Annotated in this window: 54 protein-coding genes (2 of these 54 cut by a window edge); 22 read left to right on the plus strand and 32 right to left on the minus strand. The window is 63.2% G+C overall.

Translation table 11 applies throughout. From position 1 onward, the window contains the following. Window positions 1–1369, minus strand: partial view of an AMP-binding protein gene (locus tag NCT32_RS28610; protein ID WP_250490802.1) — the 5' portion only. It extends 266 nt beyond the left edge of the window; 1369 of the gene's 1635 nt are visible here — the first part of the coding sequence; it begins with the start codon at window positions 1367–1369; the stop codon falls past the left edge of the window. Next, window positions 1366–2829 (minus strand): acylating sulfoacetaldehyde dehydrogenase, encoded by a 1464-nt coding sequence (gene sauS, locus NCT32_RS28615; RefSeq protein WP_250490803.1) that lies wholly within the window; start codon window positions 2827–2829, stop codon window positions 1366–1368. Before sauS ends, NCT32_RS28610 begins: the two co-directional genes overlap by 4 nt. A gap of 211 nt (window positions 2830–3040) precedes the next feature. Between sauS and NCT32_RS28620 the strand changes: the two genes are divergently transcribed. Continuing rightward, the gene (locus NCT32_RS28620; protein ID WP_061119489.1) at window positions 3041–3802 is read left to right on the plus strand and encodes an IclR family transcriptional regulator; all 762 of its coding nucleotides are present in this window, start codon (window positions 3041–3043) and stop codon (window positions 3800–3802) included. A 44-nt stretch (window positions 3803–3846) separates the two neighbouring features. On the opposite strand, the gene NCT32_RS28625 is transcribed toward NCT32_RS28620, so the two are convergent. The 3 genes from NCT32_RS28625 to NCT32_RS28635 form a co-directional block, all read right to left on the minus strand. Further along, window positions 3847–5286 (minus strand): amino acid permease, encoded by a 1440-nt coding sequence (locus NCT32_RS28625; RefSeq protein ID WP_061119490.1) that lies wholly within the window; start codon window positions 5284–5286, stop codon window positions 3847–3849. A gap of 94 nt (window positions 5287–5380) precedes the next feature. After that, a complete protein-coding gene (locus NCT32_RS28630; protein WP_250490804.1) occupies window positions 5381–5770 on the minus strand; it encodes a nuclear transport factor 2 family protein in 390 nt (129 codons plus the stop codon). Window positions 5771–5811: 41 nt separating this feature from the next. Next, window positions 5812–7245 carry an FAD-binding oxidoreductase gene (locus NCT32_RS28635; protein ID WP_086961274.1) on the minus strand — a complete coding sequence of 478 codons (1434 nt, stop codon included), beginning with the start codon at window positions 7243–7245 and terminating at the stop codon, window positions 5812–5814. A gap of 184 nt (window positions 7246–7429) precedes the next feature. Here NCT32_RS28635 and NCT32_RS37680 point away from each other — a divergent pair, with 184 nt between their 5' ends. Next, complete coding sequence (locus NCT32_RS37680; protein WP_409241549.1) at window positions 7430–7687, plus strand: GTP-binding protein; 258 nt, start codon at window positions 7430–7432, stop codon at window positions 7685–7687. On the opposite strand, the gene NCT32_RS28640 is transcribed toward NCT32_RS37680, so the two are convergent. After that, window positions 7634–9367 (minus strand): cobaltochelatase CobT-related protein, encoded by a 1734-nt coding sequence (locus tag NCT32_RS28640; RefSeq protein ID WP_250490805.1) that lies wholly within the window; start codon window positions 9365–9367, stop codon window positions 7634–7636. The two genes, NCT32_RS37680 and NCT32_RS28640, sit on opposite strands and share 54 nt — an antisense overlap. After that, entirely contained in the window at window positions 9364–10350 is a 987-nt protein-coding gene (locus tag NCT32_RS28645) for an AAA family ATPase (RefSeq protein ID WP_086961280.1), read from the minus strand. The genes NCT32_RS28640 and NCT32_RS28645 overlap by 4 nt, the downstream gene beginning before the upstream one ends. A gap of 152 nt (window positions 10351–10502) precedes the next feature. On the opposite strand from NCT32_RS28645, the gene NCT32_RS28650 reads away from it, so the two are divergent. From NCT32_RS28650 to NCT32_RS28685, 8 genes are all read left to right on the plus strand, one after another. Beyond that, on the plus strand, window positions 10503–11255 hold the full coding sequence (locus NCT32_RS28650) for an IclR family transcriptional regulator (RefSeq protein WP_061119494.1): 753 nt from the start codon (window positions 10503–10505) through the stop codon (window positions 11253–11255). A gap of 114 nt (window positions 11256–11369) precedes the next feature. Beyond that, window positions 11370–12218 carry an IclR family transcriptional regulator gene (locus tag NCT32_RS28655; protein WP_250490806.1) on the plus strand — a complete coding sequence of 283 codons (849 nt, stop codon included), beginning with the start codon at window positions 11370–11372 and terminating at the stop codon, window positions 12216–12218. Window positions 12219–12421: 203 nt separating this feature from the next. Then, on the plus strand, window positions 12422–14263 hold the full coding sequence (gene xsc / locus NCT32_RS28660) for a sulfoacetaldehyde acetyltransferase (RefSeq protein WP_250490807.1): 1842 nt from the start codon (window positions 12422–12424) through the stop codon (window positions 14261–14263). A gap of 63 nt (window positions 14264–14326) precedes the next feature. Then, the gene (gene pta, locus NCT32_RS28665) at window positions 14327–15340 is read left to right on the plus strand and encodes a phosphate acetyltransferase (RefSeq protein ID WP_250490808.1); all 1014 of its coding nucleotides are present in this window, start codon (window positions 14327–14329) and stop codon (window positions 15338–15340) included. A 9-nt stretch (window positions 15341–15349) separates the two neighbouring features. Next, complete coding sequence (locus tag NCT32_RS28670) at window positions 15350–16171, plus strand: IclR family transcriptional regulator (protein WP_250490809.1); 822 nt, start codon at window positions 15350–15352, stop codon at window positions 16169–16171. Window positions 16172–16379: 208 nt separating this feature from the next. Continuing rightward, window positions 16380–18053, plus strand: a complete 1674-nt coding sequence (locus NCT32_RS28675) for a GMC family oxidoreductase (protein ID WP_250490810.1) — start codon at window positions 16380–16382, stop codon at window positions 18051–18053. A gap of 34 nt (window positions 18054–18087) precedes the next feature. Beyond that, the gene (locus tag NCT32_RS28680) at window positions 18088–19401 is read left to right on the plus strand and encodes an MFS transporter (protein WP_250478067.1); all 1314 of its coding nucleotides are present in this window, start codon (window positions 18088–18090) and stop codon (window positions 19399–19401) included. 128 nt (window positions 19402–19529) lie between these two features. Beyond that, on the plus strand, window positions 19530–21047 hold the full coding sequence (locus NCT32_RS28685; RefSeq protein ID WP_250490811.1) for a PLP-dependent aminotransferase family protein: 1518 nt from the start codon (window positions 19530–19532) through the stop codon (window positions 21045–21047). A 10-nt stretch (window positions 21048–21057) separates the two neighbouring features. Here the strand turns inward: NCT32_RS28685 and NCT32_RS28690 are convergent, their stop codons facing one another. Both NCT32_RS28690 and NCT32_RS28695 read right to left on the minus strand, forming a co-directional pair. Continuing rightward, on the minus strand, window positions 21058–21591 hold the full coding sequence (locus NCT32_RS28690; RefSeq protein ID WP_061119501.1) for a cytochrome b: 534 nt from the start codon (window positions 21589–21591) through the stop codon (window positions 21058–21060). Continuing rightward, window positions 21588–22649 (minus strand): catalase family peroxidase, encoded by a 1062-nt coding sequence (locus NCT32_RS28695; protein WP_061119502.1) that lies wholly within the window; start codon window positions 22647–22649, stop codon window positions 21588–21590. The genes NCT32_RS28690 and NCT32_RS28695 overlap by 4 nt, the downstream gene beginning before the upstream one ends. Before the next feature lie 111 nt (window positions 22650–22760). Between NCT32_RS28695 and NCT32_RS28700 the strand changes: the two genes are divergently transcribed. Next, window positions 22761–22901 carry a hypothetical protein gene (locus NCT32_RS28700; RefSeq protein WP_409219314.1) on the plus strand — a complete coding sequence of 47 codons (141 nt, stop codon included), beginning with the start codon at window positions 22761–22763 and terminating at the stop codon, window positions 22899–22901. A gap of 227 nt (window positions 22902–23128) precedes the next feature. Here the strand turns inward: NCT32_RS28700 and NCT32_RS28705 are convergent, their stop codons facing one another. The 6 genes from NCT32_RS28705 to NCT32_RS28730 all read right to left on the minus strand — a co-directional run bounded on the left by NCT32_RS28705 (window position 23129) and on the right by NCT32_RS28730 (window position 28948). Next, a complete protein-coding gene (locus tag NCT32_RS28705; RefSeq protein ID WP_061119504.1) occupies window positions 23129–23458 on the minus strand; it encodes a ribbon-helix-helix domain-containing protein in 330 nt (109 codons plus the stop codon). A gap of 89 nt (window positions 23459–23547) precedes the next feature. Then, window positions 23548–25131 (minus strand): GMC family oxidoreductase, encoded by a 1584-nt coding sequence (locus NCT32_RS28710; RefSeq protein ID WP_250490812.1) that lies wholly within the window; start codon window positions 25129–25131, stop codon window positions 23548–23550. A 35-nt stretch (window positions 25132–25166) separates the two neighbouring features. Then, window positions 25167–25811 carry a twin-arginine translocation signal domain-containing protein gene (locus NCT32_RS28715; protein WP_250478068.1) on the minus strand — a complete coding sequence of 215 codons (645 nt, stop codon included), beginning with the start codon at window positions 25809–25811 and terminating at the stop codon, window positions 25167–25169. A gap of 61 nt (window positions 25812–25872) precedes the next feature. Continuing rightward, window positions 25873–26271 carry a VOC family protein gene (locus NCT32_RS28720; RefSeq protein WP_250490813.1) on the minus strand — a complete coding sequence of 133 codons (399 nt, stop codon included), beginning with the start codon at window positions 26269–26271 and terminating at the stop codon, window positions 25873–25875. Window positions 26272–26394: 123 nt separating this feature from the next. Further along, window positions 26395–27957: a glycerol-3-phosphate dehydrogenase/oxidase gene (locus NCT32_RS28725; protein ID WP_086961282.1), complete on the minus strand. Its 1563-nt coding sequence runs from the start codon at window positions 27955–27957 to the stop codon at window positions 26395–26397. A 130-nt stretch (window positions 27958–28087) separates the two neighbouring features. Next, window positions 28088–28948 carry a class I SAM-dependent methyltransferase gene (locus NCT32_RS28730; protein ID WP_061119509.1) on the minus strand — a complete coding sequence of 287 codons (861 nt, stop codon included), beginning with the start codon at window positions 28946–28948 and terminating at the stop codon, window positions 28088–28090. Here NCT32_RS28730 and NCT32_RS28735 point away from each other — a divergent pair. Further along, entirely contained in the window at window positions 28947–29987 is a 1041-nt protein-coding gene (locus NCT32_RS28735) for a DMT family transporter (RefSeq protein WP_250490815.1), read from the plus strand. The two genes, NCT32_RS28730 and NCT32_RS28735, sit on opposite strands and share 2 nt — an antisense overlap. 5 nt (window positions 29988–29992) lie before the next feature. Here NCT32_RS28735 and NCT32_RS28740 read toward each other — a convergent pair whose 3' ends face one another. Beyond that, window positions 29993–31738 (minus strand): IlvD/Edd family dehydratase, encoded by a 1746-nt coding sequence (locus NCT32_RS28740; protein ID WP_061119510.1) that lies wholly within the window; start codon window positions 31736–31738, stop codon window positions 29993–29995. Window positions 31739–32067: 329 nt separating this feature from the next. Here NCT32_RS28740 and NCT32_RS28745 point away from each other — a divergent pair, with 329 nt between their 5' ends. From NCT32_RS28745 to NCT32_RS28765, 5 genes are all read left to right on the plus strand, one after another. Further along, window positions 32068–33174 (plus strand): sugar ABC transporter substrate-binding protein, encoded by a 1107-nt coding sequence (locus NCT32_RS28745; RefSeq protein ID WP_061119511.1) that lies wholly within the window; start codon window positions 32068–32070, stop codon window positions 33172–33174. After that, window positions 33174–34184, plus strand: a complete 1011-nt coding sequence (locus tag NCT32_RS28750) for an ABC transporter permease (protein WP_061119512.1) — start codon at window positions 33174–33176, stop codon at window positions 34182–34184. Before NCT32_RS28745 ends, NCT32_RS28750 begins: the two co-directional genes overlap by 1 nt. Further along, a complete protein-coding gene (locus NCT32_RS28755; protein ID WP_061119513.1) occupies window positions 34184–34990 on the plus strand; it encodes an ATP-binding cassette domain-containing protein in 807 nt (268 codons plus the stop codon). The genes NCT32_RS28750 and NCT32_RS28755 overlap by 1 nt, the downstream gene beginning before the upstream one ends. Before the next feature lie 19 nt (window positions 34991–35009). Then, complete coding sequence (locus tag NCT32_RS28760; protein WP_061119514.1) at window positions 35010–35753, plus strand: FadR/GntR family transcriptional regulator; 744 nt, start codon at window positions 35010–35012, stop codon at window positions 35751–35753. Window positions 35754–36054: 301 nt separating this feature from the next. Further along, window positions 36055–37362, plus strand: a complete 1308-nt coding sequence (locus NCT32_RS28765; RefSeq protein ID WP_250478070.1) for a hypothetical protein — start codon at window positions 36055–36057, stop codon at window positions 37360–37362. Here the strand turns inward: NCT32_RS28765 and NCT32_RS28770 are convergent. The 10 genes from NCT32_RS28770 to NCT32_RS28815 form a co-directional block, all read right to left on the minus strand. Beyond that, window positions 37355–37690, minus strand: a complete 336-nt coding sequence (locus tag NCT32_RS28770) for a Rieske 2Fe-2S domain-containing protein (protein WP_061119515.1) — start codon at window positions 37688–37690, stop codon at window positions 37355–37357. The genes NCT32_RS28765 and NCT32_RS28770 overlap by 8 nt on opposite strands. Next, a complete protein-coding gene (locus NCT32_RS28775; protein WP_250490816.1) occupies window positions 37687–38505 on the minus strand; it encodes an intradiol ring-cleavage dioxygenase in 819 nt (272 codons plus the stop codon). The genes NCT32_RS28770 and NCT32_RS28775 overlap by 4 nt, the downstream gene beginning before the upstream one ends. Then, window positions 38502–39557: a maleylacetate reductase gene (locus tag NCT32_RS28780; protein WP_061119517.1), complete on the minus strand. Its 1056-nt coding sequence runs from the start codon at window positions 39555–39557 to the stop codon at window positions 38502–38504. The genes NCT32_RS28775 and NCT32_RS28780 overlap by 4 nt, the downstream gene beginning before the upstream one ends. A 14-nt stretch (window positions 39558–39571) precedes the next feature. Then, window positions 39572–41035, minus strand: coding sequence for an aldehyde dehydrogenase family protein (locus tag NCT32_RS28785; RefSeq protein ID WP_061119518.1), 1464 nt, complete (start codon window positions 41033–41035; stop codon window positions 39572–39574). A 96-nt stretch (window positions 41036–41131) separates the two neighbouring features. Further along, window positions 41132–42127, minus strand: coding sequence for a hypothetical protein (locus NCT32_RS28790; protein ID WP_061119519.1), 996 nt, complete (start codon window positions 42125–42127; stop codon window positions 41132–41134). A gap of 44 nt (window positions 42128–42171) precedes the next feature. Continuing rightward, complete coding sequence (locus NCT32_RS28795; RefSeq protein ID WP_061119579.1) at window positions 42172–42663, minus strand: hypothetical protein; 492 nt, start codon at window positions 42661–42663, stop codon at window positions 42172–42174. A 137-nt stretch (window positions 42664–42800) separates the two neighbouring features. After that, window positions 42801–43247 (minus strand): nuclear transport factor 2 family protein, encoded by a 447-nt coding sequence (locus NCT32_RS28800; protein ID WP_061119520.1) that lies wholly within the window; start codon window positions 43245–43247, stop codon window positions 42801–42803. Between the two features lie 23 nt (window positions 43248–43270). After that, window positions 43271–43648 (minus strand): cytochrome c family protein, encoded by a 378-nt coding sequence (locus NCT32_RS28805; RefSeq protein WP_061119521.1) that lies wholly within the window; start codon window positions 43646–43648, stop codon window positions 43271–43273. Then, complete coding sequence (locus tag NCT32_RS28810; protein WP_061119580.1) at window positions 43645–45369, minus strand: FAD-dependent oxidoreductase; 1725 nt, start codon at window positions 45367–45369, stop codon at window positions 43645–43647. The genes NCT32_RS28805 and NCT32_RS28810 overlap by 4 nt, the downstream gene beginning before the upstream one ends. Window positions 45370–45394: 25 nt before the next feature. Beyond that, a complete protein-coding gene (locus NCT32_RS28815; RefSeq protein ID WP_250478072.1) occupies window positions 45395–46327 on the minus strand; it encodes a transporter in 933 nt (310 codons plus the stop codon). Between the two features lie 258 nt (window positions 46328–46585). Here NCT32_RS28815 and NCT32_RS28820 point away from each other — a divergent pair, with 258 nt between their 5' ends. Together NCT32_RS28820 and NCT32_RS28825 are read left to right on the plus strand one after the other, a co-directional pair. Then, window positions 46586–47431, plus strand: a complete 846-nt coding sequence (locus NCT32_RS28820; protein ID WP_061119582.1) for an AraC family transcriptional regulator — start codon at window positions 46586–46588, stop codon at window positions 47429–47431. A 21-nt stretch (window positions 47432–47452) separates the two neighbouring features. After that, the gene (locus NCT32_RS28825) at window positions 47453–48418 is read left to right on the plus strand and encodes a LysR family transcriptional regulator (protein ID WP_061119522.1); all 966 of its coding nucleotides are present in this window, start codon (window positions 47453–47455) and stop codon (window positions 48416–48418) included. Window positions 48419–48424: 6 nt separating this feature from the next. Here NCT32_RS28825 and NCT32_RS28830 read toward each other — a convergent pair whose 3' ends face one another. The 4 genes from NCT32_RS28830 to NCT32_RS28845 all read right to left on the minus strand — a co-directional run bounded on the left by NCT32_RS28830 (window position 48425) and on the right by NCT32_RS28845 (window position 50999). Then, window positions 48425–49345 carry an AEC family transporter gene (locus NCT32_RS28830; RefSeq protein ID WP_250490817.1) on the minus strand — a complete coding sequence of 307 codons (921 nt, stop codon included), beginning with the start codon at window positions 49343–49345 and terminating at the stop codon, window positions 48425–48427. Window positions 49346–49533: 188 nt separating this feature from the next. Next, window positions 49534–49908 (minus strand): c-type cytochrome, encoded by a 375-nt coding sequence (locus NCT32_RS28835; protein WP_250478073.1) that lies wholly within the window; start codon window positions 49906–49908, stop codon window positions 49534–49536. A gap of 20 nt (window positions 49909–49928) precedes the next feature. Beyond that, window positions 49929–50333 carry a hypothetical protein gene (locus tag NCT32_RS28840; protein WP_061119525.1) on the minus strand — a complete coding sequence of 135 codons (405 nt, stop codon included), beginning with the start codon at window positions 50331–50333 and terminating at the stop codon, window positions 49929–49931. Between the two features lie 366 nt (window positions 50334–50699). Then, on the minus strand, window positions 50700–50999 hold the full coding sequence (locus tag NCT32_RS28845; RefSeq protein WP_250478074.1) for a hypothetical protein: 300 nt from the start codon (window positions 50997–50999) through the stop codon (window positions 50700–50702). A gap of 329 nt (window positions 51000–51328) precedes the next feature. On the opposite strand from NCT32_RS28845, the gene NCT32_RS28850 reads away from it, so the two are divergent. Together NCT32_RS28850 and NCT32_RS28855 are read left to right on the plus strand one after the other, a co-directional pair. After that, entirely contained in the window at window positions 51329–51796 is a 468-nt protein-coding gene (locus tag NCT32_RS28850) for a zinc-finger-containing protein (RefSeq protein WP_061119527.1), read from the plus strand. 28 nt (window positions 51797–51824) lie between these two features. Further along, on the plus strand, window positions 51825–52316 hold the full coding sequence (locus NCT32_RS28855) for a hypothetical protein (RefSeq protein WP_061119528.1): 492 nt from the start codon (window positions 51825–51827) through the stop codon (window positions 52314–52316). A gap of 1458 nt (window positions 52317–53774) precedes the next feature. Here NCT32_RS28855 and NCT32_RS28860 read toward each other — a convergent pair. Further along, entirely contained in the window at window positions 53775–54752 is a 978-nt protein-coding gene (locus NCT32_RS28860) for a ParB/RepB/Spo0J family partition protein (RefSeq protein ID WP_061119529.1), read from the minus strand. Then, entirely contained in the window at window positions 54749–55960 is a 1212-nt protein-coding gene (locus tag NCT32_RS28865) for an AAA family ATPase (RefSeq protein ID WP_061119530.1), read from the minus strand. Before NCT32_RS28865 ends, NCT32_RS28860 begins: the two co-directional genes overlap by 4 nt. 646 nt (window positions 55961–56606) lie before the next feature. On the opposite strand from NCT32_RS28865, the gene NCT32_RS28870 reads away from it, so the two are divergent. Beyond that, a protein-coding gene (locus NCT32_RS28870) for a replication initiation protein (RefSeq protein WP_061119531.1) crosses the window boundary here: on the plus strand, window positions 56607–56852 show its start. 1161 nt of this gene lie beyond the right edge of the window; only the first 246 of its 1407 coding nucleotides appear in the window; the start codon lies at window positions 56607–56609; its stop codon lies beyond the right edge, outside the window.

Below are 56852 nucleotides of genomic sequence, written 5' to 3' on the forward strand. Positions count from 1 at the left end.
CGTCTATCTCGCGCGGCGCGATATTCTCGCCGCCCTTGATGATCAGTTCCTTCGCGCGCCCGTTGATGTAGAAGAAGCCCGCTTCGTCGCGATAGCCGAGGTCGCCGGTGCGCAGCCACCCGTCTGCGGTGAACGCATTGCGTGTCTCTTCTGGGCGCTTGTAGTAGCCGCTCATCAGCTGCTCGCCGCGCAGCACGAGTTCGCCGGTTTCATGCGGCAGGCATTCGCGGCCGTCGGGATCGACGATCTTCGCTTCGCCGCCCGATGGCAAACCGATGCTGCCGAGTCTTCGCATCGTTGGCTCATACGGGTTGCTGAACACCGGCGCGGCGGTCTCCGTCATCCCCATCGTTTCGATGACACCGATGCCGAAGCGCGCCTCGAATGCGCGATGATGATCGGCCGGCAGCGCCGCCGATGCGCTGCGGCAGAACTTCAGCGCCGACAGATCGCAGTCATGCTCGCCCTCGGCATTCAACAGATAGGCGACGATGGTCGGCACCACATTGATCCACGTGCAGCCGGAATGCGAAGCCTCGCGCCAGAACGTGCGCGCGGAAAAGCGCGGCGTCATCACCGCCGAGCCGCCGTGCCAGAGCGGTGTCAGCAGCGCGACCACGAGACCGTTGATGTGATAGAGCGGCAGCGACACGAGCACGCGATCGTCGTCGCAGAGGTGATGCTCCGCGCTGATATGGCGCATGTTCGCAAGCAGGCTGCGATGACTCAGCAGCACGCCCTTGGGCGCGCCCGTCGTGCCCGACGTGTACATGAGCAGCGCGGTATCGCCGGAATTCATGGCGCCCGCGTCGCTCGCGACGATCCGCGTGCCGGGCGTTTCATCGCGCACGAGCGGCGTCGCGCGCGATGAAAGCGCCGGGATATCCGGCATTGCGCCCGACGCCGGCGTGGTGCGCACCACCGCGATCTCGCGATCCATGCCTTCGCGCCGCAACGCATCGATCGCTTCGACGATCGTGTCGTGCGTATCGTCCGCGACGAAGATCATGCGCGTATCCGAATGCTCGACGATATAGCTCAACTGCGAAGGCTGGCACAGCAGGTTCAACGGATTGGCGACGAGACCGCTGTACATCGTCGCGAGCAGCAGGCGCGCGGTCTGGATGCCGTTGCCCATGAATACCGACACCACGTCGCCCCGTTGCAAGCCGGCCGCCTTGAAGCGTGCTTCGAGCGCGATGCAATCGTCGCGCAATGCGCCGAACGTTAGCACGTCGTCGCGAGCGGTGGAGAGCAGAAACGGCTTGTCGGGTGCGCTTTGCGCGCGCGCGTCGATCAACGCACGCAACGTCGATGCATCGCGCGGCAACCGGGCAGGCGCAACGATTCGATCCGGCACGGCGCTCATCGTCCGACCCTCCGGAAGTAGTCGCCGAGAAGCGCGTCGACTTCGGGCACGCGTTCCGCTATCGGGTGCGCGACGCGCGTGACGTTCAGGTACTGCCGATAGCCGAGATTCGACGAGAAATTGTTTCCGCCCCATGTGCCGCAGCCCATCGAGAGCGAGAACGGCAGGCCGTTGTCGAAGTTGCCGCCGGTCGCGAGGCAATGCGCCTGATCGACGATCACGCGCGCCACCGGCAATTGCATGCCGAGCGTAACGGCGAGCGCGTCGTCCGCGCCATGCACGCCGACCGAATGGCCCGCGCCCATGTAGCCGTAGATGCCGCGCACGATATCGATGGCCGCGCCGATGTCGCGCGCGCGATAGACCGCGAGCACGGGCGAGAGCTTTTCGCCGGAGAACGGATGCTGAGAACCGTAGCCGGTCTCTTCGACCATCAGGAACTTCGGCGCGCGCGCGGCGATATCGTCGAGGCCCGCTTCGCGCGCGATCACCGTCGCCGAGCGTGCGGTGCAGCGCGCGGAGAGCTTGCCGTCGTGCCACATCGCCGCCTGCAATTGCGCCTTCTGCGCTGCGTCGAGCAGCACGCCGCCTTGCTTCGTCAACGCATCGAGCATGCGCGCGTAAATGGCGTCTTCGATCACGACGCTGTTTTCCGACGAACAACTCGTCGCGTTGTCGAACGTCTTGGAGACGGCGATCTTGCGCGCCGCGTCATCGGGATTCGCGTTCGCCGTGACGATCGATGCAACGTTGCCGGCGCCTACGCCGAATGCCGGCGTCCCGCTCGTATAGGCCATGCGCACGTTGGCCTGCGAGCCGGTCGCGACGACAAGATCGGCGAGCCGCATCAACGCAGCGGTCGCCGCCTTGCCGATCGGATGCGGCAACATCTGCACGAGATCGGGATCGAGACCGGCCTTCGCGAACTCGGCGTGAATGAAGCCGATCAGCAACGCGCACGACGAATAGCCCTTCGGCGAAGGCGCGACGATGACCGCGTTGCCGCACTTGAGCGCGTTGATGATCTTGTTCGCGGGCGTCGCGGCCGGATTCGTCGATGGCGTGATCGCCGCGACCACGCCCACCGCACGCGCAATCTCGAGGATGCCGCGTTCCTCGTCGCGCGCAACGACCCCTGTCGTCGCGACGCCGTGAAGATCGCGCAGCAGCCCGAGCGTCTTGCGATGGTTCTTGCGGAACTTGTCGTCGGCGTTGCCGAGGCCCGTATCGCGTACGGCCAGTTCCGCCAGCAGCCGGTTGCGCTGCGGCTCCATGATCGCCCACGCGGCAGCCGCGGCGGCGATGTCGAGGGTCTCCTGTCCCGCTTGCTCGAAGCGCTGTTGCGCGGCGCGCGCTCGCGTCACGAGCGCAGCGACCTCGCGTTCCACATCGGGTTCCTGTGTGTTCGGCGCGTTCTCGCCGGGACGCGCGAGCGTCGCGCCGCTTGCCATGTGATTCATGCGATAAACCTCGGCTGTTGGAAGATTGGCGATGCTTCTCAATCTAGTCAGCCGTGTTCATCGCGCGGTCCCGTTTTCTGGACTAACGCATGCAGCGATATCGCGAGCATCGGAAATTCAGCTTTTCGGGACTTTCACGAGTCCCGAAAACCGGTGTTTTCGACGCACAATAAAATGAAAACGCAAACCAGTAAGACGGAGACAAGGCAACGTGACGTCGAACCAATCGAATGCCGCCGCTGTGCGCGCGTTCCGCGTGCTCGAAACGCTCGCCGAAGCGAATCGCCCGCTTTCGATGACCGAGCTCGTCGATGCATTGGGCCTGCCCAAGCAGACCGTGCATCGCATTCTCGTGCAACTGATGGACGCATGGCTCGTGACACGCGGCGCGAGCGACAAGCTCTACGAATGCTCGGCGCGCGTGCGCACGCTCGCCATCAACGTGTTGATGCACGCGGGCCCCGCAGCGGCGCGTCATGCGCTGCTTGAACAGCTCGTCGCGCGCGTCGGTGAGACCTGCAATCTGACGATGCTCGCGGGTAACGACGTCGTCTATGTCGATCGCGTGGAAACAGGCTGGCCGTTGCGCATGCATTTGCAGCCGGGCTCGCATGTGCCGCTGCATTGCTCGGCAAGCGGCAAGCTGCTGCTGAGTTTCCTGCCGAAGGAGCGGCGCGAGCGCATGATCGAGCGCCTGCCGCTACGCTCGTATTCGGAGCGCACGATCACCGATCGCGACGCGCTGCGCCGCGAACTCGCGTTGACGCGCCGCCGCATGCTCGCCATCAATAACCAGGAGCATTTGCAGGGCCTCGTTGCGATTGCGGTGCCGGTGATGCTCGATCGCAATCGCGCGTGCGCGGCGATCGCCATTCAGGCGCCGGTGGGACGCGTCGCGCTCGATCAACTGCTCGCGTTCGAACCCGATCTGCGTCGCACCGCCGAAGAAACCGCCAGGACGTTCAGGGAGTAAATCAGCCGGTTTGCAATGCAGCAAACCGGCGCTCATCTCAGTGCTTATCGTTCGACCGTTTGCAGATGCCGGGTCGAATGCGCGTCGTCTTCGATCTCGGCTTCCTTGCGGCCGCGCTTGAACACGACATACGCGACGATCAGAATGCCGAGGCTCGCGACGCCCAGCCACAGCGGCTTGCGCTGGTCGGGAATGAAAGCCATTGCGACGAGGATCGCGGTCATCCCGAAGATCGCGAGCCATGTGAGATAGGGAAATCCCCACATGCGCACGCGCAGGTCGTTCGCTTCGAAGCTTGTCATGCGGGCGCGCAGACGCAATTGCGAGAACGCGATCAGCAGGTACACGAAGATCGCCACCGTGCCGTACGAATTGACGAGAAACGCGAACACCGTATCCGGCGAGACATACGACATCACCACGGACACGTAACCGAACACCGTGCCGAGCAGAATGGCGCGCACCGGCACACCGCGCTTGTTGACCTTCGCGAGGCCGAGCGGGGCATCGCCGTGACGCGTCAACGCGAACAGCATGCGCGATGCAGCGTAGAGACCCGAATTGAGCGCGGACAACACGGCGGTGAGCACGATCGCGTTCATCACGTTGGCTGCGGCGGGCATGCCCATCACTTCGAGCGCGCTCACGTAAGGCGTTGCCATCTGATGCGAATTCCAGGGCACCAGCGCGACGACGAGCGCCACCGATCCGACGTAGAACACGAGCACGCGCGTGATGACCGAGTTGGTCGCCTTCGCGACGGCCTTCGCGGGCTCCTTCGCTTCAGCCGCTGCAATCGTGACGATCTCGGCGCCGAAGTAGAAGCCTGTCGCCGCGACCGCGCCCGTCATCACCGGCCCGATGCCCTTGGGCATGAATCCGCCGTGGCCGAGGAAGGTCGTGGCGACATCGGTCGTGTGCATCGACGCCGGCCAGAAACCGCATACGTAGAGGCCGCCGAGGAACAGGAACACGATGATCGCGCCGACCTTGATCGACGAGAACCAGAACTCGAACTCGCCATAGCTGCCGACTGAAATGAGGTTGGTCAGCGTGAGCACGACGAGCAGCACGAGACTGATGATCCATGCAGGCACGTCGGGTACCCAGAACTGCACCAGCTTCGCGCCCGCGACCGCTTCCAGCGCGATCACGATGACCCAGAAGTACCAGTACATCCAGCCCGTCAGGAAGCCGGCGAGACGGCCGGGCCCGCGCTGCGTCTTGAAGGCGAGGCGCGCATATTCATAGAACGAGCCGACAGCGGGCATCGCGCAGGCCATTTCGCCCAGCATGCGCATGACGAGGACCACGAGGCCGCCTGTGATGAGAAACGAGAGAATCGCGGCGGGCCCGGCCTGCTGAATCACCACACCGCTGCCGACGAAAAGTCCGGCGCCTATGACGCCGCCCAGCGCGATCATCGTCATGTGGCGCTGCTTGAGGCCACACTTGAGATCGCCTTGCTCCGTGTTCGCTTGCATGTCGTCTCCTGCTTTGCTTGTGTCGATTCGAGGCTCGCTCGCCGGTTCGTTGCCGGCGAGTCGAGTCATTTCACTGGATCGTCTCTACATCGCTTCAAAGCGCCGGCCGGTCCTTGCGATACGCGTTCTTCACGGCGATCTTGCCGTCGCTGAACGTGAAGACGTCCACCATGCGGGCCTCGATGCGCGAGCCGTCCGCTTTCGTGCCGCGAAACGTCGATTCCGATACGCCGCGCTCGCCGCTCACGAAATGCTCGCCCTCTTTCCACGATGCATCGGGGAAGGTTTCCCACGCAAGCGCGAAGCCCTTGCGGACCTCGTCGCGGCCCTTGAACGTGCGGCCCAGCGCATCGGGTCCGGCCACGCCGTGAAAGACGCATTCTTCGGCCATGCAGTTCATCAATGCATCGATGTCGTGGCGATTCCACGCATCGTTGAAAGTTTCCAGCAGCCGGACATAATCCTGATTCGTTTGAGTGCTCATGTGTCGATGTTTTCAGTGCGTTGCGAAAGAGTCAGCAAGGTTCAGCGCTTCTCGTCCTGCGCCAGATACTTGTGATAGAGGAACCGTTGGCCGACGCGGCGGAAGGGCGCGAAGCCTTTCCATCGCACCATGCCCATCACGTTCGGATATTCGAGCGCGGAGTCGTAGATCGGCAGATCGTCGCGGCTGCGTTGCCACTTGCCCGCGACGCGCTCGGCCATGCGCCGCCCCGCGTGCGCGGAAAACGACACGCCGTTGCCGCCGTATCCGACCGCGTAGAAGACGCTTTCATGCGGATCGGGCTGCGCGACGCGCGGCATCATGTCGTGACTCACATCGACCCAGCCCCACCACGAATAGTCGATGCGAATGCCCTTCAGCGATGGGAACTTGCGATGCAAGCCTTCGATGAGCACATCCATGTGCCGCGGGTTCGCCGCATCCGCGCCCGTGATCGCGCTGCGGCTGCCGATCTGCACGCGATTGTCCGGCAGCAGCCGATAGTAAAAGCGCAGCGTGCGCGTATCGGTGATGACCTGATGCGTGCGGAAGTTGGTCGATTCGAGTTCTTCCTGCGTGAGCGGCCGCGTGACGAGCGAGTTCGAGAGAATCGGCATGATCTTCGCGGACAGCGCGCGATGCATGTCGTTGCGCGTATAGCCGCCGGTCGCAAAGGCAACCGCCTTCGCGCGAATCACGCCGCGCGGCGTGCGCACGTGATGCACGCCGCGAACCGTCTCGACGCCGAGCACGGGCGTGCTCGTATGCACCTTCACGCCGAGCGAGCGCGCCATGCGCATATAACCGAATGCGAGCTTGAGCGGATGCACGCCGATGCCATCGGGTTCGAGCAGCGCGCCGCAGTTTTCGCGATCGTCGACATACGATTGCGCGACTTCCTTCGCGCTCAGCATGCGCGCGTCGTAGCCGAAGACATCGCGCATCACCTTGCATTCGTTCGCGAGAAAGTCCATCTTGCGCGCCCGATGGGCGATGTACAGATGCCCGCCCGGCTGCGGATCGCATGCGAATTCGCCGATCAGGGTCTTGAAGGTGTCGAAGCCTTCGCGGATTTCCGCGTCGAGCCTGAGCGCCGTCTGCTTGCCCCATCGCTCGATCCATTGAGAGCGATAGAGACGGCCGCTCGCGTTCTGCCCTTGCCCGCCGTTGCGGCTCGTGCAGCCCCACGCGGTGCGGTTCGCATCGACGACGGTCGCGCGGATGCCGTGCTCCCGCGCGAGAAAGAGCGCAGTCGAGAGGCCTGTGAATCCCGCGCCGACGATCAGCACATCGACGTCGGCGTCGCCGGACAAAGGTCCGTCGTCATCGGGCGGCTCGCCGGCGGTGGCGACCCAGTAGGTCGGCGCATAGTCCATCGCCTGACGGCCGATGGGCGAGACGAGCGGGTCGTAAAGCGGATCGTATGGGGCGCACGCGCCACGAAGGGCCGGCGCAACGTAATCGAGAGTAGCCACCGATAACTCCTTGGAAAGTACCCTCATACTGCACCTAACTTCGCGCACCGTTTAGAGCCACGCCGGAATCATCGTTAGTGCCAGGCCGCTCTTCATGGGAGGCGCCACGGCGCGCCGCTGGCCCTGGCGATGAGCCCTTTCTGGCACTACGGCCGACCCTTTTGTCTGGTCATACGGGGCCGAAATCCTCTTTCGCTCGCGCAATGCCGCATGCGCGTCGTTCAGCGACCGGCTCTTGCGCGCCAAAGGTTTCGTGCGGCTTGTCGATGGCACCTGTGCGCAGATTCATGTCGTCGCCAAGCGCTGGCATGTCACGCGATGCCGGCACGTCGAAGCGTCGCGAATCGTTTTTATCGGCCTCTTCGAATCAGACGACACAGACCGCGCGCTAAGTGCTGTGTCTGCGCCGCGCGCCGAGCCATGCAGCAAGCTTCGCGAATAAGGTCATATCCGGCGCGCTGGACAGATCCACCGCAAAGTGATGCCGGTAATACGGACTCAGATCGAGCCCCACGCCGAGCCCGAGCACCTCGACCATGCGCGCCGCCTCGTGCTTCGCGACGACTTCGCGCAAATGCTGATCGAGATAGTTCGGATCGTTGGCCTGTGCGGTTGCGCTGTCCATCGGGCTGCCATCGGAGATCACGACGACGATGCGCCGCGCTTGCGCACGCGCAGCGAGTCGCGAACACGCCCAGTCCACCGCTTCGCCATCGACGCCTTCGCGAAACAGATCGGCCTTGAACAGCGCCGCAATGTCGCCGCGCGCTGCACGCCAGCTCGCATCGCCTTCCTTGAAGATCATGTTGCACGCTTCATTGAGCCGGCCCGGATACTTCGGCCGGCCCTTCGCGAGCCAGTCGAGCTTCGCGCGGCCGCCGTTCCATGCGCCGGTCGTGAAGCCGAGCACTTCGGTCGCGACGCCCGCCATGCCGAGTGCGCGCACGAGCACATCGATCATCACCGCGACAGGCTCGATGCTCGCCTTCATCGACCCCGAGCAATCGATGAGAAAGCTCACCGCGCAATCCGCATGCGGACGTTCCCGCTCGCGCCTGAAGACGCGTCGCTCATCCGGCGACGCCACCACTTGCGCGAGGCGACGTCCGTCGATGCGCCCTTCTTCCTCGCCGAAGGACCAGCCGTCGCGATGCGGCACGGTAATGGCCGCTTGCAGCATGCGCGCGAGACGCGGCACGTTGATATGCCGCGCCGCGATCAGATCGTCGAGACGCTCGCGATATTCACGCAACAGCGCGGGGCGTATCAGCGCAGCCGGGCGAATGGTCTTGTCGTGGCGCGTGGTGAACACGCGATAGTTCTCACCCGACGCCTCACGCGCGGTGCTCTCGCCGCTCGCGGCGAGCGCGAGCCGTTCGACGCTGCCTTCTTCATCGTCGATATCGAACCACGCGCCGAGCATCGTGCGCGCGGCCTCTTCCTTCTCGTCATCGGATGAAGCGTTATTTTCGACGAACGCGTGCCGCACGTCGCGCACCATTTCGCCTATCTTTAGCGCGATGTCGAGCGCATGAACCGCATACGCGCGTTGATCCGCGCAATGCCGCCGCATGCCCGCAAGCGCATGCCCGAGCGATGGCGCGAGCGCCGCGCGCGTGGCCTCGATGAGTCCTTCGGTCGCTTCGAGCACGGCGCGCCCGGACAGGCGCGATTCGGCCATTTGAGCGACGGTGTACATCAAGAGGCCGATATCGCTGTCGAGCAAGCCCGCCTCGTAGCACGCGAGCGACCACGCGTCGAAACGATGCCGCACGTTGCGCCTCACGCCTTCCATGCCGACAGGCACGCGCGTTTCACAACGCAACTGCTCCAGCATGTCGAACACCATGCGCTCGACGGGTTCATCGGGCGTCATGTGCCGATGCAGCGCGGCGTCCGAATATGCGATGCGCAACGCGGACGCGTCGGCGGCGCCGCGTGTCGAATCGACGTCTTCTTCGTCCCTGCGCTCGCCGCGCAAATGCGGCGCATAGAAGGGCACCGGCCGCAAGTGGCGATACAGCCTGCCGCCGCGATAGTGCAACGCTTCATCGCCCGTCAAGGCCCGCACGGTCGCCGCGCATAACGCATCGCGTCGCGCGAGTTCACGCGGCCCGTTCACGTTGCCGACTCGTCGTGCCACTGAGATGGCGTGTCCAGTTCCTCGCCGAACGCGCGCTGAAAATATTCCGCAACGATCGGCCGTTCCGCTTCGTCGCATTTGTTCAGGAAAGTGAGACGCAGCGCGAGCTTCGCGTCGTGGAAAACTTCGCAGTTTTCGGCCCAGTTGATGACGGTACGCGGCGACATCAGCGTCGACAGATCGCCCGCAGCGAAGCCGCGCCGCGTGAGTCCGGCCATGCTCACCATCGAATCGACGAGCGCCCGGCCCGCGTCGTCATCGAGACGCGGCACGCGCGCGAGCACGATGCGCGCCTCTTCTTCACGCGACAGATAGTTCAGGGTCGCGACCACGTTCCAGCGGTCGATCTGCGCATGATTCAGCATTTGCGTGCCGTGATACATGCCGTTCAGATTGCCGAGGCCGATCGTATTCGTCGTCGCGAACAGGCGAAAGAAACGATGCGGCTGAATCACCCGGTTCTGGTCGAGCAGCGTGAAGCTGCCGTCGCGCTCCAGAATGCGCTGGATCACGAACATCACATCGGGGCGGCCGGCGTCGTATTCGTCGAACACGAGCGCGACCGGCCGTTGCAGCGCCCATGGCACGATGCCTTCCTGAAACTCGGTGACCTGCACATCGTCCCGTACGACGATTGCGTCCTTTCCGACGAGATCCAGCCGGCTCACGTGGCCATCCAGATTCACGCGCATGCACGGCCAGTTGAGCCGCGCCGCCACCTGCTCGATATGAGTCGATTTTCCGGTGCCGTGCAAACCCTGCACCATCACGCGGCGGTTACATGCGAAGCCCGCGAGAATGGCCAGCGTGACCTCGGGATTGAAGCGATACGCCTCGTCGATTTCCGGAACATGCGGGTCGCGCGTGCTGAACGCCGGCACGTGCAGGTCCGTATCGATGCCGAAAAGCGTGCGCACGGACACGCTCCGGTCCGGCTCGTCCAACCATGTGTCGCGCATCATGAGGCTTCGTCTCCCGTGGCAGAGGCTCCAGCATAGCAACTATGTTTTTCCGGAACAATTCATTTCGTTTATTTTTATCCAAACGGCCAGAGCGGCGTGGCTCCGCACCTCATTTAAAATAATGTCGAACGAATTCACTGGAAATCATGCCGATGGACAAGCCCGATACACCCACGCTGCGTGCCTTCGCGTTGCTGGAATACCTGGTGCAGGCAGGCAGCCCGGTGTCGCTGACGGACATGGCCGACGACATGGGCATGCCGAAGCCCTCGCTGCACCGCATGCTCGCGTCGCTCGAAGCGGGCGGACTGGTGATCCGCGAACCCGGCGACAAGAACGCGTATGTCGTCGGCCCGCGCCTCGCGCAACTGGGCCTCAATGTGATGACGCACGCGGGCGCCCGGCGGTTACGGCACGCGATCCTCACGCGGCTCGTATCCGATCTCGGCGAAACGTGCAATCTCACGATGCTGCATGAAAACGAGGTCTTGTATCTCGACCGCGTGGAAGCGCCGTGGCCGCTGCGGCTCGATCTGAAGCCCGGTTCGCACGTGCCCGTCTGGTGCAGCGCGAGCGGCAAGTTGCTGCTCGCGTTGCAGCCGCGCGAGGAACGCAATGCGCTCGTGCGCGCGATGAAACTCGAGCGCTACACCGCTAACACCATCACCGACACGGAAATGCTCGAAGCGGAACTCGACCGCATTGCGAAGAAGGGAATTGCGATCGACAACGAGGAGTTCGTTCAGGGCATCGTGTGCGCGGCGGCGCCGATCGCCGATGCCAACGGCTCATGCATCGCGGCGATCGCCGTTCACGCGCCGGTATCGCGCACGCCGCTCTCGCGCGCGCTGGAAATGGTCCCGCGCCTCAAGGAAGCCGCAGCGGAGCTAGGCAAGACGTTTTGAGGCGCATTCGCGAACAATAAAAACGCAACCGCCCATTCCGAAAATTGTGGCGCATAGGCGCGAAGGGCGCGTAAAGTAGCCGTAATTCGAAACCAAACGTTCCGTTTCCGGCTCATGCGCGACGTCACACATCTCGATCCCGCCGGGCATGCCGGCGATGAAGCGCGGACGCTCCGTCCGCTCGCGGTACTCGAACAACTGGCCGCGGCCGGCCATGCCTACACGCTGTCGCAACTCGCGGCGCGCGTGCGCATTCCCAAAGCAACACTGCTGCGGCTGATCGACTCGCTCGAGGCGCAAGGCTATGTGACGCACATGCCCGATTCGCGCGGCACCGACCGCGGCATCGCACTCGGACCGCGCGCCGCCCAGCTCGCACTGGCCATGCTTGCCAATAACTCGTTCACGCGCGGCTGCCGCTCGATCCTGCGCGCGCTCGTCGACGTCATCGGCGAAAGCTGCAATCTCACTGCGCTCGATGGCGATACGGTCCTTTATATAGAACGCGTCGAGACGGCCGAGCCGCTGCGCCTTCATATGCAGGCCGGCATGCGAGTGCCGTTGCATTGCACCGCAAGCGGCAAGTTGTTCCTTTCGCAGATGCCGCTCGCCGAGCGTCGTCAAATCCTCGGCCGGCTCACGCTCACGAAGAGGACGCATCGCACGCTCACCGATCGCACCTTGCTCGAAACAGAACTCGACCGGCTCGCCGCGCGTGGCATCGGCATCGATAACGAGGAGTTCGTGCTGGGGATGGTCGCCGTCGCGGTTCCCATCACCGAAACCGCGACCGGGCGGGTGCTGGCGTGTCTCGCCGCGCATGCACCGACCGCCCGCGCCAATCTCAACGACTTGCTCCAGGCGGTGCCGCAATTGCGCGAAACCGCCGTGAAGCTCGCCACGCTCATGGATGCCTCCGATGGCCTGTCGCTCATGGCGCGCCATCATCCAGTGGCGCGCTAATTCCCTCTTCCCGCCGAGACGCCCGTCACGCGAGCCCCGGCGGCGGTCGCACCGTCAGCCCACTCTAAAATTCCGAACTTTTTAGAGACAAAACATTCCATTTATTTGAAAAAAGGATTGACGGCGAAATCAGCCCGTCCTACGATGTCTCCAAGATACATATTCCGGAACGATACGTTCCGTTTATCTCAACGGAGACACTCATGAGCGAGCACGACCAAGCCCGTCCTTCCCAGACCACTCTCGCCGCCAGCGCGGCGCCCACCGGTCCGCAGGCGATGACCCCATCCGAAGCCTTCGTCGAGACGCTCGCCGCCAATGGCGTGACCGAGATGTTCGGCATCATGGGTTCGGCCTTCATGGACGCGATGGACATTTTTGCGCCCGCCGGCATCCGCCTGATTCCGGTCGTGCATGAACAAGGTGCGGGCCACATGGCGGACGGCTATTCGCGCGTGTCGGGCCGTCACGGTGTCGTGATCGGCCAGAACGGCCCGGGCATCAGCAATTGCGTGACGGCGATCGCGGCGGCGTACTGGGCCCACAGCCCGGTCGTGATCGTCACGCCGGAAGCGGGCACGATGGGCATCGGCCTCGGCGGTTTCCAGGAGGCAAAGCAGTTGCCGATGTTCCAGGAATTCACGAAATACCAGGGCCACGTCACCCACCCGGCGCGCATGGCCGAATTCACCGCGCGCTGCTTCGACCGCGCGATGTCGGAAATGGGCCCGACGCAACTCAACATTCCGCGCGACTACTTCTACGGCCAGGTCAAGGTCGAGATCCCGAAGCCTCAGCGTCTCGATCGCGGCCCCGGCGGCGACCAGAGCCTGAATGAAGCCGCCGATCTGCTCGCCGAAGCGAAATTCCCCGTGATCATCTCGGGCGGCGGCGTGGTCATGTCCGATGCCATCGAGGAATGCAAGGCGCTCGCCGAGCGTCTCGGCGCGCCTGTGGTCAACAGCTATCTGCATAACGACTCGTTTCCGGCGAATCATCCGCTGTGGTGCGGCCCGCTCGGTTATCAGGGCTCGAAGGCCGCGATGAAGCTCCTGAGCCAGGCCGACGTCGTGATCGCGCTCGGCTCGCGTCTCGGGCCTTTCGGCACGCTGCCGCAGCACGGCCTCGACTACTGGCCGAAGGAAGCGAAGGTCATCCAGATCGACGCCGACCACAAGATGCTCGGCCTCGTGAAGAAGATTTCCGTCGGCATTTGCGGCGATGCGAAGGCGACGGCCATCGCGCTCACGCAACGTCTCGCGGATCGCAAGCTCGACTGCGACGCCACCAAGGACGCCCGCGCGAAGACCATCGCTTCCGAAAAGGCCGCATGGGAAAAAGAACTCGACGAATGGACGCACGAGCGCGATCCGTACAGCCTCGACATGATCGAGGAGCAGAAGAACGAGAAGCCGTTCAGCGGCGGCCAGTATCTGCATCCGCGGCAGGTGTTGCGCGAACTCGAGAAGGCGATGCCCGAAGACGTGATGGTGTCCACCGACATCGGCAACATCAACTCGGTCGCCAACAGCTATCTGCGCTTCAACAAGCCGCGCAGCTTCTTTGCGGCGATGAGCTGGGGCAATTGCGGCTATGCGTTCCCGACGATCATCGGCGCGAAGGTCGCGGCGCCGCATCGTCCGGCCGTCTCGTATGCGGGCGATGGTGCCTGGGGCATGAGCCTGATGGAAACCATGACCTGCGTGCGGCACAACATTCCCGTGACGGCGGTCGTGTTCCATAACCGTCAGTGGGGCGCCGAGAAGAAGAATCAGGTGGACTTCTACAATCGCCGCTTCGTTGCGGGCGAGCTCGACAACCAGAGCTTCGCCGAGATCGCGAAGGCGATGGGCGCGCAAGGCATCGTCGTCGACAAGCTGGAGGACGTCGGCCCGGCGCTGAAGAAGGCCATCGATCTGCAGATGAATCACGGCAAGACGACGATCATCGAGATCATGTGCACGCGTGAACTCGGCGATCCGTTCCGCCGCGACGCGCTCTCGAAGCCGGTGCGCATGCTCGACAAATACAAGGACTACGTCTGAGTCCAGCGCCGCGCCGCTCCGCGCCCGGAGCGGCGTCTTCCAACCCATGACAGTGAGCCCGCCATGAAAGCCATGCATCGCATCATCGATCAGGCTCGCGACCTGCCGATGCGCATCGTCCTCTCCGAAGCCGAAGACACGCGCGTGCTTCAGGCGGCGCAACGCGCGCACAAGGAAGGCATTGCGCGCATCGCGCTCGTGGGCGCGCGAGCGCGTGCGTACCAGGTCGCGGACAGCGCGGGGATCGATCTCGAAGGCATCGACGTGATCGATCCGTCTCACTCATCACATACCGAACGCTTTGCGGAAGAGCTTTTCGCGCTGCGCGAGAAAAAAGGCATGACGCCCGATCAGGCGCGCGACGCCGTGCTCGATCCGCTGTGCTTCGCGAACCTGATGGTGCGAACGGGCGAGGCGGACGGATCGGTCGCCGGCGCGGTCAACACGACCGCGGATGTCGTGCGCAACGCAATACAGATCATCGGCGTGCGACCGTCGTTCAAGCTTGTTTCAAGTTTCTTTCTCATGATGCTGTGCGAGCCTTTTCATACGATGAAAGGCGGCCTCATCTTTTCGGATTGCGCGCTCGTCGTCGAGCCCGATGCGGAGCAACTCGCCGAAATCGCAATGGCCGCCGCCGACAGCGCGCGCAGCCTGCTCATGGAAGATGCGCGCGTCGCGATGCTGTCCTTCTCGACGAGCGGCAGCGCGCACCATGCAGCCGTCGATAAAGTGATCGATGCGACGCGGCGCGTGAAAGAAGCCCGCCCCGGCCTCGCCATCGACGGCGACGTGCAGCTCGATGCCGCGATCGTTGCGGAGATCGCAATGCGCAAGGTGCATCACTCACAGATTGAGGGGCACGCCAATACGCTGATCTTCCCGAGTCTTGAAGCGGGCAACATCGGCTACAAGCTCGCGGAGCGCATCGGCGGCGCGAGGGCTATCGGGCCGCTGCTGCAAGGGCTCGCAAAGCCGGCCAACGATCTGTCGCGCGGCTGCAGCACCGACGATATCTATCACGTGATCGCCGTGACCTGCGTGCAGGCGCAGGCAGCGCGGCATCAGACGACGTGAGTGCGCAACATGGATACGCGAGCCGATACCGATGCGTTCATTCAGCCCGAATCGACGGACAGCGCGCCGCCCGACGACCACGCGCGCACCGAGACGCCTACGCTGCGCGCCTTCAGCGTGCTCGAGCATCTCGTCGCGGCGAAGGGCGCGTGCTCGCTCTCGGAACTCGCGAACATCATCGGGCAGCCGAAGGCCTCGCTGCATCGCATGTTGCAGTCGCTCGAAGCGGGCGGCTTCGTCGCGCGTGAGCCGGGCCAGAAGAATGCGTATGTAATCGGCCCGCGCCTCGAACGGCTCGGCGTCGACGTGATGATGCACAGTGGCGCAAGGCGTCAGCGCCACGCGATTCTGGAGCGTCTCGTCGCCGATCTCGGCGAGACCTGCAACCTGAGCACGCTGCACGACACGCAGGTCCTCTATCTCGACCGCTGCGAATCGCCGTGGGCGCTGCGGCTCGAACTCAAGCCCGGATCGCACGTGCCGGCGCATTGCAGCGCGAGCGGCAAGCTGCTGCTGTCGACGATGCCGCGCGCCGAACGCGCCGCCCTCATCCGCGCAATGCGGCTCGAACGCTTCACGCCCAATACGCTCGACGATCCGAACCTGCTCGAAGCGGAACTGGATCGCATCGCGCACAAGGGCATAGCGGTCGACAACGAGGAGTTCGTGCTCGGGATCGCGTGTGTCGCGGTGCCGGTATTCGATTCGCGCGGCAAATGCATCGCGGCCATCGCCGTGCATGGGCCGGTGTCGCGCATGGCGTTGTCGCGCGCGCTGACCTTCGTGCCGCGTTTGCAGGAAGCCGCCGCCGAACTCACGGCGACCTTCTGACGCGTCGCAACATTGATCATTCGGATGACGAAATAATATCAGGGACAACCCGAATTCCGCCTTGTTTCTGAATCGGATTTCGTATTTTCCGTTTCACTTTCGCGAGCTTCCGCGCTTTTCTCTTGGCTTCCTTGCCCGCTTCTTCCACATTGAACGAAACGCAAACGAAACGATTCGTTCCAAAAGAAGACTTCAGGAGACAGGTGTCATGCAGCAGGAAGTCGATTACGTCATCGTCGGTGCGGGTTCAGCGGGATGCGTGCTGGCCAACCGTCTGAGCGCCGATCCGTCCAACGTCGTGCTGCTGCTCGAAGCGGGCGGCCCCGACACGAGCCCGTGGATTCATATCCCCGTCGGCTACTTCAAGACGATGCACGATCCAGAGCTCGACTGGTGCTATCGCACGGAAGCGGACGATGCCGTCGCCGGACGCAGCATCGACTGGCCGCGCGGCAAGGTCCTCGGCGGCTGCAGCTCGCTCAACGGGCTGCTTTATGTGCGCGGGCAGCGCGAAGACTACGACCGCTGGGCCGAACTGGGCAACACGGGATGGAGCTTCAGGGACGTGCTGCCCTACTTCAGGAAGTCGGAAGATCAGGAGCATGGCGCGAGCGAGTATCACGGCGCAGGCGGTCCGTTGAAGGTATCGGACCTGCGTTTGCGCCGCCCGATTGCGGATCACTTCATCGCGGCGGCGCAGGAGATCGGCATCCCGTTCAACGCGGACTACAACGGCGCGACACAGGAAGGCGTCGGCTATTTTCAGCAGACGGCCTATAAGGGTCTTCGCTGGAGCACGGCGAAAGGCTTTCTCAAGCCGGTGCGCGATCGCCGCAATCTCATCGTGCAGACGCGTGCGCAGACCCGCAAGGTGCTGTTCAACGGCAAGGAAGCGACGGGCATCGAGTACATGCATGAAGGCGTCGTGAAGACGGTTCGGGCGCGCGTCGAAGTGATTCTCGCGGCCGGTGCGATCGGCTCGCCGCAGATCCTGCAGAACTCGGGTGTCGGTCCCGTGAGCGTGCTCGACAATGCGGGCGTGCAGGTGAGGCACGCGTTGCCCGGCGTCGGCCGGAATCTGCAGGATCATTTGCAGGTGCGTCTCGTGTTCAAGACGCGTGAGCGCACGCTCAACGACGAGGTCAACAATCCGCTGAAAAAGGCGCTCATCGGCCTGCAATACGCGCTATCGCGCACCGGGCCGCTCACGCTTGCGGCGAGCCAGGTCGCGATCTTCACACGCTCCTCGCCTGAGCTCGCGCGTCCCGACATCCAGTTTCACATGCAACCGCTTTCCGCCGACAAGCCCGGTCAGGGCGCGCATCCGTTCTCGGCGTTCACGTCGTCGGTGTGTCAGTTGCGGCCGTACAGCCGCGGCAGTGTCGAAATCCGCTCGAACGATCCGCTGCGCTACCCGGCGATTCACGCCAACTATCTCTCCGACGAACGCGATCATCCCGTCGTGATCGGCGGTATCAAGGTGGCGCGCCGCATCGCCGCCGCGCCGTCGCTCGCGAAGCATATCGTGTCGGAGTTCATTCCCGGTCCGCAGTATCGGTCCGATGCCGAACTGCTCGAAGTCGCGCGCAAGTTCAGTCAGTCGATCTATCACCCGGCAGGCACTTGCAAGATGGGCAGCGACGCGCTCGCGGTCGTCGACGAACGCCTCAAGCTGCGCGGCATCGGACGCCTGCGCGTGGTCGATGCGTCGATCATGCCGGAACTCGTATCGGGCAACACGAACGCGCCCGTCATCATGATCGCGGAGAAAGCCGCCGACATGATTCTCGAGGACCGGCGCTATCAACAGGTCACGCACGTGGAAGACGCACCTGAAGTCGTTGTGAAGAAGCCCACGGCCCACGCAGGCCAGAGAGACTGAGCACAAGTCTCGCACACACATCACGGAGACAACCATGAACGCAACGCCCCGAACCGATGGCAAGCAGATGCGCAAAGTCGTCGTCGCCAGTCTGATTGGCGCGACGATCGAGTGGTACGACTTTTTTCTATACGGCGTGGTCGCCGGCATCGTCTTCAACAAGCTGTATTTCCCGAGCGGCGACCCGCTCATCTCGACGATGCTCGCCTACGGCACCTTCGCCGTCGGCTTTCTGAGCCGGCCATTGGGCGGCGTGATCTTCGGCCATTTCGGTGATCGCGTCGGCAGAAAGAGCATGCTCGTGATGACCCTGACGATCATGGGCGTCGCGACAGTGTTGATCGGCATGGTGCCGACGTATGCGCAGATCGGCATCTGGGCGCCCTCGCTGCTGCTGCTGCTGCGCGTGCTGCAAGGCATCGGTCTGGGCGGCGAATGGGGCGGCGCAGTGCTGATGGCGTTCGAATACGCGCCCGCGAACAAGCGCGGCTTTTACGCGAGCATTCCGCAGATCGGTCTTGCGCTCGGACTGTGTCTTTCGTCGGGTGTCGTCGCGGGCCTCTCGCTCACGCTGACCGATGCGCAGTTCCTCGCTTGGGGCTGGCGCGTGGCGTTCTTCCTGTCGTTCGCGCTCGTGCTCATCGGCATGTACATCCGCCTTAACGTGATGGAAACGCCGGAATTCGCACGCATCCAGAAGACGGGCAGCGAAGCGCGCATGCCGATCGTCGACGTGATCTCGAAGTATCCCGGCAACACGATCGCCGGCATGGGCGCGCGCTTCATCGACGGCGTGTTCTTCAACGTGTTCGGCGTGTTCTCGATTTCGTATCTCACTGGAACGCTGCATCTGCAACGGACCGATGCGCTCCTCGGCGTCATGGTCGCCGCGTTCGTGATGATCTTCACGATTCCGTTCTTCGGGCGGCTGTCGGATCGCATCGGACGCGCGCGCATCTACTTCTGGGGATCGCTCGCGACGGGACTGTCCGCGTTCTTCGGCTTCTGGCTGATGAAGAACAGCGGCGGCAATACGATGCTCGCGTGGCTCGCTGTCGTGATTCCGCTGGGCGTGGTGTATGCGTCTATATATGGCCCGGAAGCCGCGCTCTTTTCCGAGCTCTTCGATGCGAAGGTGCGCTACTCGGGCATATCGTTCGTGTATCAGTTCTCGGGCATCTTCGCGAGCGGCATCAGCCCGATCGTCGCGACATGGCTCTTGCAGCGCAACGGCGGCGATCCCTGGATGATCGCGGGATATTGCCTCGCCGCGGGGGTCATCAGCGCGCTGTCGGCGGCGTGGGTCGGGCGGCGCCAGCGGCGGCAGACGGCGTTTTCCATGGGTTGATCGTCGTCGCGTGGACATCGACAGCCGCTGTGCCGAAGGTCGGCGCGGCGGCTTTTTGTTGCACTGGCACGCGGTGCAAGGCGCACGTAATATCTATCAATCACCCGAACATTTCGCAGGAGACATGCATGCCGACCCGCCCAACCGCCACGCTCTGGGCGCAGCTCTTCCAGCGCTCGCGGGTCTCGGGGATGAGCTTGCAGAACCAGATCCGCCAGATGATCGTCAACGCGATCCTGAGCGGTCATATCGCGCCCGATTCCGCCTTGCCTTCGAGCCGCGAGCTCGCCGATCAGCTCAACGTGTCGCGCAATACTGTGGTGCTCGCATATCAGCAACTGGTCGAAGAAGGCTATCTCGTGTCGCGCGAACGCAGCGGCCATTTCGTGAATCCCGCAACAGAGGAACTGCAACGCGGCTTCACCGCGACGGGCGTCGCCGACACGACGAGCATCGAGACGCAGCAAGGTCATCCCGACTGGAGCGCGCGCATCAGACATGCGCCTTCGCATCAGCGCAATATCGTCAAGCCGTCGAACTGGCAGAGTTACGAATATCCCTTCATTTACGGGCAATTCGATACCGAGCTGTTCCCGACGAGCGACTGGCGCGAGAGCTGCATGCACGGACTTTCGGTGATGGAAATCCGCAACTGGGCGCCCGATCTGATCGAACGCGACGACGAGACGCTCGTCGAACAGATACGAACGCGCGTGCTGCCGCGTCGCGGTGTGTTCGCGATGCCCGACGAGATCGTCGTCACGAACGGCTGCCAGCAGGCGCTCTATCTGATGGGCGATCTCCTGTGCGGCACGCAGGTGAAGGTCGGCATGGAGAACCCCGGCTATCCCGATGCGCGCAATATCTTTCAGCATCACAACGCACAGATCGTTCCGCTGGAGGTCGATGAAAGCGGCGCGGTCATCGACGATGAAAGCGTGATCGCCCAATGCGATTACGTGTACGTCACGCCGAGTCATCAATGCCCGACGACCGTGACGATGCCGATCGAGCGGCGGCGCAGATTGCTCGATCTGTCGGTGAAGCATGACTTCATCGTCATCGAGGACGACTACGAGAGCGAGAACACGTTTTCCGGGACGCCCCATCCGGCGTTGAAGAGCCTCGATACGGCGGAGCGTGTCGTGTATATCGGCTCGCTTTCGAAGACGCTCGCGCCGGGCTTGCGGCTCGGGTATATCGTCGCGCCGCGCACATTGATACGCGAATTGCGCGCGCTGCGTCGATTGATGATCCGGCATCCGGCCGCGTACATTCAGCGCGCCTTTGCGACCTTTCTCGCACTCGGTCATCACGACACGCTCTTGCGCAAGCTCGGGCGCGTCTACAAGGAGCGCGCCGAAGTGCTGATGGACGCGCTCGCCACGCATCTGCCGGAGTTGCGTGCGTCGAAGGTGACGGGCGGCGCATCGTGCTGGGTCGAAGGTCCGCCGTGGCTCGACGCGACACGCCTCGCAAGAGATGCGCAAGCGCTCGGCGTGCTGATCGAACCGGGCAGCGTGTTCTTCGCCGATCCCGCCGATGGTCAGCGATGCTTCCGCATGGGCTTTTCAGCGATCCGCGCCGAGCTGATCGAACCGGGTGTGCGCGTGCTGGCTCAGGTCGTGCAGCAGCGGCGTCCTTGAGCGTGCACGCCTATTTCCACGGCGCCATTGCATGGAACACGCCGTCGCGCCGCACGAGCGCATGAAACAGCGCAGCCGCGAGATGCACGACGATCAACGCGAAGAAACACAACGCGAGAAAGCGATGCGCGTTCCAGAGCAGCGTATGCAACGAATTGCTATGAGGCAGGAGCGACGGTAAGTGAAGGCCGCCTATCACGACGGGATAATCCGCCGCGGACAGCATCCCATAGCCGAGCAGCGGCAACGCGATCATCAACGCATAGAACGCATAGTGCGATAGATGCGCTGCGAGCTTCATCGGCTCGGGCATGTTCGCGGGCAGCGGCGGCGCACCGCGCGCGAGCCTTACCGCGAGACGAATCAACGCGAGCACGAGAATCGCGATGCCGAGCGGCTTGTGGATGGACACGAGCGTCAGATAGTCCGGCCTCACCGTCGACACCATGCCGACGCCGATGAACAGCATCGCGAGAATGCATATCGCCATGATCCAGTGCAGGGCGCGTTGCAGCGGCGAGAACCGCTCGTTGATCGCGTTCATGGCTTGGCTCCTTGCGCGGGCGTGTGCGGGTAGTACTTGTCCTCGGCGGTGCGTCGATTGAACGAGACGGAGTAAGCGGCCGAGCGCGCGGCGGGGAATGGATCGTCGGACACGCGCATGCCGGATGGCAGCACGGTCGGGTCGAAGTTGAGATCGCGGCACGGACCGTCGGGCTCGGGTTCGATCGCCTTGACGACGAGCGTGCCCACTTCCACCGTGTGCCGGTCTTCCGGCCAGGCCTTGCTCGGGTCGGCGGTCGGATCGCCGGGATTCGCGACGGTGACGACCATCGCCCAGCGTTGCGGTGCGCTCTGCACGCGCTGCTTGATTTCGGCATCGAGGAAATTCGCGCCCTTCTGCTTCAGCTCGTCCGGCGTGAGGTTCTCGGGCTTCGCCGCGGGAATGAAGGACCAGCGCACCGCCTGATTCTGCCCGTCCGCGTTCGTGAAGATGAAGCTGTTCAGGCTGTTGTAGCGCTCGTCCGCATACGAGGCCGTCCACGGCGCGCTGCCCGCCCATGCGCCGAACGCGCCGATTTCCGGATGCGCGGCGGCGAACTTCTGCATCGACTCGGGATCGTTCTTGTTCGCGAGCGCGCGTTGCAGGTCGTAGAAGGCCTGCGGGGTCGCGACGGGGAAGATCGGGGCATCGATCATCGCGGAGCGCCACTCGCTTGCATCGGGCATCACGATGCGCAGGCTCAGGCCGCGCACGCGGGCCATCGCGTCGGATGCCTGCGGGTCTGGCGTCGCGAGATTGAACCGGCCCGTGACGGGATACGTGCCCGGCATGAACATTTTGGCTTTGGAGAGCGCGGCGCCCGAACCGTTGGATTCGAAGTCACCGGTGAAGCAGATGCCCTTCGCATGATTGCGCCGGAACCCGGGCACCGCGCCGCCAGGCGGCGCCAGGCTGCCGACGATCTTCGCCGGCGTGAGGCGATGCGGCGTGAGCCAACCGCCCGTGTAGGCGAAGGCCGCGACCAGCACGACGGCGATGGCCGCGATGAGCAACAGCGCGGGAAGGGGCGAACGCGGGGCAGCGGGTCTATCAGTCATCGTAGTCTCTCGATCAACGATTCTGTTGCACGGTAATCTAGCAGCGTGAGGGGAATCGTGCCAGCAACGCGCAAAAATCGCAGATACCCTTGTTTATCCGGCGTTGTTCGCATGACGCAGAACATCTACCGCGATGCCGAGTTCTTCTCGGGCTACGGGCGCTCGAATCGTTCAAATCATGGGCTCGATACGGGATGCGGATACGGCTGGCTCTGCCGATGGGCCGGCGACCGCGGCGCATGTGTCGGGTGAGGACGGGTCGGAGAAGATGCTTGGGCTCAGGCGTCGAATGCGCACTGGCGGCATGCGCAATGCCCACGCGCCGCGAAAGCGCGTCTACGCAAGCGACTGCATGACGAAGCGGGGCAAGCGCATTGAAAATGCGATGATGCGGCACACACTACGGCCGATAAAGAACGCTCTCGCAGAGAATCCGCAAGCAACCCTGCGTCGCGCCGCCATCGAACATTGCGCCGAGACTACCCGGCCTTAAGAACCCGCAACGCAACCGCCCCCGCCGCCTCGCTTTCCGCATTCTGTTTCGCCTCGCGCATCGACAGATAGCGCAGACAGCACACGCGCAGAAACGACGCGAAGTTGGTCGGTACCTCGCCGCGCAGCGCGATCAGTTCGTCGTAGAGTTTGACGGCGAACTGGCTCGTCGTCAGATTCTCGCGCCCGGCGATTTCCTGCAGCACGTCCCAGAAGAGATTTTCGAGCCGCACCGTGGTGATCACGCCATGAATGCGCAGCGAACGCGTGCGCGACTCATAGAGGATCGGGTCGGCGTTGATATACACCCCACACATGACGAAAGCCTCCGTAAAACAGGCCGCCGCGCTCGCGCACGACGGCCAACTGAAAAAGCTACTCCGCTACGTGTCGAGCGGCAATCGCGTCAAACCCTGCGCGCCTTCATCTGCCCGGCGATGTAGTCCGCCTGGCGAATCGCCAGCGTGACGATCGTGAGCGTCGGGTTTTCCGCCGCGCCCGTCGTGAACTGGCTGCCATCGGAGATGAACAGGTTCGCCACTTCGTGCGTCTGGCCGTGCGGATTGCAGACACCGTCGTCGGCTTTCGCGCTCATGCGCGCGGTGCCGAGATTGTGCGTCGACGGATACGGCGGCACGATGTACGTCGCCTTCGCGCCCGCCGCTTCGTACACCGCGCTGCCCTGCTTGTACGCGTGCTCGCGCATCGCTTCGTCGTTCGGATGATCGTCGAAGTGAACGTTCGGCACCGGCAGACCGTACTGATCCTTCACGTTGGTATTGAGCGTGACGCGGTTCGATTCGCGCGGCATGTCCTCGCCGACGATCCACATGCCCGCCGTGTACTGGTACTGGTCCAGCGCCGCCGTGAAGTTCGGGCCCCACGCGCCCGGATCGAGAAACGCCGCGTAGAACGGCAGCCCGAGCGAAACCGTCTCCATGTGATAGCCGCCCGCGAAGCCGCGCTTCGGATCGAACACCGCTTCGTCCTCGATGATCCCCGCCATCGTCGTGCCCTTGTACATCTCGACCTTGTCCTCGAACACGCCGTAGACCGAGCCGGTGGTATGCCGCATGTAGTTGCGGCCCACCTGCCCGGAGCCGTTCGCGAGGCCATCGGGGAATTTGCTCGACTGCGAATTGAGCAGCAGGCGCGGCGTCTCGATCGCATTGCCCGCCACGGCGACGACGCGCGCCCGCTGCCGCTGCAGCTTGCCGTTCGCATCGTAGTAGACGACGCCCGTCACCTTGTCGCGCGCATCGTGCTCGATCTTCACGACGTGCGCCTGCGTGCGCAACTCCATGTGACCCGTGGCCTGAGCGCGCGGCAGTTCGGTATAGAGCGTCGACCACTTCGCGCCCATGCGGCAGCCCTGAAAGCAGAAGCCGCGCTGGAAACAATGCGTGCGATTGTCGCGCACCGTGCTGTTGATCGCCATATGGCCGGTGTTGCACTCCTTGTAGCCGACCTTCGTCGCACCCGCCGACATCACCTTGAAGTTGTTGTTTCCCGGCAGACCCGGCAGGCCGTTCGTGCGTGTCACGCCCATTTTCTTTTCGGCGCGGTCGTAGTAAGGGTCGAGCTCCTCACGCGTGATCGGCCAGTCGAGCAGCGTGGCGCCCTGCACGTCGCCGTAAGTGGTCTTGGCCTTGAATTCATGCGGCTGGATACGCAGACTCGCGCCCGCCCAGTGCGTGGTCGTGCCGCCGACCGTCTTGCAGACCCACGCCGGCAGATTCGGAAAGTCCTGCGCAAGGCGCCACGATCCGGACGTCGTGCGCATGTCGAGCCACGAGAGCATCTTGAAGGCGTCCCACTCGGACGTTGAGAAATCGCCTTGCGTATGCGACTTGCCCGCTTCGAGCACCACCACGTCGATGCCCTTCTGCGCGAGTTCGTTGGCGAGCGTGCCGCCGCCCGCACCCGATCCGATGACGACGACCACATTGCCGTCGCTGTGCTTGAACTGCACCTTGTTACCCTGATCCATGTCGGTCTCCGCTCGTTGCTTGATGGGCGCGCTCTTCAACTGTCCGTCGGGATGGGCCCGCTCGCGCCGGCAGGTGGATCGGGCAGCCACGACAGGCTGTTGAAGCCCTGATGCAGATAGCCGCCATCGCCTTTCGACGCGCCGTAGCCGAAGTGCTCGTACGCCATCGGATTGCTGTACAGGGAAACCACGGCGGTGCTGCGCACCGTGTTGAAGAACGGCGTGCCCGCGAGCGCGGCGACGTCCTGCGCCTTGTCGTTCGCGCCGCGCTTCGTCCAGTCGGAGCGGGCTTTCGCATCCAGTTGAGCGACGCCGTCGGCGAGTTGTTGACGCACTGCGGGATCGGCTTTCGCCTTGGCATCGAGATCCTTGACGACGAGCGCATAGACGGCGTCATCGAGCGTTGCGTGCGGATAGATCTGCCGCGTCACCTGCAAGAGCACCTCGCCTTGATGCGTGTCGAGCCCCTGCATTTCGAGCGCCCAGACGCGGCTCGGCGCAAGACTCGCGAAGATCGACGTCGCGGCGATCGTGCCGACCAGCACACCCGTGCCGCGCAGGAATTCGCGTCGTGTCAGCGCGATCGTCGGGGGGGCGGCGGCGATTCCATCATGTTCGTGATGATGTCCACCGTCGTGCGCGCGCCGCTGCGCGACGATCGGGATGATCGTGTCTCGCATGTCTCTCTCCTTGTGGGGTGCTGCAACAACTTATGTATGTGCTCCCGCGGTGCCGCCGTGACTACTCGTAATGTCCGTGACGTTCGAGCACTTCGATCTTGTAGCCGTCCGGATCCTGAATGAAGAAATAACGCGCGATCAGCGAGCCGTCGTCGTTCCTGAACTCGCGCACGTCGTTGGGCGTAAGACCCAGGCCAATCAGGCGCTCGCGCTCGGCCTTCACGTCCGGCACGCTCACCGCGACATGGCCGTAGCCGTCGCCATGCGTATAAGGCTCGGCGCGCCCCTTGTTCCAGGTGAGTTCGAGTTCGGCGTGCGTTTCATCGTTGCGCAGATAGGCGAGCGTGAAGTCCGGAAAATCCAGCCGATGCGCGACGCCGAGATTGAAAGCCTTCTGATAGAAATCGAGCGAGCGTTCCAGATCCCGCACGCGAATCATCGTGTGAATGAGTTTCGACATGAGCGCTTCCTCCTTGTGAGACAAGTTTAGGAAGCGGCGCGCGCAGAGGGTAATGGCGGGTTAAATCGGGCATTAGGCGTTTCCCCGAGGCGGACGGGCGCGCCTCGTTCAGGAAACGAGCCGCTACGACAGCATCCAGGTTCGCGCGAAGGCGTCGAAACGCGTGACCTCTTCGGATCGCCACTGCGCGCTTCGCCCAAGCTCTTCCGCGATGATGCGGGCGACGTCCGGCGCGGCGTCGCGGGCAGCGGCGGCATCGAGAAACAGCGCGCGATTGCGGCGCGCCAGCACATCCTCGACACATCGGGCGAGTTCCGCCCGAACCGCGAAACGCGTCTGCGCCTCGGTCAGCCCGCTCGCCTTCACCAGCACGTTCTGCGCGCCGGGCAGACGGTCGATCACGGCGGCATCGGAGCCGTACTGGCCGCGCTGCTCCGCTGTCGCGCCATGCAGCGGCAGCGACGCCGTCCGGCAGGGCGCAGCCGGCAACAGGCCCTTCGCGGCCGCGAGATCGATGACCTGCTGCGCCATCAGCCGATACGTCGTCCACTTGCCGCCCGTCACGGTGATCATGCCCGTCGCGTTCATCTCGATCGTATGTTCGCGCGAGAGCGCCGCCGTCGACGCCTGGGCGCCGGCCTTCACGAGCGGACGAAGCCCCGCCCAGACGCTTAGAACGTCGTCGCGCGTGGGCTTGACGGACAGGTAATCCGACGCCGTCGCGAGAATGAAGTCTATGTCCTCGTCGCTTGCGCGGGGATCGAGCGGCAAGTCCTGACGCGGCGTATCGGTCGTGCCGACGATCGTGTGGCCGTGCCACGGCACCAGAAAAAGCACGCGGCCGTCTTTCGTCTTCGGCACGAGGATCGCGTCGTTGCTGTGCAGGAAGCGGCCCGGCAACGTCAGATGAACGCCCTGGCTCGGCGCCACGATCGGGCGCGCGCCCGGTTCGGCCATCGCGCGGATCGAATCGACCCAGACGCCCGTCGCGTTGACGAGGCAGCGCGCGCCGACGGTGAGGCTATCTCCCGTTTCGACGTCCGTCACCGATAGCCGATGATGCCCCGCCGCGCGATCGAAGCCGACGCCGCGCACGGCGGCATTGTTCAGCGCGAGCCCGCCGAGATCGAACAGCGTGCGCATCAGCGCGATGGCGAGCCGCGCGTCGTCGAACTGGCCGTCATGGTATAGCGTGCCGCCGCGCAGCGCGTGACCGTCGAGGCTGTCGGCGAGCATCGGCGATCTCGCGCGCGTTTGCGCGAGGCTGAGGCTGCGGCTCGCGCCGAGGTTGGACGCGCCCGCGAGCCAGTCGTACATTTTCAGTCCCGCGCCGTAGATCAGCTTGTCTCCGAAGCGATACGCCGGAACGACGAAGCCGAGGGCATGCACGAGATGCGGCGCGTTGCGCGCGAGCAGGCCGCGCTCGCGCAACGCCTCGCGAACGAGCGGAATGTTGCCTTGCGCGAGATAACGCACGCCGCCGTGAACGAGCTTCGTGGCCTTGCTCGACGTGCCTTTGGCAAAATCGCGCGCTTCGAGCAGCAAGGTCCGATAACCGCGCGACGCCGCGTCGACGGCCGTGCCGAGGCCGCTCGCGCCGCCGCCGATCACGACGACATCGAAGAGCGGTGTGTTGTCCAGTTCGCGCAAGAGGGATGCGCGGTCGGAAGGCGTGGTGATTGTCACTTGTCGTTGTGTTTGCAAACCTGGAGGTTCGTCGAATCGCGATTGACCATGTGATGACCGTTCCCTGTTCCCTTCGGAAACGCCGCACAATCGCCCGCGCGCTGCAAGGTCGATCCTGGGCATGGCAAATCTATGTATTGGCGATCAGCAGTTCTTCGGCATTGTTCGGCGGACGCAGGCCATCGGTCCGGTTCGAGAAGTATCGCCGGGTCAGATCCGCGGCGGATACGTGCCGCGCGTCCCTGAAGCCCGCATCGCGCGCCATCGCATGAATGTCCGCCGGCATGAAGAAGCTGATGAACGGCGTGCCGCTCGCACGCGCGCCCTTCTCAGCCATTTCCAGGCCCGGACGCACGTCGGGGTCCGCGAGTTCGAGCGGCAGCAGGAAGGTCATCGCGAAGGTCGAGCCCGATGCAAAGCCCGCGACTTCGCGCAATGTGGCCGCGTTCGCTTCCTTCGTGAGATACATGCTGACGCCCGTCGACACGACGATAGCGGGCCTGCTTTGGTCGAAACCATTCTTCACGAGCTTCTCGCGCCACGATTCTCCCTCTTCGAAATCCACCGGCACGAAATGCAGCCGCTCGGACACGCCATAACCGAGTTCGATCAGACGCCGGCGCTTCCACGCCTGCGGCCCCGGCGGATCGACTTCGAAAATGTGCAGCCGCGCCGCGATCTCCGGCCTGCGCTGCGCGAAGCTGTCGAGACCCGCACCGAGGATGACATACTGCGTCACGCCGCGATCGACCTCTTGCACGACGAGATCTTCGATGAAGCGCGCACGCGCAACGATCGACGCACGGAAAGGCCGCGTGAACTGCGGGTTCATGTCGCCGCGTTCGCGCCAGTTCGCAGCGGGCGCGAGCAATGCAAGGCCGATCTTGTCTTCCAGCACATGCGGCGGAGCATCGGCTTCGGCGTGCAACGCGCGCCACATCGCGACGCGTGCGGCGGTGCTGTCGGGCGCCGCGTTGGTGTTGTCGTTCATGCTTCAGCGTTCGATGAAGATGGAAGCAGAGAATGTCTCACACTTCGCCGCCGTCGTCTCCACACTACAATCGGTACTTCCGCTGCACACGAGAAACGAGCACAAGGACGTGAACATGGCGCAAGCGCCGCGCATCGACCGCAACGAAGACAGCCGCACGCAAACCGAGCGCCGCTGGCTCACGATCGGCGGACCCATTCTCTTTCTGCTGCTCTGGTCCGCCGGATTTCCGATCGCGAAGACCGGCCTGCACTATGCGTCGCCGCTGACGTTTTTATCGATACGCTTTGCGTTGAGCGTCGGCGTGCTGCTCGCCGTGTGCGCGGTGCGGCGTCCGCAATGGCCGCGCAATGCCCGCGCGTGGCTGCATCTCGGCGTCGTCGGCTTTCTCGTGCAGGTCATGTACTTCGGGCTCAGTTATCTGTCGATGACGGCGGGCATCGCGACCTCGGTGCTCGCGTTGATCGTGTCCTTGCAGCCGATTCTCGTCGGCGTGCTCGCGCCGAAGTTCGTCGGCGAGCGGATCGGCGTTCGGCGCTGGATCGGCTTGCTGCTCGGGCTCGCGGGCGCGGCGGGCGTGATCGCCGCGCGCGGGCCGCTGCATGCCGGTTCGCTCGGACCGGTGCTGCTCGCGATCGGCGCGCTCATCGGCATCACGGGCGCGATGCTCTACGAGAAGCGGCTCGGCACGGCGCAGGATCCGATCACGTCGAACCTCATTCAATACAGCGTCGGCTTCGTCTTTTGCGCGCCGATGGCGCTCGCCTTCGAGCACACGCAAGTGCAATGGACACCCACGTTAATCGCCACGCTCGCCTATCTCGTGATCGGCAATTCGCTGATCGCGATCACGCTGCTGCTCGCGATGACACGCGCGGGCAAGGTCTCGCAAGTCGCGTCGCTGTTCTTCTTCATTCCGCCCGCGGCCGCGGTGCTGTCCTACTTCTTCCTCGGCGAAGTGTTGCCGGCGGCCGCATGGTGGGCGATGGGCGTCGCGGTGCTCGGCGTTGCGATCGCAACGTGGAGCCCGCGCAGGTGACGCCTTCAGTGCGAATGCTTCGGCACCTCCGCGCCGCGGCAGCCGACGAGGAAATCGAAGTCGCAACCTTCATCGGCTTGCAGCACATGCTCCACATATAGCTTGCGATAGCCCGTGCGATCCTCGGGAATCTCGCTCTTCGCCGCTTGCCATGCTTCGAGGCGCGAGCGGATTTCGTCGTCGTCGATATCGATGCGCAGTACGCCCTTCTCGCAATCGAGCTCGATCCAGTCGCCGTCGCGCACGATCGCAAGCGGCCCGCCCGCGCGCGCCTCGGGCGCGACGTGGAGCACCACCGTGCCGTACGCCGTGCCGCTCATGCGCGCATCCGATACGCGCACCATGTCCGTCACGCCTTGCGCGAGCAGCTTCGGCGGCAAGCCCATGTTGCCGACCTCGGCCATGCCCGGATAGCCCTTCGGCCCGCAGTTCTTCATCACGAGCACGGAGTCCGCCGTGACGTCGAGATCGGGATCGGCAATGCGCTGCTTGTAGTCGTCGAAGTTCTCGAAGACGACCGCGCGGCCGCGATGCGTGAGAAGCGCGGGCGTCGCCGCCGATGGCTTCAGCACCGCGCCGTTCGGCGCGAGATTGCCGCGCAGTATGCACAATCCGCCATCGGCGACGAGCGGCTTCGCAATCGGACGGATCACTTCGTCGTTATAGATCGGCGCTTCTTGCACGTTCTCCCACAGCGTGTGGCCGTTGGCCGTGAGCGCATCCGGATGCGGGATCAGGTTCGCTTCGCCGAGACGCCTCAACACCGCGGGCAAACCGCCCGCATAGTAAAACTCTTCCATCAGGAAGCGCCCCGAGGGCTGCAAGTCGACGAGCGTCGGCGTGCCGCGTCCGATGCGGGTCCAGTCGTCGAGTTCGAGCTTCACGCCGATGCGTCCCGCGATCGCCTTCAGATGGATCGCCGCATTGGTCGAGCCGCCGATCGCCGCGTTCGCGCGGATCGCATTCTCGAACGCCTCGCGCGTGAGCAGCTTCGAGAGGCGCAAGTCTTCCAGCGCCATCTCGACAATACGCATGCCCGACAGATGCGCGAGCACATAGCGCCGCGAATCGACGGCCGGAATCGCCGCATTGTGCGGCAGCGTGACGCCGAGCGCTTCGGCCATGCAGGCCATCGTCGATGCGGTGCCCATCGTGTTGCAGGTGCCCGTCGAGCGCGACATGCCCGCTTCCGCCGACATGAACTCGTGTATCGAGATCTTTCCCGCCTTCACCTGCTCGCTCAGTTGCCAGACGACGGTTCCCGAGCCGATGTCGCGGCCGTGGTGCTTGCCGTTCAACATCGGGCCGCCGGAGACGACGATCGCGGGCACGTCGCAGCTCGCCGCGCCCATCAGCAGGGCGGGCGTCGTCTTGTCGCAACCGACGAGCAGCACGACCGCATCGACGGGATTGCCGCGTATGGCTTCCTCGACGTCCATGCTCGCGAGATTGCGCGTGAACATCGCGGTGGGCCGCAGGTTCGATTCGCCGTTCGAGAACACCGGAAACTCAACGGGAAATCCTCCCGCTTCATACACCCCGCGTTTCACGTGTTCGGCGAGCTTGCGAAAGTGCGAATTGCACGGCGTTAGTTCGGACCACGTATTACATATGCCGATGATCGGCTTGCCCGCGAACTCGTGATCCGGAATGCCCTGGTTTTTCATCCAGCTCCGGTACATGAAACCGTTCTTGTCGGCGGTGCCGAACCATGCGGCCGAACGGAGCTTGGTTTTTGGGGGGGCGCTCATGGTTTTGCTCACTCTGCGAGAAAGTCCTATAAATAGCATGACTATATGCAGGACACGCACCGGGAAAACGCTAATCGAAACGTCAAAACACTCTGCATATAGTTTGTCTATTGAAGTCGGCGCGCGGGCTTCGCAGATCCCAATTACTAGTTCAAACACGCCGCGCTTTCGAATCGCCCTCTCGCACACTGCTCGCATCGTCATCCGCAACGCTGCCGTCTTTCATTGATGAAAGCGGCGTGCGGACGGCATGCCGTGAAACCCAGTATCTGAACGTGATCGACGATGAGTCGACCCATCGACCAACGAAGAAGAGACCGGAGGAAAACATGGCGCAAGATCGGGATGACGACGCAAAAGACAGCCGCCTCATCAGTGCGGGCAGGCGCGGCATCATGCAGGGCGCGGGACTCGGCGCGGCGCTGTCGCTCCTGGGCGGCGTGACCGGCGGCGGCGGGCTGATCTCGACCGCGCAGGCGGCCGAAGCGGCGTTCCCGCAGCACAAGAAATGGAAGATCGTGTTCGTCAATCACGTGACGACGAATCCCTTCTTCGTGCCCACGCAGTACGGCATTCAGGATGCGTGCGCCATGTTCGGCATGGACTATCAGTGGACCGGCTCGGCCACGTCCGATGCGGGCGAAATGGTGCGCGCGGTGAACTCCGCGATCGCCGCGAAAGCCGATGCGATCGCCGTGCCTATCGTCGATCCGAACGCATTCGACAAGCCCATCCAGGCCGCGCTCGATGCGGGCATTCCGGTGTTCGCTTACAACGCCGACGCGCCGCGCGGCAAGACCAATCCGCGGCTCGCGTATATCGGCCAGGATCTGTATCTGTCGGGCTATCAGATGGGCGAGCGCATCGCGAGCCTGATCGACAGCGGCCTGGTCGCGCTCTTCATTGCGACGCCGGGACAGTTGAACATCCAGCCTCGTCTCGACGGCGCAAGCGATGCGATCAAGAAGTCCGGCAAGAAGATCGACATTCAGACCGTCGCGACTGGAGCAACCGTCAACGAAGAACTTTCGAAGATCAAGTCGTTCTATCTCGGCCACCAGGATTTGAAAGGCATGTTCGCCGTCGATGCAGGCAGCACGCAAGGCGTCGCGCAGGTGATGAAGGAGTCGAATCTGCCGTCGAAGGGCGTGCACGGCGGCGGCTTCGATCTGCTGCCGCAGACCATTCAGCTCATTCACGAAGGCTTCCTCGATTTCACCATCGACCAGCAGCCTTACGTGCAGGGCTTCTACACGGTGATGGAAGCGTTCGTGTTCCTCGCATCGGGCGGGCTCGTCGGGCCGGCGAACATCAACACGGGTCTCAAGTTCGTGACGAAGGATACGGTCGAGCCTTATCTCAACACCTCGACGCGTTACGAAGGCAAGACCACCAAGCCGCAAATCGTGCCCATGAAAGGCGCGATCAAGTCCTGATGAACACGGTCAACGAACCTCGTAAAGCAACCACGCCCGCGCAGACCGGCAGTCCGCGCGGCGCGTGGGCGTCTCATTGGGCGCCCGAATTGCGCATCCTGTTGGTCGCCTTGCTGCTCGCGGCGTATTTCCAGTTCGTCAATCACGACTTCCTGCTGAGCAACGCGAGCCTCGTCAATCTTTCGCAGTACGTTGCGCCGGTCGCGATCATCGCGTTCGGCGAAATCATGCTGATGATCGGCGGCGACATCGACTTGTCAGCGGGCATGGTGTTCGCGTTCGCGCCGTTCATGATGGTGTTCGCCAACGATGCGGGCGCGCCGATGTGGCTCGCGGTCATTGCCGGGCTTATCGCGGCGGCGATCATCGGCTTTATCAACGGCGCGGTGACGGTCTATCTACGCCTGCCTTCCTTCGTGACGACGCTCGGCACGCTCTTTCTCATCAACGGCATCACGCTGACCGTGTCGCGCGGCACGCCCGCCGCGACGCCCGGCTCGCCCGAGTTCGCCGCCGTGATGGGCGCGTGGGGCTACAGCGAGATCATCTGGACCGTGGCGATCGCGTTCGTCATGCATGTGCTGTTGCGGCATACGCGCTGGGGTCTGCACACGCAGGCGGCGGGTGCGAACGCGCTCGGCGCGAGCGAGGCGGGCATCCGCGTGAACCGGCTGCGGCTCGGCAATTTCGTGATCGCCGCAGTGCTCGCGGGCTTCACGGGCATCCTCGAGAGCTTCCGCATCACGTCGATCGATCCGCAAGCGGGCGGCAACCAGATCATGTTCCTCGCGGTCGCCGCCGCCGTGATCGGCGGCACGCCGTTGACGGGCGGCTCGGGCACGATCGTAGGCGGCCTGCTCGGCGCGGCGGTGCTCGGCATTCTGAGCGACGGCTTCACGCTCATCGGCATCAACGCGTTCACGTTCAACATCATTCTCGGGGCCGCGATTCTCGCCGCGATGATCTTCAACATCCACGTCGGGCGCATCCGCCGCAGGGGAGCACGGTGATGGCAGAACCGCTAACGGCTCCCGCCGCATCCGCCGATCTCGCGCTGCGTGGCGACAACCTAGTCAAGCGCTTCGGGGCGGTCACCGCGCTCGACGGCGTCTCGCTCACGCTCGGCCAAGGCGAAATTCTCGGCATTCTCGGCGACAACGGCGCGGGCAAGTCCACGCTCGTCAAGATTCTCACGGGCTTTCATCAGCAGACGAGCGGCACGTTGCATGTGCACGGCGAAGAGACGCTGCTCAAGTCCGTCGATCATGCGCGCGCGCTCGGCATCGAATGCGTGTATCAGGATCTCGCGCTTGCGAATTCGCTGTCGATCTACCACAACATGTTCCTCAATCGGGAGATCGTGCGGCGCGGGCCCGCCCGCCTGTTGCGTCTCGTCGATCACAAGCAGATGCGCGAGCGTGCGGCGCAGTGTCTCGAGGATATCGGCGTGCATGTGCCTTCCGTCGATCTGCCCGTCGAGCGGCTGTCGGGCGGTCAGCGTCAGGCCATCGCCGTTGCGCGGGCGGTGCATTCGAACGCGAGAATCCTGCTCCTCGACGAACCCCTCGCGGCGATGGGCGCGCGCGAGGCCGCGCTTATCATCGATCTCGTGATGCGCCTGAAGGAGAAAGGCGGGCTCTCGATCATCATGATCATGCACAACTATGCGCAGACGCTCGACATCGCGGATCGCATCATGTTGATGCAGCGCGGACGCGTGACCTATGAGCAGCGCAGCGCGAATACGTCGGTCGCGGAGCTGATGGATATCGTGAGGCGGGAATATCGGGCGATGCGCGCGACGACTGCAACCTAGAGGGCGCGCACGCCGCATCATGGATTACCGCAACCCGAAGCAACGCAAGAGCATGCACGGGCGCATCGTGCAGGAGCTCGGTATGCAGATCGTGAGCGGCCGCATCAGGCCCGGCGAGCGTCTGCCGGCCGAGCCCACGCTGTGCGAGAACTACGGCGTGAGCCGCCCGGTGCTGCGCGAGGCGACGCGCGTGCTCGTTGCGAAGGGGCTCGTCGTGTCGAAGCCGCGCGTGGGCAGCGTCGTGCGCGCGCGCGACGAGTGGCACATGCTCGACCCCGATGTGCTCGTGTGGACCATCAGTCATCTTCCCGAAGGCGAGTTCTTCCGCTCGCTGATGACGGTGCGCCAGATCATCGAACCCGCCGCCGCCGCGCTCGCGGCCATCTCCGCCACCGATGAGGACATCGCGCGCATCGCCGCCGCGTATGAGCGCATGGAAGGCGCGCAAAGCGCCGCCGACCTGCTCGATCCGGATCTGGCGTTTCATCACGCGATCATGACGGCGACGCATAACGACATGCTCGCGTATATCGGCAACATGCTGTCGCTCGCGCTCAGCGAATCGATCAAGCTGACGAGCCGTCATCCGAACACGCATGCGCTGTCGCTGCCGCGGCACAAGGCGATCTTCACCGCGATCGCGAACCGCGATGCGCTCGCTGCACGTCAGGCGAGCGTCGTGCAGCTCGACAATGCGCGCGCCGACGCCACCTCGATTCTGGGCGGCGCTGCGCTCGAACCGGATCGGCCGCTGTCGGGGTAACAATTCCCGATCTTGCGCGGTCGTAACGTTTGCTCGACGCGAAAAATGTTCAAGTACCGTCCATCCCCGCCGTAAACCCTATTGAGACCGGCATCGACGCGGTCTCCTCTTCGCCCCCTGCCTCCGGCAGCGCCCATCTCCGGGCGGTTCATCGGGGCCAATAGACGAGCATTCCACCATCCTTGCGCGCGACGCGGGATGAAGGTCCGTCACCGGTCCGTCCGCGTTCGTCCGGACGACTCGCGGAACGTGCGCCTACTTCGTGGACATGGATATTGACCATTTAGTAGTGCGTATCGACATGACGATTTCAATTCAATCCAATATTCCGGCTTTCCGTTTCATTCGATGCAAAGCCGTTGCGCTCGCCGCCGCGGCAAGCGTGCTGCTTGCCGCATGCGGCGGCGGCGGCGGTGGCGGCGGCGACACCGCTGCGTCCTCGAACGCCTCGCGTAGTGGCGGCGCGTCATCCGTGTCGGTTCCGGCGACGGATATTCCGGCCTCGGACACGGGGACATCGAAGATCACGACAAGTCCTTCTTCAGCGAGCAGCGCCGTGGGTGCGCCCGCGACGAATCCCGCCGTCGCCGAAAACACGGTGCCGGCGAGCGGCGCGTCGTCGCCCGTCGTCAGCGCGCCCGATCCGGCCTCGGGCGCCGGCAACGCGACGACGCCGCCGCCTTTGTCCGCGCGGCCCTTCTACGGCGTGAACGGCCACAACAACGAGGGCGGCGCCTACGATCTCTCCAGCCCCGCGCTGCAGCTTTCGCAATTGCAGGATCTCGGCGCGAAGCTGTATCGCAACGAGGTGTATAGCCAGGGCACCGCGAACAAGCTCGCGGGCATCGCCCAATTGATGGCGGCCGGCGGCGTCACCGTGTATCCGGTGATGCTCATGGGCATCGATACGTTCAATAGCGAAACCGAAGGCTACAACGCGGGCTTCGCGCTCGGTCAGCAAACGGCGACCTCGCGCCGTTACCCGTACTACGAGGTCACGAACGAGATGGAAGCCGAGATTCTCGTCGGCAATGTCGATGGCGTTTATCCGCAGCAATTCGATCTCGTGAAGTTCAGAATCCTGCGTGGCGTGATCCGCGGCATGATCGCGGGCATCAAGTCGGTGGATACGTCGGGCAAGATCATCATGGGCGGCGGCACCTGGCTGCACTACGGCTTCCAGCAGATGCTCGCGGCCGGCATGGAGCCGGACGGCAGCGTCGGGCATCCGGTCGTCGACTGGGACATCACCGCGTGGCACTGGTACTCCGAACAGGGCGATATCACCAACGCGTGCGGCGGCACCGGCTGTCATAACGTGCTCGCCGCGCTCAACGCGCTCGGCAAGCCGATCTGGATCAACGAGTTCGGCGTGCGCCCGAACTACGGCACCGATCAGCAGATCGCGGCGTATCTCGTCGGCAATCGCATGATGGCGCAGTTCGTCGCGCTCGCATCGACGTACGATATCGAATCGATCCAGAGCTACGAGCTCTACGACGATCCAGTGGGCGGAGAAGGTGCGTTCGGTTTGCTGAAGAACGACGGCGTGACGCAAAAGCCCGCCTACGCCGCATACAAGAGCTTCGTCGCGACGAATCCTATGTGATGTCCGCGCCTTCGATCATCACCCGGCCATTTTCGATGCGGATCGGAATCCGCCTGAGGCTCGCGCCGAGGCACGGCCCATCGACGCACATGCCGTCCTCGAAGCGAAACATCGCGCTGTGATGGGCGCACATCAGCAGTCCGCCTTCGTAAGTCCAGAACGCATCCGGCTCGTAGTTGAGCGGTATAGAGAAATGCGGGCAGACGTTGCGATACGCCCACGCTTCGCCGCCGCGGCGCAGCACGAGAATCGAAGGCGCGGCTTCGAGGCCGCCGCCATCGGGCACGTCGTGGAGCGCGCAGATGCCGTTCGATGTGGAATGGCTCACGCGCGCTCCCGCGGGATCAGCACGAAATCGCGCGCCGCGTCGTAGCCGCCGTCCTTGCTCACATACTCGATGACGAGCGAAGGCTTCACGCCGAACACCGCATCGGAGTTCACGTAAGGATCATCGGACGAATATAGTGCGGTCGTCAGGGGCTCGTAGCCGGGCGCGTCGATGCGAAAGTGGATATGCGCGGGACGCATCGGATGACGGCCCGTCGCGAGCAGCATCTGGCCGACCGGGCCATCGGTGGGAATCGGATAGCTCGTCGGCTTGATCGAATGAAATGCGTATGCGCCGTCCGCATCCGTGCGAAAACGCCCGCGCAGGTTGCCTTCGGGCTGATCCGGATCCTGTCCTTCATACATGCCGTTCGGCGCGGTTTGCCAGACTTCGATCAGCGCATCGGCGACGGGCTTTCCGCTCACATCGCTCACCACGCCGTGAAAGTACACCGGCTCGCCATCGCTTTGCGCGATGTTCGCGCCGAGGGCCGCCTCCTTCACGCCGTCGCGATAGAACGGGCCGAGCAGACTGCTTTCGGTCGCGCCGTCATCATGATGCTGGTTGATGTCGTCGAGCACGATAGAAAGCCCCAGCGTGTCCGACAGCAGAATGAACTCCTGCCGGATGCCGTCGCACTTCTTGCCCGTGGCCGTGAGGAACTCGATGCCGCGGCGCCATTCGTCGTGCGTGAGGTTCACGTCGCGCGCGAACGCGTGCAGATGGCGCACGAGCGCCGTGACGATTTCCTTCGTGCGGGCATCGGCGCAATGGCCGAAGGCTTCGGTGACGTTTTGCGTGAGTGACTCGTTCATGGTCGTCGTCCTTCGTAGGCCGCTTCCAGCAACGCACGCAGCGGCGCGCGTTCGACCGGCCGCGGGTTCCAGTACGGGCTCTTCAATGCGACATCGACCGCGATATCGATATCGCTTTCCTTCATGCCGATGTCCTTCAGCGCCGTCGGCGCGCCATTCGCACGCGCAAGCTCGAATGCGCCCCTTGCGGCATCGTCCGTGCCGAGCGCGCGCGCGATGCGCTTCATCGCGTCGGGCGCGGCATCGCGGTTATAGGCGAGCGCATGCGGCAATACGATGGTATGCGTCTGCGCGTGCGGCAGATCGAATGTGCCGCCGAGCGTATGGCATAGCTTGTGATGCAGCGACATGCCGACGCTTCCCAGCACCGTGCCGCACAGCCACGCACCATAGAGGCAATCGCCGCGCGCATCGAGATCGTCCGGTTTCGCGACGACCTTGCCGATGCCCTGTGCGAGCGCGCGGATGCCTTCTTCCGCCATCAGGCTCACGACGGGATTCGCGTCCTGCGCGTACAGCCCTTCGGCCGCGTGCGCGATGGCGTTGATGCCGCTCGTCACCGAAAGCGACGCGGGCAGCGACACGGTGAGTTGCGGATCGTAGATCACGGTCTTCGGCAGCACGCGCATGTCGCGGCCGGTCTTCTTGAGGCCCGCTTCCGTGAGCCCGTAGATGGGCGTCATCTCGGAGCCCGCGTACGTGGTCGGCACGGCGAGTATCGGCAGCGACGATGTCAGCGCGATCGCCTTGCCGAGGCCCGTCGTCGAGCCGCCGCCGATGGCGATCGCGCAATCCGCGCCGATGCGCTGTGCATACTCGCGCGCCTCGCGCGCCGTTTCGACGGGCACATGCATCACCGCTTTCGCGAACACGCCGGCCGCGCGAGGCCCGATGCGTTCGGCGAGCGCTTCGGCCTGGTCGCGCTGCGGCGGTGTCGCGAGAATGAGCGCGCGCTGCGCACCCAGCAGCTCGATCTCGCGTTCGATATGCTCGATGCTCCCCGCGCCGAACACCACGCGCGACGGCATGCCCTGATAAATGAACGATTGCATGATTCCCTATGCGCTCAGCGCGGATAGTAAGGCGGAATATTGGCGTCGACATTCACCCACACCGACTTCGCCTGAGTATATTCGCGCATCACTTCGAAGCCCATCTCGCGGCCATAACCGCTTGCGCCTACGCCGCCGAAGGGCGATCCGGGACTCACGCGTTTGTAGCAGTTGATCCACACCATGCCGCTCTTCAATTGGCGCGCGAAGAGATGCGCGCGTTGCAGCTCGCGCGTCCAGAGGCCCGCGCCGAGGCCGTATTCGGTGCCGTTCGCGATTGCGAGCGCTTCTTCATCGCTCTTGAACGTGCTCACGGCGACGAACGGGCCGAAAACTTCCTCCTGCGCGACGCGATCGGTCGGCTTCGCCTCCACGATGGTCGGCTCGACATAGCAGCCGTTCGCGAGCGCCGCGGCCTCCGGCGCCTTGCCGCCCGCGAGCACGCGCCCGCCCTGCTCGCGCGCGACATCGACATACGACAGCACGCGGTCGCGATGCATCTGCGATGTGAGCGGCCCCATTTCCGTCGACGGATCCAGCGGATCGCCGATGCGGATCGAGCGCGCCAGCGACGTGAAGCGCTCCAGCAAGTCATCGGCGATCGACTCGTGCACGATCAATCGCGACGCCGCGATGCACGCCTGTCCCTGGTTATGGAAGATGCCGAACGCGGAGCCTTGCACGACGGCATCGATATTCGCGTCGCCGAACACGACGTTCGCGCCCTTGCCGCCCAGTTCCAGTTGCACTTTCTTCAGATTGCCGCTCGATGCCTGCACGATCTTGCGGCCCACCGCCGTCGATCCGGTGAACGCGACCTTGCCGATCTCCTGATGCTCGGCGATATATTGCCCCGCGACGTGCCCGAGCCCCGGCAGCACGTTGACGACGCCCGCCGGAAAACCGACTTCGGCCATCAACTCGGCGATGGCGAGACTCGATAACGGCGTCAGTTCGGCCGGCTTCATCACGACGCAATTGCCCGCCGCGAGCGCCGGCGCCATCTTCCAGCTCGTGAACATCAGCGGAAAATTCCACGGCACCACCTGCCCGACGATGCCGACCGGCTCGCGCGTCAGATAGTTGAGAAAGCCCGCTTCGACCGGAATCACCGAGCCTTCGAACTTGTCCGCCATGCCGCCGAAGTAGCGGAACGTCGCGGCCGTGCGCGGCACGTCGAGGTTTCGCGTGTCGCGGATCGGGTGGCCCGTGTCCATCGACTCGAGACGCGCGAGTGCATCGGCGTTGGCTTCAATGGCATCGGCGAGTTTCAGGAGCAGGCGCCCGCGATCGGCAGCCGCCATGCTGCTCCACGTCGGGAACGCTTTTTTCGCGGCTTGCACCGCGCGATCGACGTCCTCGCGGCCTGCCATGGAGACTTGCGCGATCTCGCTGTTGTCGTGCGGATTCAGGGTCGCGAGCGTTTCGCCGGAAAGGGCGGGCACGAAGCGGCCATCGATGAAGAGTTGCGTTTGCATGTCTTGCTCGTGTCGAAGATTGAGGGCGAAGCCTTCCCCGCGACGCCCGATGAAGGCGTCGTCGTGTCGAAGAGAAGCGAAGAAGCCGGGAAGCGTTTAGAGCGCGACCGGATACGGCGGCAGTTCGCCGCTTTCGTAGCGCCTGGGCAGATCGGGCGTCGCGTTCTCCCAGACGAGCAGCATCGAGCGCTTCTGCGAGTAGCCCTTGTGGCGGATGTCGGCGGGCATCGCGGCGATATCGCCGGCGTTCATCGTGATGCGCGCGCGCGGCTCGCCGGTGTCCTTGTCGGCCACGTCCCAGATGATCTGATCCGACAGTTGCAGGAACCATTCGACGCGGTCGTTGCCGTGAAAAACCGGCAGCACGAACTCCTCGGTCGTCGGGCAAAAGAGGCTTTGCTTGCACACGGACGTGACCGACGGATTCCATGTCACGTCCGAACGCGACAGATACTTGAACAGGCTGAACGCGTGCAACTGCCCTTCGAATCCGGGCTCGGCGTGAATCTCCGGCTCGTCCTGCGAGACATCCGCGAACTGGCGATTCACCGGGAAGTCGTCGCGCAGCGGTGAGTCGCCTTCGAGACCGGGCATGCGCTTGGTCGCAATGCGCGTGCGGTCGATCGCCGCGATGTTGTCGCCGTGCTTGGCGCCGAACGCGGAGCCGGTTTCCTCGGGTGCCGCGAACGGATCGAAGCCTTCGTTGACCCAGTCCTTCAGGATCGCCTTGAAGGTCGCCATGATGATCGGCGTTTCGAACTGCTGCGTGTAATCGACGCCCGCCTCGCGGAAGCTCGCGTTATACGCGCCGGCATACATGTCGACCTTGCCGTAGTGATTGCGCGTGCCGAGCACTTCGTCGAAATTGACCCAGCCGTAGAAGAAGCCCCATGCGACGTCGCGCATCATCGCGCGCAGGAAGTCGTCGGCGTGCATCTGATGCGAGCGCGTCTGTCCTTGCGCCGGCCATTTCACGGTGACGAAGTACGCGTCGCGGCTGAATTCGAAATCGCCCAGCTTGAACGTGCGGTAGCCGGTGTTCGCATCGGGGTCGGTCGCGACTACGCTCTGAAGGAATGCTGCGTGATCCATGATGGTGTGCTCCGAATGTTTGAAAGTGGTTGGCGTATGCGTGTTCACTGAATGCAGATGTCGGCCCACTTCTCGACCGAAGCCGAACCGAGGATCGTCTGCACGAGCAGCACGCCGGTCTTTCGCGCTTCGAAGCGATACGCCACGCCAGCGGGCAGGAGCGCCTGATGACCGCGACGCAGACGCACGAAACCCATCTTCTGGCCCGAAGGCTCGCCTTCGAGCTTCACCGTGCCTTCGACGTTTTCGGCGACCAGTGCGCCATCGGAAGGCTTGATGAAGTGCACGTCGATTTCGCCATCGAGCGCGACCGCGAATTCATCGTGCGATGCGCAGAACCACGGCGACACGCCTTGTGCGCGCAACGTTTCGATCACGTACTTCAGGTTCTTGCCGACGACCACTTTTTCGTAAGGCGCGGCGTGGCTCGCGACTTCGAACACATTGGACATCGCGTAATGCGAGGCCTTGCCCTTGATGACTTCGATGTTGCCCTTGCGATAGTTATCGAGGCTGCCGAGTTGGGTCTGTTGCATGTCTGTCTCCTTGTCTGCGGTCACGTTCGCGGTGTCGCGCTGGAATCAAGATTAGGGCTGCGAGCGGCGAGAGGCAATGAATCGAGGTTCGCGTTTGCCGAACGATGCGTGCTCGATCGCGGCCCTAGGGAAAGTACTTACTGCTGCGCTTGCCTGTCCGCGAGCCACGGATAACGCAGCGTGTCCGCGCCTTCGTAGTCGGGATCGAGATAGATGAAGCAGCGCTGGATCTTGAAGTCGCGGATCTCGAATACGTCCGTCCAGCGGCCCGCATGCGTGACGCCCGCGCGCCAGTCGACGCCGCCTTTCGTGGTGCCGTAGCTCGTGCCTTCGACGACCACCGTGTCGCCCTGCTGAATCACATTCAGATACGCGAGGTCATGCTTGAACTTCGCGACGATGGAACCGAGATCCGCGAAGAGTCGTTCGAAGGCCGCGCGTCCCGTCGCGATGCCCCACTTCGGGAAATAGACTTCGGCGTTATCGTCGAACAAATCGAAAAACGGTGCGCCGCGATCGAGCCTGCGCAGATATTCGAGCGCGATGGTCTTGCGCTGTTCGTCGGTCATGGTGATGGGGTTCATAGTCTCGTCTCCTGTTGTCCAGTTCAATGCAGCGTGCGCAGATAAGCGATGATCTTCTGGCGTCGCGCTTCATCGCCTTCGAAATAGGTCATCGCGTTGCCGGGTGCGACGGATTGCGTATCGGTGAGCCACGCGTCGAGCAGTTGCTCGTCCCAGACCTTGCCCGCCGCGGCCGCCTTCATGCCCGCCGAATACTTGAAGCTCGGGTCGGACGCCATCGGCTTGCCGGCGATGCCGAAGAGATTCGGCCCTTGCCCGTTCGGCTCGCCCTTGCCGAAGGTGTGGCACACGGCGCAGTTGTTCGTCGTGAGCTTTTTGCCGACCGCAACGGGATCTTGTTGCGCGCGCACGGTGGTGCTGACGAGCGCGAGCATCGTCAATAGATAAGCGATCCGAATCATGATTGAGCTCCGTTGGCGGACTGCGCCGCACGATAAGCAAACGCGATGATTGGCCCGAGCGTGCCGCCGCCCGCCCAGTAAGCGCGCGCGGACGCCGACGCGACGCAATTGCCGACGCCGTAAAGACCCTTGATCGGTTCGCCGCGCGTATCGAGCACCTGTCCGTGCGAATTGGTTTTCGGGCCGCCCTTGGTGTCGAGATTCCCCGCGACGATGAGCGCCGCGTAGTACGGTCCCTTTGCGCTCAGCGGATACATCGTCTCGTTCTTCTGATCCGCTTTCTTCGATACCGGCCCGTTGAACAGCTTCTCGACGATGCGCTCGCCGCGATGGAAATCCTGATCCACGCCCGTCTTCGCGAAGCCGTTGAAGCGTTTGATTGTCGCCTCGACATTGCGCACGAAGTCGTCGGAAAGATCGGCGCTGCCGAGCGCGCTTTTGTGCTTCGCCATGCGTTCGCGAATCGCGGCTGCCAGTTCCGTGAGCGTATTGCCGCGCAGTACGTGACGGTCGTTCGATCCCTTCGGCACGATGAGACTGCCGTAGTCATCGCTCGCGCAATGGTCCTGCGCCTGCTGGTCCCAGATGGAAACAAGCGTGAGATTCGGATACTCGCCCTTCGCGCCGTCCCATTCGGAGAAGGTCGCGCAGACTTCGTTGTACGCGAGCTTCTCGTTGACGACGCGCTTGCCGTACTTGTTCACGTAGAGCATCGAATCGCCGGTCGGCGTGAAGATGCCGGACAGCGAGCCGTCTTTTGCGACGGCCTTGTCGAGCGAGATCGGCGCCATCCACGAGTAGTTCATGTTGCGCAACTGCACGTCGAGCGCGCTCGAAATGCGCACGAAATCGCCTTCATTGGTGGGCGCGGCGCAACCGCCATACACCGCGCCATGCAGGAAGTTCTTGCGCAGTTCGGGATCGTGCGTGAAGCCGCCCGTTGCGAAGATGACCGCCTTTTTCGCGCGCACGCGAAAGAGCGTGCCCTCTTCCGTCAGCGATTCGACGCCCATCACCGCGCCCGATTCATCGACGAGCACCTTCTGCACGCGATAACCCGTCCTGATGTCGATGCCGTCGCGCCGTGCCGCGGCGCTCATCGTGCGGATCGCGACGCGTCCGCCATCGGACATGCTCGGCAGTCCGTCCTTCGGAAACAGCACGCGGCCGCGCGGCGCCTTGTCTTCCGGCAGCTCGGCCCAGTAATCCGGCACCGCCGCTTCATGTCGATACGGCAGCGCGCCCTTGCTCGCAAGCAGTTCCGCCGCGGGCGACGCGCTGTCGTAGATCGCCTCGCACATCTCGTACTCCCAGTCCGAGAGGCCGAGCTTCGGCAACGACGGATCGTATTGCTCGGGCCGCGACAGACGCGCGACATAGCGCATGTAATCGGGCTTCGGATCGGCGATCCCCGCGCGGCGCATCGGCTCGTTGTTCGGCACCCAGTACCAGAACGCGGCTTTCGCGGCCGTGCCGCCGACGCTGCCGGCCTTCTCCAGAATCACGACGCGGTTGCCGAGCCAGCGCGAGAACAGCGCGCACGGCAGGCCGCCGCCTCCGCCGCCGCACACGACGACGTCGTACTCCGCATCGAATTTGATGTCGCTCGCGGCACGCGCGGTGAGCGACACCGCGCCGAATGCGGCCGCCGCGGTGCCGGCGCCCGCAGCCTTGATGAAATTGCGCCTCGACGCGGCGGGAAGCTTGTTGGTCTCACTCATGTTCGTCTCCATCGTTGGAATGTGCTCACCAGTAGTGCCACGCCTGCACGAGTATTCCGTTGGTGAGCGTGGTGTTGCGCCCCGAAACCGAGTGCTGGTACTGGATGGAAAGCTGGTCGTACATCTTCTGGTGCAGAAACGGCAGGCTGTTCGGCTTGAACTGGAACAGCACGCCGAGCCCCACGGTCGTTTCGCGGCTCGCGCTGTTCGCAAGCGGCATCGACGCGGTCTGGTTGAACGTTCCGCCGCTCGTCTGGTAATCGAGACCGACGAAGGGAATCGCGAAGGGGTTGTCGGGCGGCGAGATGCTGTAGCCGACGCGCAGGTTCAGGTGAAACGTGTTGCCCGGGCTCAGGTCGTCGTGACCGGAGCGCAGCGTGCGTCCGCGCAGAATGCCGCCGAGCAGCAGATCGACGTTCACATGCCCGTACCAGTCGTCGTAGAAGACGGATGGCCAGAACGACCACGTGTTCGTCGATACATCGTTCTGGCCGATCGGCACCTGTACGTAGGCCTGGAAACCGAGCGTCGTCGCGGGCGCGGGGTTGTACCAGACGAGCCCGCCGACGAGCGGATCGCCGATACCGCTCGCGGAAAACTGTGAGCCCTGCGTGCGAATCTCGGGCAGCGTGATGCTCGCGTTGAAGCCGACATGCGGCAGCGACGGCACTTTCCAGTAGTGGATGAACGTCGAGAGCCCGACGAACGTGTTCGTGCCCGGACCCGCGACCTGATTGCCGTGCGAATCGAAGGCGCGGTTGTCGTGATTCCATTCGAGGTTCTGGCCGAAGGAATCGTATGTGCCTTCGAAGTCGCTGCTGAACTGCCAGGTCTGCGGGCGGTCCGTCGCGAAGGGAATGCCCGACGCGTGCGCCGTCATCGAACAAAGCGCGCCAAGCAGGGCGAGCGCGCATGTTCCCCGCCTTCGAATCGTCTGTCGTGTGTGCCGCGTTTGCATCGTCGTCTCCGTCGTTCGTGTCGTATGGGCGAACGTTACGAAGACGCGGCGCGCGGGTCTTTCAGGTTTTGCGAGTTTCAGATTCCGGGCGGCTCGCGGACGGATCCGGGTATACACCGGGACGCAAAGCGCGCACGCGGCGTTCGCGAATGGCGACCCATCGCGCGTGCAAGGGCTTCCCGCGCGCATCTATACTCGCGTGAACAGCGGCGTCCGATGGTCCAGTGGCAAGCCGCGCAAAGACATGGAGACACGATCATGAGCGCCACCGCCGCGCCCGCCCGCATCGACCGCTTCAGCGCGGTCACGGGCGTCCCGGGACTCGAATACTGCATTGCCGGACCGCGTCCTTATTCGCTTGAGCTGAACAATTCGTCGGACATGATCTGCCTGTTGCTCGGCACGATCGTCTCCGACACGCGCTACGACGACGGCCCGGCCGCGCCCTTCACGTTTCGCGCTGAAACGGCCGCTTATCATCCGCGCGGCGGCAGCATGTGCATCGACGCGCACGACGTGCGTCATGGCTTCATCGCGTTTCGTTATTCGGAAGCGTTCGTGAATCGCATCGCGGACAGAAGCACCGAGCGGCTGCGTCGCGCGGGCAGCCGCAGCAATCTCGGCGCCGATTCCATCCGGCATCTCGTGCGTTATGCGCGTCAGAAAGCGCCGAGGGAGTCGGGCAAGGTCGATCCGTGGGAGCTGCAATGCGTCGCGACGCTCGCGTGGATCGAAACGACGCGGCATCTCGAACGCGCCGCGCGCGAGCGCAAGTCCGCGCTGACGGACGCGGGATTCGCCACCCTCGAAGCGTTCGTCGCGGACAACATCGACCAGAGCCTCTCCTGCGCCGATATCGCCGCCGAACTCGATCTGCCCGTGCGCGCCGTCTTCGATGGCGTGAAGGCGCGCACCGGTTATTCGCTCTATCGCTACGTGCTGGAAAAGCGCATCGGCGTTGCGGCGCACATGCTGCGTTCGGGCGATGCGCCGCTCGTCGATGTCGCCGCCGCGTGCGGATTCTCGTCGCAGCAACACATGACGGCGCTCTTCTCCGAGCGGCTCGGCACGACGCCGCTGCGTTACCGCAACGGCGCAGCCTAGCGGACGGAAACAGGAGGAAGCATGGACCTCTTCATGTCGATGGAGGCCTTCGTCCGCGCAGCGGAAGCGCAGAGCTTCGCGAGCGCGGCGCGTCAGCTCGGCGTGGCGAAATCGGTCGTCACGTCACGCGTGAAGCAGCTCGAAGAGCATTTCGGCGTCGCGCTGTTTCATCGCTCGACGCGTGCGGTGCGTTTGTCGGAAGTCGGCGAAACGTACTATCGCGATTGCCTGTTGCTCGTCTCCAAGGTGCGCGAATTGTCGGGGCGCGCGAGCGCGGAAACGCAGTCGTTGTCGGGCACGCTCAATGTTCACGTGCTGCCGGGCTTCGCGCTCGGGCATTTCTCGCAGGCGCTGATCGCGTTTCGCGAGGCGCATCCGCGCATCGAGTTCGTCGTGACGGTGAACGATCGCGTAATCGATCCCGTCCAGGAAGGCTTCGATCTCGCGTTGCAGATCTATCCGCCCGCGTCGAATCTGCTCGTCGAACGCAAGCTCTTTCCGGTGCGCGGCGTCTTGTGCGCGACGCCCGCCTATCTCAAGGAGGAGCCCGTCATCGAGACGCCGCTGGATTTGCTGCGCCACGATTTCGCGCGTTACGCGCACTATCCGTGGGGCGACAACTGGCCGCTCATGAAGGGCAACGAGTGTTATGAAATCGCGCTCAACGCCGTGTTGAAGACCAACAGCGTGCATCTGCTGCTCGAGTTCGCGCGCGCCGGCGCGGGTGTCGTCTATCTGCCGACGATGGTCGCCGCGAGCGATCTGCTCGAACGCCGGCTCGTGCGCGTGCTGCCCGACTACGCGGCGCCGCCGCTGTGGCTCTCCGCGGTGTATCCGACCTCGCATCGCTCGACGACGAAGGTGAAAGCGTTCGTCGATTTCCTGCGCGAACGCTATCTGAGCGAGCCGCAATGGGACAAAGCGCTCGGCATTTCGCCGCCCGACGACGAAGAGCGCGACGTCGACGAAGAACTCGGCGACGTATGACACGCGCTAGAGAACATAGAGCCACGCGAGCAACGTGCCGATCGAGAATAGCGTGGTCATCGAGATGACCGCGCCGACCACGCTTTTCTCCACGTCGTACTCCGACGCGAGCACGTAAGCGCTTTTCGCGGTCGGCACGGCGGCGCAGACGACCGCGGCGATGGTCGCGGTGCGATCGAGTCCTGCCGCGATGCAAAGCGCGTACACGACGAGCGGCACGATGACGAGCTTGAGCGCCGTCAGCAGCGCGTAGAGATTCACGCGGCCGCGCAACTCGTTCAAGGTCAGATCGAGACCGATTGCGAAAAGCGCGCACGGCGTCAGCGCTTCGCCGAGTATCGTGAGGAACGACACGGCGGGCGCGGGCAGCGTCAATCCGCCGATCGACCACAGCAGCGCGCAGATCGTTGCGAGAATCACGGGATTGGTCGCGATCTGGCGCGCGAGCGCCGTCACATTGATCTTGCGCGACGCGTCCAGCCGGCCGATCTCGACCAGTACGACGAGCACGGGAAACATGATCGCGCCGACGAAGACGGTCGCGACCGCCGCCGCGAGCACGCCGGGCTTGCCGTACAGCGTCTTCAGGATCGGCAGCGCGACGAAGCCGGTATTGGTCATCGACACCGCGGCGGCGAGCATCGCGCTCGCGGCAAGGCTGGCACCGCGCGCGATTCGCGCGACGAGCAGCACGGCCGCGAAGCAGATCATCGAGCCGCCGCCGAACGCGGCGAGAAAGCGCCATTCGAGCAGCGAATGAAGCGGCTCATCGGCGATGGTGACGAATACGAGCGCGGACATCGCGACGTAGTAGGCAAAGCGCATCAGCGACGGCGCGAGCGTATGCGGCATGTAGCCCGAGACGCGCGCCACCCATCCCGTCAGGATGACGGCGAAGATCGGAAGAATCATGCCGGCGAGATGCATGGCGGGCTCCGATGTGGATGAAGCGCCCGGGCGCGACCGCCCGTTTCTGAATGGGCATCATTATCGGAGAAAAGCAGCGCGCGACGTGCGAATCTGCGCAGTCGCGCGACGGCGGGGTTCAGCGCTCGAGATGTGGCCTCGTTGTCGTCTGCAATGCGAAGCGTCCCGAGCGCGCCAAACAATTGCTTTCATTCGCGCCCCGGCATCGCGCCGGCGGCGAGGCTGCCGTCGGCGCGTGCGGCGAAGTAGCGCTGGATCGCGTCGATATGATTCTCGATCAGCGGATTGCCGCGGTAAGCGGGCATGCCCATCTGCGGATTGCCGTCGAGAATCGCGGCGATGAAGCGCTCGCGGCTCTGCGTGCGCGCAAAGCCGACGATCGACGGCGCGGCGAGTCCCTCATGGTCCTTGCCATGACAACGCGCGCAGTCGGCGACACGCACCGCGCGCCATGCATCGACGAGCGCGGCGTCGGCTGCGCCGGGCGTCTGCGTTTGCGCACGCGCGAATAGCGACACGCCGGCCATGCACGCGAAAACGCACGAAAGCGATCGTCGCGTCATGTGGGCCGTCCGCGCCCCGCTCACTGCTTGCGATCGGACAGCCGGCCGACGTACTTCCATCCCTGGTCGCGCGTCCATACGTAGGTGAAGCCCGTCGGGCCGTCGATGAAGACGGTCATCGGCCGCTCGCTATCGGACGCTTCCTTTTGCGGTTCCGCCGACGCGGGCGTGATGCGCGCTTCCATCGGCTTGAGACCGGCGTCGCGATCGTCGAGGCGCCAGCCGTCTGTATCGGCATAGGTCAGGCGCGATGTTCCGCCCGACGGGGTTTGAACCGTGAGCGTGAGCGGACCGCCGTCGACGGCGATGGGGCGTGCGTCGGCATCGTTCGTTCCGTTCGCGGCGAGGCTCACGTCGCATGCCGCGCCGAACGCCGCTGCGATGATCGTGAGGAACATTGCGTACTTCGTCAGATGGGATCTCATTTCGGTAGCTCCTTGCTGGCCGCGTGACGGCGGCTGTGTGGATGTGCTCATACATCAGAGAACGAACGAGGCCTCGATGAATGTGAAGCCGGGAGATCCGCGAGCGATGGCGATAGGGTTTTCGCTACTGAATCAGGAGCGTCGCGCATGCCGGGCGTTGTGTGGCGAACCCACGTGCGGCCGATGAGAGGCCGTCTTGTGATGGGCTCTACTATCGACCGAACGATCGTCGGGAAAAACCACGCATCCGGAGGGACGTCACCCCGCCATCGGGGGACTGCGCATTGGAAGGTGATCGGCGGGAGGAAGGAATGGGATCGAAGGCGTCCCCGCCGCCTTCGTTACGTCACTGCCGGCACTTTGCTTTTATTGACCATCATAGATATTGCAGCTTAGTCCCGGCGTGCAGAGCTGACTGGTGCTGACCGGCCACGCGTCGCGCGATGCGCTGCCGGACTTGTGCATCGCCGTCGCCCCGCCATAGCTGGAATCGTTCGTTGCCGTGCTGCTGTCTTGCGCACTTTGCTGCGCGGCACTGCCTTGTGCCGGCGACATCTGCATGTCTTGCGCCTGCGCGAAAGGGCTCATCGCGAAGACGCTAGCGGCCGTTGCTGCCAATAGAAAAGTTGCTCTCATCGCCACCACCTCTTGGATCAGGGAATTCATTGAGGACTGCAAGCTTGCGACGAGCTTGCGGGCACGCATGCGGGGACCGGGTTGCGGGCGCGGGGCGGTGCGCCTTCCAGGCTTCTGATCGAACGCGAGGATTTAGGGGCCTGTAGGCACCGAAAGCGCGTAGCTTGTAGCACGCACTCCTACGTTATACCGTGGATCGAAAAAGTAAATTCCGATCGGCGCTCTCCTTTGCACGCGCGCGTCACGCAGGTTTTGCGAACGCGCTTGCTTAAGCGGGCTGCGATATCGCGCGATGTCCGGAACGCGAAGCGGCCGGCCGGTTTTGATATATTGGCTTTCCCGCCCGGGAGTTTCTGGCAATGCGTGTCGGCCGACCTGTCAAACCTCTGCCTCATCCGAACTGCGACTACTGCAACGCGCCCGCGACCCTGACACGCGCGGGCGACGAAGCCTATCCTTATCGCGACGACCACGGCCCGCTCTGGATGTGCGCCGATTGTCAGGCGTGGATCGGCATCTTTCCGCGCAGCACGCGCAACGTCCCGCTCGGCCGTCTCGCCGATGCGCGATTGCGCGATCTGAAAGTGAAGCTGCATGCGGCGCTCGAGCCGCTCGTCCAGGCCAAGGTCCGGCGCGACGGCTGCAATGTTTTCGAGGCGCGGTCCAAGGGAATGAAGTGGCTCGCGCAGACGATCGGCGTCGAGCCGGACAAGTGCAGCATCCACACGCTCGACGCCGACGAGTGCGAGCGCGCGATCGCGGTTGTCGAACATTTCGAACAGGAACGCGGTCAGCACCCTTCAGATTCGGCGAGCGATGAACGTTAACCTGAGAAGGTCAACCACCGATCCTCGCATGTCACGCACTCTACCTTTCCAGCGCTCGCCTCAGGCGACGCGCGCACGGCTCAGCAAGGCACAGCTGCTTCCCATCCCGCGCGCGGTGGCCGACGAGCTCGCGCTCGCGGCGCATATGTCGCTGACGGCTTTGCGCTCGGGCTCGCCGGATATCGCGCCCGCGCAGCACATCACCGAGGCGATGTATCTCGCGAAATTCCTCGCGGAAGCCGGCCACGGCGACTTCGCTCACGACGAACTGCTTCGCGCGGATCAGGCGATGGCCGCCGTGTTCGACGCCGGCCGCACCTCCGGCTCGTGGACGCTCGCGGCAGAAGACTTCGACCGGCTCGCCGCAATCGTGTCGCTTTACGATCATCAGTTGCGGCGGGCGTCCCTGGGGGCGCTTTCGGTCGCGAGCGAGCGGCTCGAACGGTTCAAGGCGGGCGAGCCTTATCAGCCGCTGCACGCGCGGAAGTGCGCAGATCGATTTTTCCTCGATGAACTTTAGGTCGGGATGCCGCGCATCCTGATCAAAGACGCGCCATGTGCCATCTTGATCCTCGCGATAGAACGCAGCGTGCATGCTGTGATGGAGTGGCTTCGTTTGGCGTCGTTGGTGTCGGCGCGATTTGGTTCATGTTCCATTGACGAGGAAGGCGGGCACTCCGTCAGTTAGTTGCGCAGGTGACCACATTCACCTCGCCGGCGCGCGCGCAGTTTTACTCTAAGGGTGACTACGCAACCTGTATCAATCGATACACTTGACCAATTGGATCGCTTCGGGTGAGGCCGTCGCAATGGACGCGATTGAAAATGGACCCAAGTGCGATAAAACGGCCGCGTTTCGTGAAACAAATTCAGGTTATCTCGATAAGCTATTGAAATTTATATATTTTTTTGGGGCGAAGTTGGATTACCGTTGTTTCACGGGCATAGGAAAGGCTTCACTCACGGCGAAGACCAATACCCTCCGCTGCTCGATCACTCCGCTCCGGAATGGCGGAGATACTGCCGGACGGGTTGACGCCTTCAGCGGCCTATCACGACCTGCACGTAACCGATGAAGTATCGTTCGATTCGCGATGATGTTTATGGCGATGATCGCAAAAATCAACAACGCGGCACGTGGCCGCAAAGTGCGCTCGATTCGTCTCATTTTCGCAGGACGTCTCTAACTGAAAGCGCCGACTCCCCGGCGCCGTTATTCAACGCGTTCTTCGAAGGGCGAAGTGGTGCCCTGCAAGATGCCGTCTCTTGCCGAGCATCGCCCGAGCAATGGCGTCAAATAGCTGCGCCCGATAACGGTTCTTATGATCGGCACTCGCGCACAGTTTGCCGTGTGGCCCGGACTGTCGAGTGCAGTCATTTGGCCGGGTGCGTTCAGAGTACAAGGCTTTGGTCTCGCCGCCCGCCGGCCTGAGTACAACATGGCGTGCGGACTAAAGCGTTAGCTTCCATAGCGATGGATCGAGTGTCCGAATTCGGACACTAGGCGTGTCAGACGCTCGCATCTAGGCTCGATTTCACCGCGCGGTTACGATGCTAGCCCCAAAAATCCTCGAGAGGACACCTGGCTCACGCTTCATCTTGGCTGGAGGCATTCAGATCAACTGTCTACGAAACCGCTGGGGGTAGCCCAGGTCTTGGCCCCGGCTCGAATTAGGCGTGCGCAAATGCTAGCGTTCAAAAAATCAAACGCTGGCTGATTCTCGGGTAGTTGTTCGAGGATTTCCTACCCAGTTGATCCAAGGTTCCTCCTTGGGGCGCTATGCTGCAGGGACCGAAAAGTGTCCGAATTCGGACAGTCGGTGCGTACCGTGACGAATCGAGCGACAGAGGTTGATGATCCGTTTGCCTCCGCCCTAAGTGTCCGAATTCGGACACTCCTTCAACGCCCGGCGTATTTTTCGATTGCGCTCGATCGCGGACCATAAAAAAAGCCCGCCGAAGCGGGCTGTCCATTGGCTCACTCAGAGCGTATCGAGAACATCTTCCCAATATGATCTCTAAGCTGGTTTTCCTGCTCCTCCGTCATGACACCCGCTTTGAACTTGAACGTGAGCCCTTTCACGTCTTTCGTGATGCTCCCAGCCTGAACCTTCCCCGCGAATATCTTGAGAATGCTTCGACCGCCGGCATCCGTGGCTGACTCTCCCCGACTCGCCTGCGCGCTCAAACTCGCCGCTACCTTAGTCTGCACCAGATCACCGGAAAGAACCTGTGGCCACAATTCCTGAAGCGCCCTCAATCCTTGCTCGCCAGTCTTCTTCAGCGCGTTGACGATATCTTGCGCTGCCGAGGCCCCCAGAACAGAAGGATTCAAATCCAAATCGCGCTTCACGAAGTCCGGCAGCGAATCGTAGGCGAGAAATCGGTAGAGATCGCTCCGCGTAATCCCCATCGCTTCCGAAAGCCGCGTCCGATTAGGAAACTCCGACTCTGCCCGGCGAATCGCAATCGCAATCTCGTAGTCAGAGAGATCATCGCGCGTGACGTTCTCCATGAGCGCCAACGCAGCCATATCTTGGTCCGTGCACTCGATCACCACCGCACGAACCGACGTCTTGTTAATCAGTTTGTGCGCGCGCCAGCGTCGCTCGCCCGCGACGAGCTGAAACGCCTCGCCGACGCGCCGGACGGTAACTGCTTGCAGCAATCCGACTTCTCCGATCGAGCGGGCCAACTCAGCGAGTTTGGCCTCGCTGAACTGACGACGCGGTTGCCACGGGTTGGGCACAATGGCGTCAACGGGAATCTCCGTCTCGACGCCCCGCGCCTCGAGTTCCTGAATCCGAAGTTGCGCCGCGGCCAACGCGCTCGTGATGCCCGGCATCGTTTGCGGACCGCGGTTCGACTTATCCTTTTTGGTCTCACTCTTGAAATCCGCCGGCTTTGGCAAGTTGGCCGTCTTGGCCATGAGTTGTTCTCGGATGTTATTACTCATGCCGGCTCCTTCCACGATTTGACGAACATATCATCCAGCCATTTGGCATATTGCATCATGGGTTGCCGCACCCGTTGAAGCGACTTCGCCGTGGAATGCGTACTGACGACGTCAAGAGCGGTCGAGAAAGAAAGCGCGCCACCGCTCATTACAGAACTAGCCGGAATCTCAAACGGATCGAGCCAGCGACCATACGCGCTTTGCGCCCATTGACGTACAACCGGCGCAGACGAGGTCTTGCCGTAATCCACCTTCGACAACAGGATGGAAATGAAGTCGTAGACTTTGTCTTCCTCATACGGAAGGAAATCCTCGGCAACATCGGAGAATAGCCGCCAGAACGCGAGTGAACTAATGAAGTCGAGATTCTCCGGAATCATCGGCATGACGAGCGCGTCCGCTGCGAGCAGCGCATTAAGATTCATATACGACAGCGACGGCGATGTGTCGATCAAAATGTAGTCGTACTGCGATCGCAGCGGCTCGAGTCCCTCGCGCAGCACTGCCCAGAATCGGTAACCCTGAATCGTCTTTTGACGAGCGGGGAGCAGGAACTCTGCTCCATATAAGAAGGTATGTCCGGGGATAATGTCGAGGCCATCCCAATACGTCGACTGGACGCTTGCTCCGAGACCTCCTTCCACGTTCTGATCATAGATATAGGGCAGCACCGTGTCGTCGCCGGATATTTCTTTCTCGGCATAAAGACCACACAACTCCGAAGCCGAAGCCTGCGGATCGAGGTCGATGAGCAACACCTTGCGGCCCAGAAGCGTCAACGCTTGTGCCAGGCAAACAGTCGTCGTGGTCTTCGCCGAACCGCCCTTCAATTGAGCGGTCGTCAACACTTTGCCCCTGAAGGCACTGTCGCCGTCGCCAAGGCGAGTCTGATAGATATCGGATGCCATCTTCACCCAGACCCGTACCTCGGGCAGAGTAAACGTTCGACTGCGGCCGCTGCCGTTCAGCGTTCCCGGTGGCAACCCTCCTTCTCCCTTCGTCACCAGATACTGGATCTGCTGGCGGGTCAGATTGCACATCTCGGCCAGTTCGCTGATCGTATAAAAAGGCGCGAGCTTGCGAGGGCGCGGAGCGAGGATCTGCTCCCGGAGGTTGTCCGAAAAGGGTTCAAGGTTATCGGCGAACTCCGCCACTTCGCGAAGGGTGACCTTGCGGTCTTCCATAGGTAGGGTGCCTACGTTTGCCATTCTGCGCTTTCTCCATGTATTGACGTCGAAGCGCAGAATACACGAATACGCGTAAACAAGGTTGTATTGCGTCGAGAAATGACGCTTCGGCTACATCGAGACCGACATCCGATTGATTTTTCGGGTCTTTTTATGCCCAAGCGGATATCAACCGACTATCTTTCACGACCATAACGGCTCCGACGCGCTTCCGCCACCCGAATCCTCTCTCGCCCACAGCACAAAAAGCACCCCGGGGGGCGGTTTTTGGTCAACGATCCGTTTCTCTATTTACGCTGCATTTTCAATGACTTAGCAATTCGAATGCAAAATCCGTCCGTAAACTTCCACCGAGTCCGTTTTGTTTTTTTGTAAACCTAGACCCACCCACCAACAAACAAAGACCCTCATTTTGCTTAAAAATCAACGACCGTCCCTGTGGATAGGGACGCTTTTTGTGAAGCACGGGACGGTTTTTGTGCTGGATGCTCCGCAAATTGGGCTCATGGGAGCGGAAATTGTGTCGACCGGGGCGGAAATTGTGATCGAGTCCAGCGATCGGGGCGGTTTTTGTGCGGCTAGGCTCGTGAATCGCGCGGGGTGGTTTTTGTGTTGACACCCCTTGCTCGCCTGATAGAGTGCCGGGGATCGAAGCCGAATCGGAAGCATGGAAAACCAAGACCTCACTGTCACGCCGAAGCAGTTGGCACTGGACATCTACGAAGACATGTCCGCGCAAGGCTCGGCGATCTGCGAATCGACACGGGACATTGGTTTCCTGCGCAACAACATCTTCACGCGGGTCGGCGGCTTGGGCATTGCCGCGCGGCGCGTGCTCGATGCGGCGTACTTCATCGTCGCGACCAAAGCACCTGAAGAGCTCATCGACGACAAGGTGTACACGTTCACGGCC

The sequence above is a fragment of the Caballeronia sp. INML2 genome (genome assembly GCF_023631365.1).
In the GTDB taxonomy this organism is placed as follows: Bacteria; Pseudomonadota; Gammaproteobacteria; order Burkholderiales; family Burkholderiaceae; genus Caballeronia; species Caballeronia turbans.

Excerpts from the sequence above, each read along its gene's own strand:
- NCT32_RS28680 (WP_250478067.1), top strand. The coding sequence starts at position 18,088 with ATGAACGCAACGCCCCGAACCGATGGCAAGCAGATGCGCAAAGTCGTC.
- NCT32_RS28805 (WP_061119521.1), bottom strand. The coding sequence starts at position 43,648 with ATGATTCGGATCGCTTATCTATTGACGATGCTCGCGCTCGTCAGCACC.
- NCT32_RS28730 (WP_061119509.1), bottom strand. The coding sequence starts at position 28,948 with ATGAACGACAACACCAACGCGGCGCCCGACAGCACCGCCGCACGCGTC.
- NCT32_RS28775 (WP_250490816.1), bottom strand. The coding sequence starts at position 38,505 with ATGAACGAGTCACTCACGCAAAACGTCACCGAAGCCTTCGGCCATTGC.
- NCT32_RS28705 (WP_061119504.1), bottom strand. The coding sequence starts at position 23,458 with ATGTGTGGGGTGTATATCAACGCCGACCCGATCCTCTATGAGTCGCGC.
- NCT32_RS28685 (WP_250490811.1), top strand. The coding sequence starts at position 19,530 with ATGCCGACCCGCCCAACCGCCACGCTCTGGGCGCAGCTCTTCCAGCGC.
- NCT32_RS28710 (WP_250490812.1), bottom strand. The coding sequence starts at position 25,131 with ATGGATCAGGGTAACAAGGTGCAGTTCAAGCACAGCGACGGCAATGTG.
- NCT32_RS28690 (WP_061119501.1), bottom strand. The coding sequence starts at position 21,591 with ATGAACGCGATCAACGAGCGGTTCTCGCCGCTGCAACGCGCCCTGCAC.
- NCT32_RS28715 (WP_250478068.1), bottom strand. The coding sequence starts at position 25,811 with ATGCGAGACACGATCATCCCGATCGTCGCGCAGCGGCGCGCGCACGAC.
- NCT32_RS28845 (WP_250478074.1), bottom strand. The coding sequence starts at position 50,999 with ATGAATTCCCTGATCCAAGAGGTGGTGGCGATGAGAGCAACTTTTCTA.
- NCT32_RS28765 (WP_250478070.1), top strand. The coding sequence starts at position 36,055 with ATGACGATTTCAATTCAATCCAATATTCCGGCTTTCCGTTTCATTCGA.
- NCT32_RS28860 (WP_061119529.1), bottom strand. The coding sequence starts at position 54,752 with ATGAGTAATAACATCCGAGAACAACTCATGGCCAAGACGGCCAACTTG.
- NCT32_RS28780 (WP_061119517.1), bottom strand. The coding sequence starts at position 39,557 with ATGCAATCGTTCATTTATCAGGGCATGCCGTCGCGCGTGGTGTTCGGC.
- NCT32_RS28630 (WP_250490804.1), bottom strand. The coding sequence starts at position 5,770 with ATGAGCACTCAAACGAATCAGGATTATGTCCGGCTGCTGGAAACTTTC.
- NCT32_RS28855 (WP_061119528.1), top strand. The coding sequence starts at position 51,825 with ATGTCACGCACTCTACCTTTCCAGCGCTCGCCTCAGGCGACGCGCGCA.
- NCT32_RS28625 (WP_061119490.1), bottom strand. The coding sequence starts at position 5,286 with ATGCAAGCGAACACGGAGCAAGGCGATCTCAAGTGTGGCCTCAAGCAG.
- NCT32_RS28865 (WP_061119530.1), bottom strand. The coding sequence starts at position 55,960 with ATGGCAAACGTAGGCACCCTACCTATGGAAGACCGCAAGGTCACCCTT.
- NCT32_RS28695 (WP_061119502.1), bottom strand. The coding sequence starts at position 22,649 with ATGACTGATAGACCCGCTGCCCCGCGTTCGCCCCTTCCCGCGCTGTTG.
- NCT32_RS28655 (WP_250490806.1), top strand. The coding sequence starts at position 11,370 with ATGCGCGACGTCACACATCTCGATCCCGCCGGGCATGCCGGCGATGAA.
- NCT32_RS28785 (WP_061119518.1), bottom strand. The coding sequence starts at position 41,035 with ATGCAAACGCAACTCTTCATCGATGGCCGCTTCGTGCCCGCCCTTTCC.
- NCT32_RS28750 (WP_061119512.1), top strand. The coding sequence starts at position 33,174 with ATGAACACGGTCAACGAACCTCGTAAAGCAACCACGCCCGCGCAGACC.
- NCT32_RS28810 (WP_061119580.1), bottom strand. The coding sequence starts at position 45,369 with ATGAGTGAGACCAACAAGCTTCCCGCCGCGTCGAGGCGCAATTTCATC.
- NCT32_RS28815 (WP_250478072.1), bottom strand. The coding sequence starts at position 46,327 with ATGCAAACGCGGCACACACGACAGACGATTCGAAGGCGGGGAACATGC.
- NCT32_RS28840 (WP_061119525.1), bottom strand. The coding sequence starts at position 50,333 with ATGAGATCCCATCTGACGAAGTACGCAATGTTCCTCACGATCATCGCA.
- NCT32_RS28850 (WP_061119527.1), top strand. The coding sequence starts at position 51,329 with ATGCGTGTCGGCCGACCTGTCAAACCTCTGCCTCATCCGAACTGCGAC.
- NCT32_RS28755 (WP_061119513.1), top strand. The coding sequence starts at position 34,184 with ATGGCAGAACCGCTAACGGCTCCCGCCGCATCCGCCGATCTCGCGCTG.
- NCT32_RS28700 (WP_409219314.1), top strand. The coding sequence starts at position 22,761 with ATGACGCAGAACATCTACCGCGATGCCGAGTTCTTCTCGGGCTACGGG.
- NCT32_RS28670 (WP_250490809.1), top strand. The coding sequence starts at position 15,350 with ATGGATACGCGAGCCGATACCGATGCGTTCATTCAGCCCGAATCGACG.
- xsc (WP_250490807.1), top strand. The coding sequence starts at position 12,422 with ATGAGCGAGCACGACCAAGCCCGTCCTTCCCAGACCACTCTCGCCGCC.
- NCT32_RS28760 (WP_061119514.1), top strand. The coding sequence starts at position 35,010 with ATGGATTACCGCAACCCGAAGCAACGCAAGAGCATGCACGGGCGCATC.
- NCT32_RS28820 (WP_061119582.1), top strand. The coding sequence starts at position 46,586 with ATGAGCGCCACCGCCGCGCCCGCCCGCATCGACCGCTTCAGCGCGGTC.
- NCT32_RS28835 (WP_250478073.1), bottom strand. The coding sequence starts at position 49,908 with ATGACGCGACGATCGCTTTCGTGCGTTTTCGCGTGCATGGCCGGCGTG.
- NCT32_RS28650 (WP_061119494.1), top strand. The coding sequence starts at position 10,503 with ATGGACAAGCCCGATACACCCACGCTGCGTGCCTTCGCGTTGCTGGAA.
- NCT32_RS28830 (WP_250490817.1), bottom strand. The coding sequence starts at position 49,345 with ATGCATCTCGCCGGCATGATTCTTCCGATCTTCGCCGTCATCCTGACG.
- sauS (WP_250490803.1), bottom strand. The coding sequence starts at position 2,829 with ATGAATCACATGGCAAGCGGCGCGACGCTCGCGCGTCCCGGCGAGAAC.
- NCT32_RS28720 (WP_250490813.1), bottom strand. The coding sequence starts at position 26,271 with ATGTCGAAACTCATTCACACGATGATTCGCGTGCGGGATCTGGAACGC.
- NCT32_RS28675 (WP_250490810.1), top strand. The coding sequence starts at position 16,380 with ATGCAGCAGGAAGTCGATTACGTCATCGTCGGTGCGGGTTCAGCGGGA.
- NCT32_RS28795 (WP_061119579.1), bottom strand. The coding sequence starts at position 42,663 with ATGCAACAGACCCAACTCGGCAGCCTCGATAACTATCGCAAGGGCAAC.
- NCT32_RS28645 (WP_086961280.1), bottom strand. The coding sequence starts at position 10,350 with ATGATGCGCGACACATGGTTGGACGAGCCGGACCGGAGCGTGTCCGTG.
- NCT32_RS28735 (WP_250490815.1), top strand. The coding sequence starts at position 28,947 with ATGCTTCAGCGTTCGATGAAGATGGAAGCAGAGAATGTCTCACACTTC.
- NCT32_RS28740 (WP_061119510.1), bottom strand. The coding sequence starts at position 31,738 with ATGAGCGCCCCCCCAAAAACCAAGCTCCGTTCGGCCGCATGGTTCGGC.
- pta (WP_250490808.1), top strand. The coding sequence starts at position 14,327 with ATGAAAGCCATGCATCGCATCATCGATCAGGCTCGCGACCTGCCGATG.
- NCT32_RS28825 (WP_061119522.1), top strand. The coding sequence starts at position 47,453 with ATGGACCTCTTCATGTCGATGGAGGCCTTCGTCCGCGCAGCGGAAGCG.
- NCT32_RS28800 (WP_061119520.1), bottom strand. The coding sequence starts at position 43,247 with ATGAACCCCATCACCATGACCGACGAACAGCGCAAGACCATCGCGCTC.
- NCT32_RS28745 (WP_061119511.1), top strand. The coding sequence starts at position 32,068 with ATGGCGCAAGATCGGGATGACGACGCAAAAGACAGCCGCCTCATCAGT.
- NCT32_RS28790 (WP_061119519.1), bottom strand. The coding sequence starts at position 42,127 with ATGGATCACGCAGCATTCCTTCAGAGCGTAGTCGCGACCGACCCCGAT.